Consider the following 55,741-nt stretch of genomic DNA (forward strand, 5'->3'; position numbering starts at 1 on the left):
TTCGCTTTGAGCCCGCTCAAAGCGAAGAAACTTAGGCCTCGAAGAGAAGCCGGACGTCAGTCGTCGGCCAGGGCGGCGACGACGCCGGCGCGGCTCTCGTCCTCGCTGGCCAGCACACCGCCGTTGGCGACGATGTCGGGGGTGATCTCGCTGAAGACCATGCGGACGTCCTGGCGCCGGGCGCCCAGGATCTCGACGGCGCTGTCGGCAACGGCCTTGGCGAAGTCGCGACGCTGCTCGACGGTGCGGCCGCGCAGCAGCTCGACGGTGATGTTGGGCATGTCTTCCCTCCGGAGATGGCCGCTCCGCACACAGATACTCGTTCACAGAGGCGACCTTGATTCAGTGACATGAACCAAGGTACGCGTACAGCAGGGTGGCGTCCATGATTTCAGCCGTTCAGTTCACACTCTTGACAGAGGTTCGGCCGGCTGATTTGGTGTGCGGGCCACCTCCAACGTCGGGGAGTCGTACATGAATCGCAGGACTGTCGTCCGTCGCGTCACCCTTTCCGGGTTCGCCGCCGTCGGCCTCGTGGCCCTCGGGGCGACGTCGGCGATGGCCCACGTGACCATCACGCCGTCCACCACCGCCGCGGGTGCTACCGCGGCCTTCCGCGTCGAGATCCCGCACGGGTGCGAGGAGTCGGCGACGACCGGGATCTCCATCCGGCTGCCCGAGGGGGTCGCGGACGTCACGGCCACCGGCACGGACCGCTGGTCGGTCGACGAGGCCGCGGACAGCCTGACCTGGACCACCGACGAACCGCTCCCCGACGGTGAGCACGCCGAGGTCGAGTTCTCCGTACGGCTGCCCGACGACGTCGGCGCGACGCTCGTCTTCCCGGTCATCCAGGAGTGCGAGGACGGCGAGGCGGCCTGGACCGAGGTCGCCGAGCACGGGGAGGGGCATGACGCGCTCGACCGGCCGGCACCGGTAGTCGTCGTGACCTCCGGTGGCGCTGAGGCGGAGGCGGAGCCTGAGACCGGCGAGACCGGCGAGACCCACGGGGAGACGGCGAACGCCGACCCCGGCGGGGAGGCGGCGAGCACCGGCCCCGAGGCGGCGAACGTGACCGCCGGCCCCGAGGCAGCGAGCGCGACCGGCGACCCCGAGGGGCCGGACCTCCTCATCGCCTACGGTGCGGCCGGCGTCCTGGTCGCGGGCGGCCTGGCGGGCGGGGCGGTCCTGCTCCGGCGCCGCCGACGCCAGTGACCCGCCGGGGCAAGGGGCGGCGCACCGGCAGCTGGCTCCTCCTGCTCGCCGTCGTCTGCGCGCTCCTGCTCGGGCCGGCGAACAGTGCCGCCGCCCACGCGACCCTGCTGAGCACCGACCCGGCGGAAGGTGCGGTGCTCGACGCCGCCCCCGAGCGGGTCACGTTCACCTTCAACGAGTCGGTGATCGGCGTCCCGGCAGGCATCAAGGTGTTCGACGCGACCGGGGACGAAGTCGATTCGTCGGCCTCGGTCCGCGAGTCGCAGCTCCTCGTCGACCTCGACGAGGAGGTCGCGGACGGCACGCTCGTGGTCCTGTGGCGCCTCGTGTCGGAGGACGGGCACCCGATCGGCGGCTCCCTGACCTTCGCCGTCGGCGCCCCCAGCGACGTGGTGGACGTGCAGACGACCGGCGCGGACGCCGGAACCGACGCGCCGGTCCTCCTCGGCCTGGTTCGCGGCCTTGGCTACGTGGGCCTCCTCCTGGCAGCCGGAGTCGCGGCCTTCTCGGTCCTGCTCCTCCCGCGGGACCGCGGCGCCGACCGCTCGCGCACCCGGCTCCGTCCGGTCGCCCGGGTGGCGGCCGGCGTCGCGGCGCTCGGCTGGTTGCTCGCCGTGCCGTTGGTCGCGCTCTACCAGCTCGGCCTGCCGGCCTCGGCGATCACCGACGGCTCGACCTGGTCGTCGCTCGCGCTCGCCGAGTACATCGTCCCCGCTGCCGTGGTCGCGGGGCTCGCCCTGGCCGTGGTGGCGCTGCCGTCGTCCGCTGCACCCAGCCGGACGAGATCCGTCCTGGTGCTGGCCGGCTGTGTCCTCGCGGTCGCCGCGCCGGCGCTCACCGGCCACACGAGGGCCACCACGCCCGAGGCGCTGGTGATCGGCGTGGACGTGCTGCACCTGGCCGCGGGAAGCCTGTGGCTCGGCGGCCTGGTGGCGATCGCCCTGGTGCTCGGAGACCTCGCGCGCGGCGACTCCGGCGCCGTCGTGCTCGGCCGCTTCTCGACCTGGGCCGCCGGGATGCTGGCGGTGCTCGTGGTCGCCGGATCGTTCCTGGCCTGGCGGATCGCCGGAAGCTGGGACGCGCTCCTCGACTCCGGCTACGGAGCGCTCCTCCTGGTCAAGGTCCTCGCCGCGCTGGTGGCGATCGCCCTCGCCGCGTGGAACCGGTTCTCGCTGCTGCCACGCCTGCGGGGGGCCACCCGCAGGCGAGACCGCGGGGCCCCGGCCACGCTGGTGGTCCGCACGGCGCTCGCGGAGGCGGGCGTGCTGGTCGTCGTCCTGTTCATCACCGGCTTCCTGGTGGACCGGAGTCCCGAGACCGACGTGGCGCTCGCTGCGGGTCAGAGCGCCGGCGAGAGCGCGGGGGAGAGCGCCTCGGAGCCGGTGCAGCTGGACGACATCTCGGCGCAGATCACCCTGGACCCGCTGGAGGTCGGTCCGGCCACCGTCACCATCGAGATGACCGACGCGGCCGGGGAGCCCGCGGAGGGCTACGAGGCCCCGCGGCTCAGCCTGACGAACGGCGACGTGGACCTGGGAGCGGTGCAGCTCGGCTCGCTCGGTCCGGGGGTCTACGCCGGCGACGTGCTGCTGCCTACCGGGGGCGAGTGGGAGGTGCAGGTCTCGCTGCGCACCACGGAGTTCGACAACCCGGTGCAGACGGTGACCTTCCGGGTCCCCTGACGGGCGCGCCCGGGCCTCGCCGGGACGTCAATCGTAGGGCAACAAATGGCAACTTATTGTCCCATGTCAGGACGGCCCGCATAGTGACGGGGCGTGCATGCACGCCGTCGGCGTCCATGCACGGCCCTGGCAGGCAAGGTCAGGCAAGGTACAGGCAAGGTCCCTCAATGGAGAGGCAGACTGATGGCGCACAGATCGACCGACCCCGTCACCGAAGGCGCCGCGTGGCACGGACGTGCCACGCGGCAAGCCGGCAGCCCACGCCGCAGGCGCCGGACGTTCGCCGCGATGCTCGGCGTCCTCGCGCTGCCGCTCACGGTGCTGCCGGTGCTCCCGGCGCAGGCCTCGGCACAGATCGCCGCGGTGGACCCCGACCGGCCGCAGGAACCAGGCATCACCATGCGGGTGTTCGACATCCAGGTCCCGCTCGACGAGTACTGCACGCTGAAGCCGGGCCAGACCCCGAACATCGACGAGCTGAAGCCGACCATCGACTGGACGACGGCGGAGGACTTCGGCCTCGCCGACCGGTTCGTCACCGAGGTCTCCGGCTATCTGAACGTGCCGGCCGGCGGCACGCACGACTTCCGCCTGACGAGCGACGACGGCGCGCGGCTCCTGCTCGACGACACGCTGGTGGTCGACCACCCTGGCAAGCACGGAGCCACCCCGAAGGACGGGTCGGCCGAGCTGGAGGCCGGGTACCACGCCCTGCGCATCGACCACTTCGACGCGGACTTCGACCAGCGGCTGAAGCTGGAGTGGCGCCCGCCGGGCGCCTCGGACTTCGCGCTGGTGCCGAACGCGGTCCTCAGTACCGACGCCGACGTCACGCGCGTCACCTCGCCCGGGCGCAAGTCCTGCGAGGGAGTCACCGAGGCACCGGGCGACGGGCTGCCGCTGACCGAGGTGCACCCCGACTACACGCTGACCGACCTGCGCCCGGACGGGTTCGAGCCGCAGGTCACCGGGATGGACTGGCTGCCGGACGGCCGGCTGGCCATCTCCACGTGGGGTGGTGACAGGGAGACGGTGCTCGGCGAGGTGTACCTGATCGACCACGCCACCGGCGACGGCGGCGCCGACGACGTCACGTACACGAAGATCGCCGAGGGGCTCCAGGAACCGATGGGCCTCAAGTACGTCGACGGCAGCATCTACGTGTCCGAGAAGCACGGCCTGACCGAGCTCGTCGACGACGACGGCGACGAGGTCACCGACGAGTACCGCTCGGTCGCGACCTGGCCGTTCGGCGGCAACTACCACGAGTTCGCCTTCGGCCTCCTCTACGAGAAGGGGCACTTCTACGTCACCACGGGGATCGCGATGGTCCCCGGCGGCGCGACGCGAGACCCGCAGCTCGTCGAGAACCGTGGCTCGGTGATGAAGATCGACAAGGACTCCGGCGAGGTGGAGTACATCGCCGGCGGCCTGCGCACCCCGAACGGCATCGGCTGGGGCGCCGACGGCGGCATGTACGTCACCGACAACCAGGGCATGCACGTCCCGACGTCGAAGCTCGTGCGCGTCGAGGAGGGCGCGTTCTACAACCACTACACGAACCCGGACGGCCCGTACGACGACCAGCCCGTGACCGAGCCCGTCCTGTGGATGCCGCACAGCGAGATCTCCAACTCGCCCAGCAACCCCGTCATGCTGACCGACGGCGTGTTCGCGGGGCAGATGGCGATCGGCGACGTGACGTACGGCGGCCTGCAGCGGGCGTACCTCGAGGAGGTGGCGGGCCAGGAGCAGGGTGCGGTGTTCCGCATGACGCAGGGGCTGGAGTCCGGCGTCAGCAGGACCAGCATCGGCCCGGACGGCTCGATCTACGTCGGCGGGATCGGCTGGTCGGGCAACTGGGGCCAGGCGGGCAAGCTCGGCTACGGCCTGCAGAAGCTCACCTTCGACGAGAGCCGGACGTTCGACATGCTCGAGATGCGCGCCGTCGACGGCGGGTTCGAGATCGAGTACACCCAGCCCCTGTCGGACGAGACCGCCCAGGACCTCGCGGCGAAGTACTCCGCCGCACAGTGGCGCTACGTGTCGACCCCGCAGTACGGCGGGCCGAAGATCGACGAGGAGGACCTCGAGGTCACCTCGGCGACACTGTCCGACGACGGCAGGACGGTGACGCTCATGATCGACGGGCTCAAGCCCGGCCGGGTCGTCAACGTGCAGTCCTCGCGTCCGTTCGCGTCGGCGAGCGGTAACGAGCTGTGGAGCACGGAGGCCTGGTACACGCTCAACCGTCTGCCGGACGGCTCGGAGCCTCCGCCCGTCTACGAGGCGGAGGCGGCCGACCTCTCCGGCGGTGCGGGCTGGAACACCAACCACGCCGGATACTCGGGCGCGGGCTTCGTCGACCGCAACTGGGAGCCGGGCGCACGCACGACGTTCGCCGTCGAGGCAAGCAAGACAGGCAAGCACGACCTCGCGCTGCGCTACGCGAACGGGCAGAACTCCGACCCGAGCCCGCAGGCCCGGTCGATGAGCCTGTACGTCAACGGCGAGAAGCAGAAGCAGGTCTGGCTCGACAGCACGGTGAGCTGGTCCAGCTGGGCGACGCAGGTCGAGACCGTGCGGCTCAAGAAGGGTGCCAACTCCATCGCGTACGTCTACGAGTCCGACGACGTGGGGCACGTGAACCTCGACAGCCTCACCGTCACGCCGACCGAACGCATCGCGCTGTTCGACGGCGGCGACCTGGACGCGTGGGAGAAGGTGAGCGGCGGACCCGCGACCTGGCCCGTCGAGAACGGGTCGATGGAATCCTTCGGCGGCGACATCCGCACGAAGGAGAAGTTCGGGGACTTCCGGATGCACGCCCAGTGGTACCAGCCGGAGCACGCGCCCGACGTCACGGGGCAGGCGCGCGGCAACAGCGGGTTCTACATCCAGGAGCGTTACGAGGTCCAGGTGCTCGAGTCCTTCGGCATCGACCCGCCCGCGACGAACGACGCCGGTGCGATCTACCTCAAGAAGGCGCCGGACGTGAACGCCGCCACCCCGATGGGCACGTGGCAGACCTACGACATCCGGTTCCGCGCCGCCCGGTTCGACAGCGACGGCACCAAGGTCGAGGACGCGCGCCTCACGCTCTGGTGGAACGGGCAGCTCGTGCACGACGACGTGGCGATCGACGGCAAGACGGGGAACGGCAGGGCCGAGGGGCCGACGCCGGGTCACATCCGCCTGCAGGACCACGGGGACCCCGGCCTGAACCCCCGGTTCCGCAACGTCTGGATCGAACGCCTCACCGAGCGGGAGACCGCGGAACAGGGGTCTGGCAGTGCGCTGACAGTGCGCTGACCGGGCGGCCCGCGAGGGGCGGCGCTCCGTCGGACGGCTCGGCCGAGCCGCCGACGAGGCGCCGCCCCTCCCGGGTGAGCCACCGGGCGCGCCGCCAGGAACGTCAGTCCTCCGGCCGGGGCTCTCGGGTGCGGCTTCCGCCACGTTGCGCCCCGGCACCGGCGAGGACGACGAGCACGATTCCCGCGAGCTGGAGCGGCGAGGGCCTCTGGTGGAGCACGAGCAGGCCGAGGAGCACGCCGAACGCGGGCTCGACCGCCATCAGGGTGCCGAACGCGGTGTGGGTCATGCGGCGCAGGGCGAGCATCTCGAGGCCGAAGGCGGCCACCGGGGCGAGGAGCGCGAGCCCGGCCGCGATCAGCAGCACGCGCCAGTCCAGCTGCCCGGACGCCTGTGGCACGCCGATCAGAGCGGCGACGACCGCCGCGACCGGGATGGTGATCGACAGACCGCTGATCCCCGAGAAGCGGTCACCGACCCGCTGCGTCAGCAGGATGTAGCTGCCCCAGCCGGTACCGGCCAGCGCGGCGAACCCGACGCCCGCGAGGTTGACCTCGCCGTGCCAGGGCTCCGTCATCAGTACCACCCCGCCCAGGGCGAGCAGGGGCCAGACCAGCATCCGCCGGTTGCGGCTGCGGAACGCCGCGACGGTCAACGGGCCAAGGAACTCGATCGCGACCGCAGTGCCGAGCGGGATGTGGTCGATCGCGGCGAGGAACGCGGTCGACATCAGCCCGGTCGCCACGCCCAGCGCGAGCAGGACGGGCACGTCACGGCGCCGGATCAGATGGAGCGGGGGACGGGCGATCAGCAGCAGGATGATCGCCCCCATGCTCAACCGCAGCCAGGCGGTGCCGGCCGGCCCGACCTGGTCGATGAGACCGACGGAGAGCGCCGAGCTCAGCTGCACCGCCAGCATCGCCGCCCCCGCCAACGCCCACGGCGGCAGCGGGACCCGAGCGGACCGGCTGGTCACGACGCGTCGGGGGGACGGGGCTGGTCACGCATGGCTGTTCTCCGATCGACGGGTCGAATCGCTACGATATACACTTACCGTCCTGTAAGTCTGGCGAGGCACGTGGGATCGATCCTGCACACCTCGCCGCGCAGGCTCCAGCAGACCAGCGGCTGACGGCTCGTGCTGCCCGCGGTGGTGCGATCTCACCGCGCCGGGGACGGCTCTGCCGGGGCGCCCAGGACGTGGCGGGTGACGGCGTCGAGCACGGTGAGGCCGTCGGCCGAGAGGACCGACTCCAGGTGGCCCTGGACCGACGCGACACCGGGGCCGCGCAGCGCCGTGAGCACGCCGTCCGAGTCGACCGACGGTTCCAGGGCGAGCCGGGCCACGGGGGTGTCGGCCGAGGCCGCGTCGACGGTGGTCAGCCGCGCGCCGAAGGTGTTGTAGTAGCCGACGGCGGCCGTGGTGCCGAACACGTCGGCGTCCAGCCGCACGCCCTGACGCGGCGCGGGCAGCGCGCGGACCTGGAAGCCGGCGAGGTCGGCGAGCACCTGGTGGCTGAGGCACACCGCGAGCAGCGGCAGGCCCGCGCTGACGCGCTCGTGGATCCGCCGGCCGATGGCGGCGATGCGTGGGTCGTCGCGATCGCGCGGGTCGCCCGGTCCCGGGCCGAGCACGACGAGATCGTCCGCGAGCACGTCGGTGACGGCGTCCCACCGGACCACCCGGGCGGACATGCCGAGGTGGTTCAGCTGATGGGCGAGCATCGTCGTGAACTGGTCCTCGTGGTCCACCACGAGGACGCTCCGGCCGGTCAGCGGCGAGGGCTCCGCGGTTCCCTCCGCAGATTCTGGCCGTGGCGCGGACAGGGCGGCCGGTCCGGCGTGCGCGGCGTCCTGCGGACGGACCCAGAACTCGGCGAGCTGGCTGTTGCGGGTAGTCAGCGCCTGGGCGACGCCGGGTTGCGCGTTCAGGTCGACGACGGCGTCGGGACCGGCTCCGCGCGGCACCAGCCCGAGCGAGGCGAGCACCCCCGCCGCCTTGGCCCGCGTCTCCGCGACCTCGTGCTCGGGGATCGAATGACGGACGAGGGTCGCCCCGGCCGGGACGGACACGCGGCCGTCGTCGTGCAGATAAGCCGTGCGGATGAGGATCGGGGCGTCGAGCGAGTAGCTCGCGGGTCCGGACGGGGCCTGCTCGGCAGTGCCGCGTGCGCCGTCGGGCTCGAACAAGGCGAGGACGCCCGAGTAGTAGCCGCGCGGGCGCGTCTCGTGGCGCGTGATGACCGTGCAGGCGTTCTCCATCGGGGACCCGGTCACGGTGGGCGCGAACATCGTCAGCCGCAGCGCCTCGCGGACGTCGACGGTGGTGCGGCCCTCCAGCAGGTACTCGGTGTGGCTGAGGCGCGCCATCTGCTTGAGGTACGGGCCGACGATCCGCCCGCCCTCGGGGCAGAGCGCGCTCATCATCTTCATCTCCTCGTCGACCACCATGAAGAGCTCCTCGTTCTCCTTGGTGTCGCGCAGGAACTCGAGGACGCCGTCGCGCGTGGGACCCGACGCCGGGTGACGGTAGGTGCCGCTGATCGGGTTCATCCGGGCCACGCCGTCGTGCAGGGTCAGGTGCCGCTCGGGCGTGGCGCCCGCCAGCGACAGCGGCTCGGCCGCGGGACCACCGGCGCTCGCCGCAGGCCCCGGTGCGTGCACCGCGAACGTCCAGTACGAGCCGACCTCGTGCGTGAGCAGGGCCCGGAACCACGACGTCAGCGTGGCGACAGGCGCGGCGGAGGTCCGAGCCTCGAAGCGGCGCATCACGACGAAGTTGGCGCCGGCGCCCTGCCCGATCTCGTCGTCGATCACGCGGCGCACGATGCCCGCGTACTCGTCGTCGGGGACGTCGAAGCCGAGCGGCTCTGCGGCGACGGGCTCGGGCGGGAGGGCGGCGACGGCGTCGGACAGGGGGACCCGTTCCGACTCCCGTACGACGAGGCAGCGCAGGGGCGCTCCGTCGTCGTGCACGGTGAACCCGCGCTCGCGCGCCTGGCGGAACGGGACGACGGCGAGCACCGGCGCTCCGTCGAGCGGGATGTCGCGCAGGAGGTCGGCGTCGACGACGTCGCCGGTCAGGACCTCGACCTCGGTGCCGCCGTGGCGGCGCAGGAGCGCGAAGGGGAGCGATCCGTCGGAGGCCAGGACCCGGTCGAGGAGGGGATGCTGGGCGGCGTTGGGTGCGGCGTTGGGTGCGGCGTTGGGTGCGGCGTTGGGTGCGGCGTTGGGTGCGGCGTTGGGTGCGGCGTTGTCGGGCGCGGAGTTGTCGGATGCGGCGGAGGGAGAGTTGTGGGGCATGCGAGACCTCTCGGTTCGGGTGCCCGCCCGGGACTGCTGCCTCGTGGGAAACACGAAACGACCGCCTCGGGCGAGGCGGTCGTGGACGTGTGAGTGAATGCGTCGCGGGCCCGCCTATTCGGCGGGCCACCAGTCCTGGCAGATCAGGTGCGACGTCATGGCCGGAACGTTAGTCGCGAGCGGGCGGGGTGTCCACAGGGGACGCCGGGGTACCGACCGGCGCGGGCGCTGCTGCCACAGTCCACTGGTCCTGGTCCTGGTCCTGGTCCTGGCCCTGGCTGCGGCCTCCCGCCAACCGTCCACCGCCAACCGTCCACCGCCAACCGTCCACCGTCCACCGTCCTCCGCCAACCGTCCACCGCCAACCGTCCACCGTCCACCGTCCTCCGCCAACCGTCCTCCGCCAACCGTCCTCCGCCAACCGTCCTCCGCCAACCGTCCTCCGCCAACCGTCCTCCGCCAACCGTCCTCCGCCAACCGTCCCCCGTCGAGTGCAGAGCTGGTCGCGCCGGCGGACGCCGACTGCAGAGTTGGTTGCGGGTACAGGGCTTGTGACCGCGTCCAAGTCTGCACTCGTCGAAGAGTGCCGCGACCAACTCTGCAGTCGGTGGTCGGCAGCCAGCGGTCGGCAGCCAGCAGCCAGCAGTCGGCAGTCGGCAGTCGGCGGTCGGCGCTGGCCGGGCTGGAGGGGCCTTCGCCGTGTTCACCGTTGAGCGGCCAGCACCGCAGCGAGGCCCTCTTGCAGGTCCTTGACGAAGAACTCGGGAACCTCGAGCGACGGGAAGTGGCCCCCGGCCTCTGGCGACCTCCATCGGACGATCTGCCGGTACCGTTCCTGCGCCCAGGCGCGCGGAGTGCGCGCCTCGATGTCGCGGGGATACATGGTGATCGCCGACGGGACGTCGACCCGAAGCTCGGGATCGAGCGAGTGGGGGCTCTCGTAGTAGATGCGGGCCGCCGATGCACCGGTCCGCGTCAGCCAGTACAGGGTGACGTCGTCGAGGATCCTGTCCCTGGAGATCGTCTCGAACGGGCTGTCCTCGGTGTCCGACCACTCGGCGAACTTGTCGAGGAGCCAGGCGAGCAGCCCGACCGGTGAGTCGACGAGCGAGTAGCCGATGGTCTGCGGCCGGGTCGCCTGCTGCTTCGCGTACGCCCGGTGGTGGAGCCAGAAGTCGCGGGTCGCCTCGGTCCACCGGCGCTCGACCGCCGTCAGCCCGTCCGTGGTCATCCCGGGCGGTTCCATCGCGAACGTCGTGTGGATGCCGAGAACGTGCGCCGGGAACCTGCCGCCGAGCACCGTGGTGACATTGCCTCCCCAGTCACCGCCGTGGGCTACGAACGTGCTGTAGCCGAGCCTTCCCATCAGCTCCACCCAGGCGGTCGCGATCTTCTCGACTCCCCACCCGGTGGTGGCCGGCTTGTCGCTGTACCCAAAACCCGGCAGCGACGGGACGACGACGTGGAACGCCGGCGCGTCCGCGTCCTGCGGATTTGCCAGCTCGTCGATGACGTGGGTGAACTCGACGATGCTGCCCGGCCAGCCGTGGGTCAGGATCAGCGGGGTGGCGTCCGCACGGGCGGACCGCCGGTGCAGGAAGTGGATCCCCAGGCCGTCAATGGTCGTGCGGAACTGGCCGATCTGGTTGAGGCGATCTTCGAACGACCGCCAGTCGTACCCGGTGCGCCAGTAGTTCACGACGTCGACGAGGTCGGCAAGCGGAACACCCTGTCCCCACCGGCGTGGGCCGGGTGCGGCGCCCTGGACCGTCTCGGCTTCCGGTAGCCGTGCGGCGGCCAGCCGCGCGCGCAGATCATCGAGCTCGGCGTCGGTCGCGTGTGCGTCGAATGCTTGCACGTCGCTGGTCGGACGGGGCATGAGACCTCCAGGTGATCGCGTGAACCGGCTCGGACATCAGAACCGGCTAAGACGGTTCTAGCAGAGCCGGGGGCTGGCGGGCAACCGGCTATGGTGGTTCCATGCGCGCTGAGTTCCCCGACTTCCGGCTGGGCAAGGTGCTGGCGACGAGCTTCACGGCGACGCTGACGGAGCGTCGTGGCAACGCGGTGGAACGCATCCCGACGCCGCAGCGGCTCGTCGACTGGCTGGCGGTGAGCGGCCTCGCCGTGGAGTCCTGCACCACCGCTCAGCTCGAACGCGCGCGGGAGCTGAGGGAGTCGATCCACGCCGCTGCGACAGCGGCCGCGATCCAGGACGCACTCCCTGCAGCCGCTGTCCGCGTGATCAACGACCGGAGCGCTCAGGGCCGGGCCGCGGCGGTGCTGACGCCCGAGGGCGAGCGGCGGTGGCAGCTCGGCGCGGCCTTCCCGGTCGAGGACGCCCTCGGCGTGATCGCCGCCGACGCGATCAGCGTCGTCGCTGGTGAACGAGACGGAAGACTGGCCCTGTGCGCATCGCCGACCTGCCGAGCCGCCTTCTTCGACACCAGCAGGAGCCGCACCCGGAGATGGTGCGACATGAACACGTGCGGGAACCGTGAGAAGAAGGCGCGATTTCACGCCAGCCAGCGCCCAGCCCGACCGGCCGGGTGATCGAGACGCCGGTACGTCCCGATGACCAGGTATCAAGGACCGGGGCAGTGCCGGAGCGCCCGCGCCCGTCAGCCCGCGGCGGCGCCGAGCACCTCGACGCGCAGGGCGCCCGCATGCCGTGACACGTCCGCCCGCACGCCGAAGACGGTGCGCAGCGTGTCGGCGGTGAGCACCTCGTGGGTCGGGCCCGCTGCGTGCGTGCGTCCCTCGTGCAGGACGACGAGCCGGTCGCAGTAGCGTGCCGCGAGCGCCAGGTCGTGCAGGACCACGACCACGGTCAGACCGGTGGCGGCGAGCAGGGACAGCAGCTCGTGCTGGTGCTGTACGTCCAGGTGGTTGGTCGGCTCGTCGAGGAGCAGCACTGCCGGTTCCTGGGCCAGCGCCCGGGCCGCCTGGACGCGCTGGCGTTCACCGCCGGACAAGGTGCGCCAGCGTCGGTGCTCGGTGCCCGTCATGCCGACGAGGTCCAGGGCGCGAGCGCACGCGGCCGCGTCCTGCGGGCGGGCGGGTGCCATCCGGCCGCGGTGGGGCAGCCGGCCGAGGGCGACGACGTCGGCGACGGCGAGGTCGGTGTCCGAGTCGCTGTTCTGCTCCATGACGGCGACGGTGCGGGCCCGCTCGCGCCGAGGCAGCTCGCCGAAGGGCCGGTCGCCGAGCCGCACCAGCCCGGCCTGCGGTGAGATCGACCCGGCGAGCGCGTGCAGCAGCGTCGACTTGCCGGAGCCGTTGGGGCCGATCAGCCCGGTGACACGCCCCGCGGGTGCGCTGAGCCCGACGTCGTCGAGGATCGGCGTCGGGCGACCGCGTACGCGCACGGTCAGGCCCTGCCCGCTGATCTCGACCGGTCGGACGCCGCGGGTACGGACAGCCGTGCCGCTCACCGGCGTTCCCTGCGGTGCAGGATCAGGAGGAACGCGGGGACTCCCAGTAGCGCGGTCACGACGCCGGCGGGCAGCTGTTTCGGGGCGAGCGCGGTCCGCGCGACGGTGTCCGCGAGCATGAGGAAGACGGCTCCGCCCACTGCGCTGGCCGGCAGCAGCCTGTGGTGCAGCGGTCCGACGAGCGCGCGGACGGCGTGCGGCACGATCAGGCCCACGAACCCGATCGCCCCGACGCTGGACACCACGACGGCGGTCACCCCCGCCGTCGTGACCAGGGCCACGGCGCGCACCGCCGCGACCGGAACCCCGAGCGAGGCCGCCGTCCGGGCGCCGAAGGCGAAGGCGTCGAGGTCGGACGCGATCAGCCGGAGGGCGAGCAGGGCGACGCCGACCACTGTCGCGCACAGCAGGACGGAGGGCCAGCGCGCCGCCGCGAGCGAGCCCGTGAGCCAGTAGGTCAGGCCCCGCGCCGCGTCTGCGTCGCCCCAGCCGAGCAGCACCAGCGACGTGAGAGCCGCGAACAGCTGGCCGACGACCACGCCGGTGAGGACGAGGCGGTCGGCGCCTGCCGCGCTGCGGCCGAGCAGGAGCAGCACGAGGCCGAATGCCGCAAGGCCTCCTGCGAGCGCGCCCCCCGCGAGCGACACGGCCCCCGAGCCCAGGCCCATGACCAGCACGAGCACGGCGCCGGTCGAGGCACCGGAGGAGATGCCCAGCAGGTACGGCTCGGCGAGGGCGTTGCGCGTCACCGCCTGGAGCACCACACCGCAGGTGGCCAGACCGGCGCCGGCAACGGCCGCGAGCAGCGCGCGTGGTGCGCGCAGCTCCCAGACCACGGAGTCGACGAGCGAGGGGAGAGGGGCGACGGGCAGACCGAGGTGCGCACCGAGCGAGCGAGCGGTCTCGCTCCACGTGATGTCTCCACCGCCCGTCCCGACGGCGGCGAACGCGACGGCCGTGAGCACGAGCGCGGTGCCGAGCGCCGTGCCGACCGTCCTGCCGACCGTCGCTGCCACCGGCCGCGCGAGCTCAGCGCTGCGCGAGGACGACATAGTCATCGAGGTGCTGCCAGATGGGTCCGGCCTCACGGAACTGCGCCGCCCGTAGCGCGGACACGTGGAAGGCGAGGCTGAGGTCCGGGTTGGGCGGGCGGTGCGCGAAGCGCCGTTCCCGCTCGGCGGCCAGCGGTGCGAAGTGGGGGTGGGCGACGAGCTCGGCGAACCAGCTGTCCCAACGCAGTGCGCCCGCTGCCTGGTCGCGTGCCTGGGTCGCGGCGTCGTCCTTCTGGCTCAGCTCCTCGAACAGCGGGCGGCCGTCCGGCTGGCGCAGGTGGTCGGCGTTCAGCAGCACGCCGCCCGGCTCCAGGATGTTCGCGGCGTCCCGGTAGACCCGTGCGAGCACGTCGGCGGGCAGCCAGTGCAGTGCGGTCGAGGACAGGACGGCGTGTGGCCTGCGGCCGTCCAGCACCTTCGTCCATGCCGGGTCCCACAGGTCGGCGTCCTCGAAGTGCAGCCGGTCGCCGTGGCCGGCCAGGGCCTGTCGCCCGAGCTCGATCAGCATCGGGTCGAAGTCGACGGCTACACAGGTCATCTCCGGGAACCGGTCCAGCACCCGGGCCGAGATCGAACCGGGACCGCAGGCCAGGTCGACCACGAGGGCGTCGGCGGGCACCGCCTCGGCCAGGACGTCCAGCAGCACGGCGAACCGGTCTTCGCGGCGGTTGATGTACGCCGCCTGCTGCTGGTCCCAGGCCATGAGGTGCGCGCGCGCCCAGCGCGTCAGGTCGTCGCTCACTTGTCCACCCCCGCGAACTCGACCAGTGCGCCGGACAGGGTCGCGAGCGCGTCGATGCTGCGGACGGACGGATCCATCTCGGTCGCCGGGATGGCGACGAGCTGGTCGCCGCGCACGGCCGCGAGCTGGGCGGTCACGGTGTCCGAGCGGAGCGCCGCGATCTTGTCCTCGGCGCTGTCACCGGTCAGGCCGCGGGAGAGGTCGGCGAGCACCAGGACGTCGGGGTCACGCTGGGCGATCTCGTCCCAGCTGGTCTCCGACCACTGGGCGTCGAGGTCCTCGAACGCGTTGCCCGCGCCGGCGAGCTCGGTGAGCGTCTGTGGCAGGCCGGCGTTTCCGGCCACGATCGGCGCGCCGTTGATCGTCGAGTAGATCCAGGCGACGTCCAGGCCCTCGGCCTCCGGGGCGGCCTCGGCCACCTCGGCCAGCACGGCCTGCTGCTCGCCGACCAGCTCGGTGCCGCGGCTCTCGACGCCGAACACGGCTGCCAGGTCCGTGATCTCGGCGAAGATCTGCTCGAACCCGACCTCGTCGGCGACCAGGTCCGGGTCCTCGCAGTCGTTCGCGGACAGGTAGGCCGGGACACCGAGGTCGACGAGCTCTGCGCGGTCGCCGACGGCGTCCGCCGCGAAGGCCGAGGCGCGCATCGAGTACACGAAGTCCGGGCCGGCCTCGCGCAGCTGCTCAGCGGTCGGGTACTGGTCGGCGAGCACCGGCACGGCGGCGTAGGCGTCGGCGTACTCGGGGGCGACGGCGTCCGTCAGGTAGCTCGTGCCGATCATCTTGGCGCCGAGGCCGAGCGCGAGAAGCAGCTCGGTGGCGCCCTGTTCGAGCGTCACCGCCTGTTCCGGAGGGCCGTCGATGGTGAGGTCGAGCCCGCAGCTCTCGAGCGTGACGGCGGCTCCGGTGGAGGTCTGGGCGGGCGACGCGGCGGTGGACGCCGCGCAGCCCGACAGTGCGACGACGAGCAGCGCACTGGGAATGAGAATCGTTCGCATGTGAGCATCGTAAGTGCTGGAGCCGGCCCCCGGTGACGGCACCTGTTGCGCAGGTCGTGTCAGGTGCCCAGGTCACTGCGGTGACCCGGGCGCCTGACAGCAACAGGCCGGATCAGCCGACGGCGTACGCCCGGACGACCGTCTTGGCCACCGATCCGCCCGCCTCGTCCCACGCCTCGACCTTGAGCGAGACGTGCTCGGTGCCGGCCGGCGCCCTGACCTTCGCGACGAAGGTGCCGTCACCGGTCCGGGTCACCCGGGCCCGGTGCCAGGTGGCGCCGTCGTCCGCCGACCACCACAGGCGGGCGCCCTCGACGTCCGACGTGTCGTAGGCGCCTTCCTGGTAGCCCACGCCGACGCGCACCCTGGTGGAGCGGGGGGCCGTGCCCGACGGTTCGAGCCCGCGCACGTCCCACGTGGTGTCGAGCAGCGGCGGAAGCGCACCGTCGGGTACGTCGGACCGCGCGTGGAACTCCCACTCGCCGGTCACGCCGGTGGCGAGCCGGTAGGCGGGGTCGTCAGGAGTGCTCTCCATCAGCATCCGGTAGTCCGCCCCGCCCTCCGGGACGACGGGGTAGGCGTCGCCGCCCTCGTCGTGGATCAGCTCGCCGTCCTGCCAGACGCGCAGGCGCTGGTTGACGTCGGCGCCCCACAGCACGCCGCCGTCGTCGTCGACCCGTGGCCAGGGGCCGAGCGAGAGCTCGCCGCGCCAGTGCTCGACCGGTACGCCGCTGTACGCGCCCGGGCTCAGTACGCCCGCGGCCAGTCCCTGCTGGGCGCGGCCCGGCGAGCTCCACGTGTGCGGAAGAGCCTCGACAAGGGTGACTCCCACGCCGTCCTCCTGGATCTCGGACCGCATGTGCCACAGGCCCGGCAACGCCGTCAGGTACTCGGTGCGGCGCGTACCCACGGGGACCGCCTCCACGGCGCCGCCGGCGATGATGGTGCCCGGCTCCCAGTACATGCGCTCGGCGAGGTGGGTGTCGCCGACCGACGCGCCGTAGGTCGTGGCGACGGCGACCGTCGTGCGGCGGTCGCCGCGTAGTGCGGGCACCTCGACACCCTCGCTGTGGTGGGCGAGGTCGTAGCGGTAGGCCGCTGCCTCGTCCCCAGCGGTCGGCGCGAGCAGCGTCGCCTGGAGGATGGTGTCGTAGTCGCCGTGGGCCGCTGCGGGCACCGGGGTCAGCGCGAGATCCGTCTCCGGCCCGTACTTCACGTTGACGCTCGCGTAGGTTGCCTCCGCCGAGTCCTCGGTCTCGACGGAGAGGCCAAGGCTCGCCAGCTCGGCCGGACGGTGCGTCGAGGTGGTGACCCCCTGCGCCGCCGTGCCGTCCAGGAGCACCTCGGCGTCGGCGGTGACGTCGACCTCGCCGCTCGACAGGAGCAGCGCGTCGGTCACCGCGCCCTCCGCGTCGAGCGTCTCGATGAACGCGATCGGGCTGTAGACGCCGGGGATCACGCGCGCCGTGGCGACGCCGTCCTCGAACCGGAGGTCCGTGCCGAAGACCCCGCCGTTCTCGGTGTCCAGCCTGATCGCGGCGCCCCAGGTGTCGGCCGTGACGGGCTCGCCCGCCCGGTCGACGGCGCGCACCGTGAGGTTCACGTACTCGCGCTCCTTGGCCCAGCCGACGGGCGTGCGCACGTCCGTGCCGTCGGTACCGGTCGCGACGAGCGTGCCGCCGACGGCGCCGATCGCGCCCGGGCCGTCGGCCGCGGTCACGTCGACAGAGGCGGTCCCGCCCGCAGGCACGACGACGGAGTCCGCCGACAGGGTGAGCGCGCCGGCCACGTCGGTGCCCTCCGCGTCGGTGACGTCGCTCGTGAGGGCGAGCGTGACGTCGTCGGACCCCGTGTTCGTGTACGTCACGGTGTCGGTGGCCGACTCGCCGTCGTGCGGCCAGGCGAAGGTGCCGAACGAGACCGACGGCGTGGCCGTGACCTGCTGTGCGATGGCGCCGGGAACGGTGATCCGCCCCGCGCCCTCTGCCCAGACGTCCGCGCCGGTCGGCTCGGCCGAACCCATCAGCGCGGACTTGAGCGCCGTCGCGCCGAGCTCCGGCCGGGCCTGCTTGAGCACCGCTGCCGCGCCCGCGACGTGCGGGGCGGCCATGGAGGTGCCGCTCAGTGCGACGTGCAGGTCGTCGACGACGTCGCCCGCGGTCGTGCCCGCTGCGCGCGCGGCGACGATCCCGTCACCCGGCGCGACGACGTCCGGCTTGAGCAGGCCGGCGTCGGAGCCGCCACGGCTGGAGTAGGGCGTGACGGCGTCGGCGTCGTCGACGGCGCCCACCGTGAGGGCCCTCGCCGCGATGCCGGGCGAGCCCACGGTGCCCTCGCCGAGGTCGCCGTCGTTGCCCGCGGCGACGACGAACAGCGTGCCGTACCGCTCGGTGAGCTCGTCCACCGCGACGGCGTCCGGGGACGGCACGTCGAAGTACAGGTCGCCCAGCGACAGGTTCACGACGTCGGCGCCCTCGGTGGCCGCCCACTCCATGCCCGCGATGACGCCCGACAGCTCGCCGTAGCCGTCGTCGTCCAGGACCTTGCCGATCAGCAGGTCGGCGTCCGGGGCCACACCCCGGTTGACGCCGTCGGAGGCGTCACCCGAACCGGCCAGGATGGAGGCGACGTGCGTGCCGTGGCCGGCACCGTCGGTCACGTCGCCCTTGCCGGTGAAGTCGCGTTCGCCGGCCACCGCCTCGTCGAGGTCCGGGTGCGTCGCGTCGATGCCGGAGTCGAGCACGGCGACCGTGACGCCCGCACCCGTGAACCCGGCCTCCCATGCCTCCGGCGCGCCGATCTGCGGCGACGAGTCGGCGTCGGAGGCGCGGACCGGCTGGTCCAGCCAGACGTGCCCGACGCTGCCGGGTGCGGTCCGCTTGGTCGAGGCACCGTCCGGGGTCTCGGGCGGTGCGAGGGCGTCGAGCAGCTTCGCTGCCCGGCCCTTCGGCAGGACGTCGGCCACCGCGCCCACCGACTCCAGGTCCCGGTCGGGCGTGATGCCCGACGCCGCCCAGTCCTGCCCGGCCGGTGGTGCTGACCTGGCCTCGCGGTCCAGGGAGCTGGCCGTGTCGGAGCCGTCGGCCGTCGCCGCGGCAGCTGCCGCGGTCTGGACGATCACCGGCAGCGAGTCGCGCGAGGCGTCGTCGTACCCGGCCTCGACCAGCCCGGCCACGTCGAACAACGCGCGGTCCAGGCGGCTGGGCACGAGCCGCGCGACGTCGCGCGGGATGACGTAGAGGTGCTCGCCCTCACGCTGCTGGAAGAAGGCCATGTGCTCGCGGCCCGCGCCGGACCGCACGGTCGCCGTGACCGAGCCGTCGGTCGCTGTCCGCACCGTGACGACGTCGCCGGTCAGCAGCGTGACGGTCGCTGGACGACCCTGCGCCGCGGCTGTCGAAGGCTCCTGCTCGTGCTGCAGTGCCGGTGTGTCCTGCGGGACGGCCGCGGTCGCCCACGTCCCCCCACCCAGTGCGATCGCCATCGCGACCGCTGCTGCACTTGCTCTCTTACGCATCGGGTTTCTCCCGTCCGGGTCGAGCGCGCCGCCTGTGCGGCGCCACGACAACCAGACGCGCGAGGCCCTCGGACGGGTTGCTTGACCTGCGGAATCAGTCCGGACCGGAGCTCCTGGACGGCGCCGAGCACCCGGACGGCGGTGAAAACGATGTCGCACGAGAGACGGTTGACGGCCGCCTGGCGGCCTGCCATGGTCTGAGAGCGCTCCCATGATTTGTTAGCGGGGTCGCGATGCAATTTCGCAAGTCCTTCATCACCCTCGACGACGCGGGTACGACGTGAACCGCACCCCGGGCAGGGGCGGTTCAGAAAGGACGACGACGATGTTCCATCCCTTTGCCAGTGCAGGTCCTCAGTATCCCGACGGAGCGGTGCGACCGCCCAGCGGCGATCGGCTCGGGCGACCACGTCGGATGCGGCGCGCGCGGATCGCGGTTCTCACAACAGTCGTGATCGTCGTCTCGACGATCGGCGCCATCCCCTCTGTGGCGGCCGACCCGACACCCGAGGGTGCGGGGAGCTACACCACCGATCAGGTCGGGCCAGCACCCGAGGGGTGCGCCCCGCTCGCCACCGATGCTCGCGCGTTCATCACCGACTCGGCGCCGGACGGGGCCGTGCCGACGAACGACTGGTGGTCCTCGCTCAGCTTCAAGAAGTTCGACTGCTCGATGAGCGAGCCGCTCCACGCGCACCCCGTGTCGTACAAGCCGTCGCCGGGCGGCCTCGGCCTGTCCTACACGCAGCAGCCCACCCTCTACGGGACGCCCGGCGGGATCGGGGAGTTCCACTACCCGTACAGCCAGGACCTCGTCGTCGGGGTCGCAGGACTGGACGCACCCGTCGTCGAGGTCGCGGACTGGAGCGACTGGACCGTCACCCCGTCGTGGAGCGACGGAGCACGCTCCATGACGGCGACGATCGGGCACGGTCTACCCGTCACGTGGTTCGAGATGGCGGGTGGCGACGCGCTGCTGACCGGTGGGTCGGACCTGCGCGTGTGGCTCGACGACGGCGCCCGCATCGGGTTCAGCACGGGCGGCGCCGACTACGTCGCGTTCGCGCCGACCGGATCGTCCTGGACGGCCTCGGGCAACGAGCTGCGCAGCGACCTCTCCGGCAAGGGCTACCTCTCGGTCGCCGCTCTTCCCACGACCCCGGCGGACGACGACGCGGCGCGTACCGCCCAGGCGGACTCGTTCACCCCGTATGCCTATGTCGAGGTGACCGGAAGCCGCGCCGACTACGTCTACGACGAGGCGACGAGCATCGTCCGTACGACGTACTCGCTCGAGACCGAGGCGCACGAGGGCAGCAACGCGGGCACGATCGTGGCGCTCTACCCGCACCAGGACGTGTACCTCGAGGGGTCCGCCGGTGACGGACCTGGCGACGGTGCGGAAGCCGACCGCCAGTACGAGTCGGCACGCGGCAAGATGACCACACTGATCGGAGCGACGTCGTTCACGACGGACACCCCGTTCACCGGTGTTCTGCCAGAGGTGCCTTCGGTCGCTACCGCGGACGGTGACGCGAACGCGCGGCTCGATGCCCTTCTCGACGCGGAGGCCGATGACCCGATGAGCATCGACGCCGCCGACACCTACTGGACCGGCAAGGCGCTCGGCCGCGCGGTGCGCATCGCGGAGATCGCCGATCAGCTCGACCGCACGGGCGTCCGCGACACGGCGCTCGGACAGATCGAGGCCACGCTCACGGACTGGTTCACAGCGAGCCCCGGCGAGACGGAGCAGGTGTTCGCGTACAACGAGAACTGGGGCACCCTGGTGGGATTCCCCGCCGCGTACGGGTCGGACAAAGAGCTGAACGACCATCACTTCCACTACGGGTACTTCATCGTCGCGGCCGCCACTCTGGCGCGATTCGACCCGGAATGGGCTACCGACCAGGAGTTCGGCGGCATGGTCGACCAGCTCATCGCGGACGCGAACAACTTCGACCGCACCGACCGGCGCTACCCGTACCTCCGGGACTTCGACATCTACGCCGGCCACGACTGGGCGGCAGGCCACGGCGCCTTCTTCAACGGCAACAACCAGGAGTCGAGCTCGGAGGGCCAGAACTTCGCCAACGGCCTCATCCAGTGGGGCGTGGCTACCGGCGACGACGCGACTCGCGATGCCGGCATCTACCTCTACGCCACACAGACAGCGGCGATCCAGCAGTACTGGTTCGACGGGTCGGGCGCGATGCCCGACTCGTTCGGCCATTCCACCGTGGGCATGATCTGGGGGAGCGGCGGGGCCTACGCGACCTGGTTCAGCGGCGAGGCGGAGATGATCCAGGGCATCAACACTCTGCCGGTCACGGGTGGACATCTGTACCTGGGCCTCCGTCCTGATGACGTCGTCGCCAACTTCGACGAGATGGTCGCCACCAACAACGGCAACCCGACGGTCTGGCAGGACATCCTGTGGTCCTATCTCGCGCTCGGGGACGGTGAGCGAGCGCTCGTCGCACTCGACGGCGACCGCGAGTACCCGGTCGAGGAGGGCGAGAGCCGCGCGCACACGTATCACTGGATCGCCAACCTCGCCGAGCTGGGTACGGTCGACCCGACGGTGACCGCCGACTCTCCCGTGGCTGCCGTCTTCACGAAGAACGGGGAGCGTACCTACGTGGCCTCGAACATCACGCAGTCGCCTCTCACGGTCGAGTTCTCGGACGGAACCTCGCTCGCGGTGCCGGTCGGGAAGACGGTCACCTCGGGTGCACACGAGTGGAGCGGGGGCGGCGCCCCGAGCGGCACCGAAGACCCGACCGACCCGACCGACCCGACCGACCCGCCCGTTCGTGCCGCGACGACGTTCTACCTGACCGCAGGCGGCGCCCTGGTCGCCGACCCGGGGTCTGCTGCCACGGCGGTGCTGGGCGCGCGTTCGGGACCTGACGCGGTCGGTGATCCGAGCACCGGGCTCACCGCCACCGTTGAGCACGTCACGGCCGAGTTCGGGGGCCTGCGCACGGCGTTCGACCTCGGCGTGGACGCTGAGACGGCCGTCGGCAACGGCACGCGACTGCGCGTCTCCTACGATCTCGAGGGCGACGGTTCCTTCGACCGGGTGGAGTCGTACCGCTACTTCGCCACCGATCCGGTGCCCGGCTTCGAGCGCTACACCTCCGAGAACCAGGCGATGGAGAGCTCCGAAGGCGCGCTCGGCGACCTCGTCGACGGCACGATCAAGGTCGAGGTCTGGAACGTGCTCGGCAACGCGCCCTCGCTCCTGAACCTCGCTGACTCAGTGCTGGAGGTGCCGTTCGGGCCGTTGACGGTGAGCTGACGACTCGGCCGGGTGCCGCACAGACGGCCTGTGGCGGCACCCTGCCCGGCGAGAGGGTCACCTCCAGGTTCCGACGGCGTTGACGGCGGCCTCGACAAGGCCGGCGTCGATCGCGCCGTGCTCGATGGTGCTGCGGTAGTGCAGGGGGCCGATGGCGAGCGCGGCGGCGGACCGGGGGTCGGTGCTCAACGCGACCTCGCCTCGCTTCTGGGCGTCGTCGAGGGCGGCTGTGAGCCGCTCGGCGAGGGCGGACGCGAACCGTTCCCGCCGGGCGTCCATGTTCGTGTCCCACAGTGCGGTGTTCGCGAGGGTGGTGGCCACGGCGCGCACGGCGTCGTGCTCGAGCTGGCGTGCCATCGTCGTGAGCTCGGTTCGCAGCCAGTCCCGGACGGGGGTGGTCGGCGTGCTGAAGAAGGACAGGGGGACGGTGGTCATGGCCTCGCTGAGGAGCTGGTCGCTCCGGGGCCAGTGTCGGTAGACGGTGGCGCGGCCGATTCCTGCTCGTTCGGCGACCTGTGCATGCGTGACCGCGGTGGGTCCGTTCTCCAGGAGCAGGTCGCGTGCGGCGTCGAGGATCGCCGCCCTGCTGCGTTGGTACCGGGGATCGGTCTGGGATGCCATGGCCCTATCTTATGAGACGCCTTGACTCACAGTCGGCGACAGTGCCAGCCTGTCCCTATGAGACAAGATGTATCGAAAGCTCTGCGGATCGCGGTCCTCGGAGCGACCGGCGGCACGGGCCGCCATGTCGTGACCACTGCCGTGGAACGCGGCCACGAGGTGATCGCCCTGACCCGCCGAGCGGGCTCGTTCGAGCTCGGCCCACGTCTGGTCGAGGAGATCTGGGTCGATCTTTCCGACGTCGCCACGCTGACCCGTGCCCTCACCGGAGCCGATGTCGTGATCAGTGCGCTCGGCGGTGCGAGCAAGGGCCCGACCACGGTGTGCACGGACGGCATCCGCACGACCGTGGCCGCCATGGACGCGGCCCACGTGTCGCGACTGATCGTGGTGAGCGCCCACGGCGTCCTCGAGACTCGTGACCGGTCGCTGTACTCCCTCGCGGCGTGGGCCGGCGTCGGTGAGAAGCTGAAGGACAAGGAGTCCATGGAGCCCCTGGTCACCGGCTCGGGGTTGGAGTGGACGATCGTGCGCCCGCCGAGCCTGACGGACGCCGCGGCCAAGGGTGCGTACCGGGTCGGGACCGCGTTGCCCGTCCGGCTGTGGAGCTCTGTCGGCAGGGCTGACCTCGCCGCATTCCTCGTCCGCGAGGCCGAGGCTCCCCGGTTCGTCCGCGCTCGCCCGAGGATCCACCGGTGACCGCGCAGCCCGCCCCCGGGCGACGGGTGGCCGTGGTCACGGGCGCGACCGGCGGGATGGGCCGGGTGATCGCGCTGGAGCTCGCCCGCTCGGGGATGCACGTGACCACTGTCGCCCGGGACCCGCGCCGGGCCGATTCGCTCCGCGAGCAGATCGGGCGGGAGGTCGGCACCGGCCGGCTCGACGTGGTGCCCGGCGACCTCTCGCGCCGGGACGGAGTGATCGACGCCGCCGCCGCGGTACGTGCCCGCCATCCAGCGATTCACGTCCTGGTGAACAATGCCGGGGCACACTTCAACGAGCACCGGCTCTCCCCGGACGGGGTGGAACGGCACATCGCCGTCGACTACCTCGCCGCCTACGGACTGACCCTGCACCTCCGGGAGGCGCTGGAGCGCGGCAGGGCACGCGTGGTGAACGTCGTCTCGGACGCGTTGCGCGACACCCGGCAGGTGAAGCTGCTCGGCCGCCCGCGCCCCGCCACGGTCAGCACGGACGACCTCGACGACCTCGGTCGGCTCAACCCCGCCGACGGCTTCGTGCCCTTCCAGGCCTACGCGCGCGCCAAGCTGCTGACCGTCATGGCGGGGTACGACCTTGCGCGCACGCTCCAGGACCACGGCGTCACCGTCAACTCGGTACACCCGGGAATCGCCGCGACCAACATCATCGACGACCTCGTACCGCCCGCCCTGCGACCGTTCCGCGGGTTGATCCGCCGGTACATGCTCACCCCCGAAGAGGGCGCCTCGGCTGCGCTCCGGCTGGCCACCGACCCGGCGCTCGCGGGCGTGACCAGCCGTTACTTCCTGCGCGACGTCGAGACCCGTACCCCGCCGGTCTCCTACGACGTCATCGCGCAGCGGCAGCTGCGCGCGACCAGCGACCGCTACTTCCTTCCCGGCGGTCCGAGGTGAAGCTGCCGCGGCTCAGTTCTGCCGCGTGGGCCGCACCACGATCTCGCCGATCTCGACGTCCCGCGGCTGCTCGATGGCGAACGCGATGGTCCGCGCCACGGCCTCCGGGGCGATGCCGAGGTCCGCCATGCTCCGCTGGACCTCCTCCCGCACCTCCGGGGGCATGTCCATCGAGTCGACGAGCTCGGTGCGCACGTAGCCGGGGGAGACCGAGGTGGTGCGCAGCGCCCCGTCCGTCGTCTCCTGGCGCAGGCCCTCCAGCAGGGTGCGCACCGCGTTCTTGGTCCCGGCGTAGAGCGCCTGGTTCGGGACGATCTTCAGCCCCGACGTCGAGACCGTGGTCACGAGGTGACCCTCGCCCTGCCGCCGGAAGACCGGCAGTGCGGCGGCGATCCCGTTCAGGACGCCGTTCAGGTTGACGTCGATCATGGCCTGCCAGCCGTCGACGTCGAGGTCCCCGACCGGGCTGAGCCTGCTGATCCCCGCGTTGCCGACCAGCACGTCGAGCCGGCCGAACTCGTCGACGGCCCGCTGGATGAGGGCGTCGAGGTCCGCACGCCGCGTCACGTCCACCGCCAGGGCGGTCGCGCGGCCGCCGTCCGCCCGGATCCGACGCACCAGCTCGTCCAGGCGGTCGGTCCGCCGGGCGCCCAGGACGACGCTCGCCCCCCGTTCCGCGAGCAGGACGGCGGTGGCCTCGCCGATGCCGCTGCTCGCACCCGTGACGGCGACGACCTTCCCCTGGATCCCCGTCGTGCTCGTCGCAGTGTTCCCCGTCATGTCGCTGCCTCTCTCTAACCCTCGGCGATATAGTGGACACGTGTCCGCTTCTTCGAACGTACCGGACACGTGTCCGTTTGTCGAGAAGTCAGGACGGGGAGCCGCGAACGATGGTCAAGACCGCCCGCAAGGATGCGCTGGAGAACCGCGCCCGGATCGTCGAGGTGGCTCGCCGGGAGATCGCCGCCTCGAGCACCGCGGAGCTCCGGCTGAACGCGGTAGCCAAGGAGGCCGGCGTCGGCCAGGGCACGCTCTACCGGCACTTCCCCACGCGGGAGGCGCTGCTGGTGGAGGTCTACCGGCAGGAGGTCGACGACCTGGTCGATCTTGCGCCGAGGCTCCTGGAGAGCGCCGAGCCGGTCGATGCGCTCGCCCGGTGGTTCGACCGCGTGGCGGAGTACGCCCGGGTGAAGCGCGGCGTGCTGGCCGCCGTCGAGGCGTCGGTCTGGCGGGACCTCACGATGCACAGCCTTGGGCCCATCGGTGACGCGATCACCCTGCTGCTCGACGCCGGCCGGGCCGCCGGCCAGATCCGCGAGGACGTGGACGCCGGCGACGTCATCGTCCTGATCGGCTACCTCGCACGGCTGGACGAGGACGAGTGGGACCGGCGTGCGCACCGCCCGCTGCACATCGTCCTCGACGGCCTGCGCCGACGGGGCGCTTGCTCAACCGCGCTGTGAAACGGCGTCGGTCACGAGCTGCCACATCTCATAGTTGCCGCACTCTGCCGTGATCTCGGCCGTCTCCTGAGCCGCGGTGAAGAAGGCGTCGGCCAGCGGCGAGGTGCGTGATGCCGCCATCGCGACGAATACCTGGTCGGGCGCCAGATCCGGGATGGGCACGTAGCTGATGTCCGGGCGTGAGTAGAACACGGTCTCCGAACGCCCGACGAACGAGATGCCACGGCCGGCGGCGACGTGCTCCAGCTTCTCCTCCACCCCGCGCGCCCGGAGCCCGGAGTCGGGGTGCGGGCGCCGGGTGGGCTGAGTGCTCGGGTCGGCATGCCAGACCACCGTCTCACCGGCCAGGTCCGCCTCGGTGACCTCCTCCTTGCCGGCCAGCCGGTGGTCGGTGGGCAGCACCACCATGAGCGGCTCGGTGTAGAGCGGAGTCAGGCGCAGGCCGGTCTCGTCGATGGGCAGGCGTACATAGGCGACGTCGACGCGGCCGTCGAGCAGCATCGGGGCCTGGTCGTCCCATTCCATGCGCTGCACGTCCACGACCACGTCCGGATGCTGGGCCTCGAACACCCGCGTCGCCGGGATGACGGGGATGCCGGCTCGAAAGCCGACCACCAGCCGCTGGGCGCCGCGTTCTGCCACGGACACCCGGCGGCGCACCGCGTGCGCGGAGGCGAGCAGCGGACCGGCGTCGTCCAGCAGCTGTCGGCCCGCGTCGGTCAGCGTGACGCCGTGGCTGTCCCTGGTGAACAGGGCGGCGCCGAGATCCTGTTCCAGCGCGCGGATCTGCCGGCTGAGCGCCGGCTGCGCGATGTGCAGCTCATCGGCGGCGCGGCCGAAGTGGAGCCTGTCGGCGACGGCGACGAAGTAGCGCAGCTTGCGCAGGTCCAGATCCATGGGGCCTCCCGGTCCGGCAATGCCTTGAGGTTATCACCACGGCTGAAACAGGTCTTGGACACCCGCTCAGGCCGATGGCATTGTTCATGAGGCCGGGAAAACTCGGTACAAGAATTCGGGATCGGCATTTGATGGCTGGGACCCAGACCAGCATGAACGCATCATGAATTGGGTCCTTCCATGCCTTTTTCGGAAAACCCATCAATTCAAAGGAGTGACCGTGGGAAAGCTCGATGGCAAGGTCGCGGTGATCACCGGTGGATCGACTGGCCTGGCGCTGGCCGGGGCCAAGCTGTTCGTCGAGGAAGGAGCGTATGTCTTTATCCAGGCTCGGCGGCAAGAAGCGCTGGATGAGGCCGTCAAGCTGATCGGCCGCAACGTGACCGGCGTCCAGGGTGACGCGGCCGACCTGGACGACCTGGAGCGCTTGTACGACACCGTCAAGCGGGAGAAGGGCTCGATCGACGTGCTGTGGGCCAGCGCCGGGTTCGGCGAACCCGCCGTCCTCGGCGAGATCACGGAGGAGCAGTTCGAACGCTCCTTCTCGCTCAACGCGCGCGGCACCCTGTTCACCGTGCAGAAGGCTCTGCCGCTGATCAACGACCACGGCTCGATCCTCATGACCGGCTCCAACGCCTCCCTCGGCGCCTTCCCCGGCTGGAGCCTCTACGCGGGAAGCAAAGCCGTCCAGCAGGCCTGGGCCCGTGTCTGGCTCAACGAGCTGCGCGACCGCAAGATCCGGGTCAACGTCCTGACCCCCGGCCAGGTCGGCACAGCCAAGCAGGAAGAGCTGTTCGACGAGGCGACGAGGGCCGCGTTCGAGTCCCTCATCCCGCGCGGAACGATGGGCCGCCCCGAAGAGATCGCCAGCATCGCCCTGTTCCTCGCCTCCGACGACTCCAGCTACGTCAACGGCCTGGAGCTGGTCGCCGACGGCGGCACGACCGCCATCTGAACCGCGCCATCTGATCCACACGCGAACGAGTCAGAGCGGCGCCTGGACCACAGGCGCCTCGAGAACAGAAAGAGGCACAGCTCATGAGCAGCATCACCTTCATCGGTGCTGGGAACATGGCTCGCACGATCGGCACGCTCGCGGTAGCGGGCGGCAACACCGTCGAGATCATGGCACGCGACCAGTCCAAGGCCGATGACCTGGCCAAGGCTCTGGGCGGCGGCACCACGGCAGGTCAGTGGGGCGCCGTCCCGGCCGGAGACATCGTCATCACGGCCATGTTGTACGCAGGTGTCCTCCCGGCCGTCGCCGAGTACGGAGACGTCCTCGCGGGCAAGACCATCGTCGACATCAGCAACCCGTTCAACGCCACGTTCGACGGACTGGCACACAGCGAGCCGACCTCGATCGCGCAGGAGGTCGCCAAGATCGCCCCGGCCAGCGCCAGCGTGTTCAAGGCCTTCAACACCATCTTCCGTGGCGTCCTGGAGCAGGGCCGTCCCGACGTCTTCTTCGCCGGCGACGACCCGCAGGCCAAGGCGGAGGTGGCGACATTCATCGAGAGCCTCGGACTGCGTCCGCTGGATGTCGGCGGCCTGAAGATGGCGCACTGGCTGGAAGGAATGGGTCTGGTCACGGTGGGCCTCGCCGGAAACGGGATCGGCCACGGGAGCTTCGCCATGGGCGTCAACGAATTCACGGACTGAACCCCGGCTGAGTGGTCGACGAACAGAGCGCCATGCGCTCTGCCGGGTCTGTGGCTCACCGACTCGGCGATGTCGGAAATCAATAGTGGCGAAAAACTTCGCCTGAGGAGGCTTGCCGCAATGCAGCTCGGTTTCATGATTCCCCTTGTCGGGCCCTCCGTCAGTGACGCCTCCGCCCTGGGCACATTCGTCCGTGGACTCGAGGACCTCGGCTACGACGCCCTGTGGGTCGGCGATCGCCTGGTCACGCCGGTTGATGTGGGCAGCAGCTATCTGGCCCTGGGCCCGCAGATGGCACGCTCCTTCGATCCGGCGCTGCTGTTGACCGTCGCCGCGGCGGCGACCAGCAGGGTGCGCCTGAACACCAGCACGCTCAGCACGTTCTACTACGAGCTGCCGCACCTGGCCCGGCAGCTGACCACGCTCGACGTGCTCAGCGACGGACGTCTCGGCGTCGGTGTGGGGCTGGGGTGGATGAAGCAGGAGTACGACGTGGCACGCAACGCGGACTGGCGGCGGCGCGGCAAGATGCTCGATGACACGCTGGCGTTCCTGCACGAGTGGTGGACGACCAGCCCCGTGTCCTGGGACAGCGAGTTCTTCAACATGCCACCGGTCCACGTCGGCCTCCGTCCGGTCCAGGCGGGCGGGCCACCCATCTGGATCGGCGGCGCCAGCGAGGCCGCCATGCGCCGGGTCGGCCGCAGCGGGGTCGGCTGGCTCGGGGTCGAAGGGCCGGCGCCCGCCGCGTCGGCCGGCAGTCAGGACGAGGGTGCGGGCCGCCTGTGGTCGATCGCGCGTCGAGCGGCGGAAGACGCCGGCCGCGATCCCGACGCACTCAAGACGGCCATGCGGATCAACCTCGAGCCGGGCACGTCCGTCGACTCGGTCGCGGATCAGCTGAAGCGCTACGCGGACTCCGGTGTTGACGAGGCGTACGTCGATGCTTTCGCGATGTTCACCAGCCTTGACCAGCTGCTGGACTTCGCCGGCCAGGTGATCGAGCGTACCGGCCGGTTGTGACCACCTAAGAAACGACCACTCAGAAACGACCACCCAGAAACGACCACCCAAGAAAGAGAGCACTCACCATGAGCAGCATCAGCTTCATCGGCCTCGGGGGTATGGCCCACGCCATCGCCTCCCGCGCGGTATCCGGCGGGCACTCCGTCGAACTGATCGGCCGTGACCCGGCCAAGGCCAAGGGCCTGGCCGCCGAGCTCGGCGCCGGGGCCACGGCGGGCACCTTCGGCGCGGTCCCTGTGGGCGACATCGTCGTCCTCGCCGTGCCGTACGCCAGCGCCGTGCCGGTGGTCGCCCAGTACGGGGACGCGCTGGCCGGCAAGGTCATCATCGACATCTCCAACACCTTCAACGCCGACGCCACCGGGCTGCTCACTCCTGAGGGCACGTCCGGTGCGCAGGAGATCGCCAAAGCGGCCCCGGCGAGCGCGTACGTCGTGAAGGCGTTCAACACCGTCTTCGGCCACGTCCTCGTGCAGGAGCGTCCGTTGGACGTGTTCTTCGCCGGAGACGACGCGGGCGCCAAGGCGAGCGTGTCGGTGTTCATCGAGAGCCTCGGACTGCGTCCCCTCGACGTCGGCGGCCTGGAGACGGCCCGCTGGCTGGAAGGTGTCGGGCCGCTGCTGATGGGCCTGGCACGCAACGGCGCGGGCACCTTCGACGTCGCCCTCAGCGTCGACTTCCCGGCCTGAGCACACCCCGCACACCACCAGTTCTTCCGCCGCATCACCCACAAGGAGCAGCAACGTGCGCGTCTTCGTCACTGGCGGGACCGGCCATTCCGGTTCGTACATCATTCCCGAACTCATCACCGCCGGGCACGAGGTCACCGGCCTGGCACGCTCGGACACGGCCGCCACGGCGCTCTCCGCGCTCGGCGCGAAGGTCCGCCGCGGCGACCTCCAGGACCTCGAGGGACTCAAGGAGGCGGCGGCGGACTCCGACGGCGTCATCCACGTCGCGCACCGGCAGGACCTGCTCCCGTCCGGCGGGGTGGCCGCCGTTGCCGCCGCGGAGCTCCCGATCATGGTCGCGTACGGCGAGGCGCTCGCGGCAACCGGAAAGCCCCTGGTGGCGGCGGGGAGCATCGGCTCGCCCGGGACCGGGAGGGACCTGGGCCGGCCGGCCACCGAGGAGGACCCGGCCCTTCCCGTCGGCGATGAGCACAAGGGCACCCTGCGGGCACGTAACGTCGTAGAGGCCGCCATCATCGGCCTCGCCGAGCAGAACGTGCGGTCCTCGGTCGTGCGGATCGCCAACATCGCGCACAGCACTACCGACCAGGCCGGCTTCCTCCCCACCCTGATCGCGCTCGCGAAGGAGAGGGGCTTCGCCGGCTACCCCGGAGACGGCGAGAACCGGTGGAACGCCGTGCACGCCCGTGACGCCGCCTCCTTGTTCCGCCTGGCGCTGGAGAAGGGCCCGGCCGGCAGCTACTGGCACGCGGTCGAGGACGGAGGCATCCCGTTCCGCGAGATCGCCGAGGCCATCGGCAGCCGCCTGGGTGTGCCCGCCGTGAGCGTCCCCCTGGACGAGCTGATGCTGCCGGGGTACTTCGGGTTCCTCACGAACGTCGCCACGCAGAGCTACCCGACGTCCAACCTCATCACCCGCCGGACTCTCGGCTGGGAGCCGGCTCAGCCCCGGCTCCTCGACGACCTGGACAACGGCCACTACTTCCCGGCCACCTGACAGCAGGAACCCCCACCGCAACGAGTACGGCATGACAAGGACCAGGCCCTACTGGAAGGACACCAAGAACATGACAACCATAGGTTTCATCGGAAGCGGAAACCTCGGCGGCAACATCGCGCGGCTCGCCGTCGCGGCCGGCCATCAGGTCGTGCTCAGCAACTCGCGTGGCCCCGAGACGCTCGCGGGCACGGTCGCGGAGCTGGGGCCGCTTGCCTCCGCAGGGACGCGCGAGGAAGCCGCGGCGGCCGGTGACATCGTCGTGGTCTCGATCCCGGTCACGGCGTTCGTCGACGTCCCCGTCGCGCCGCTGGCGGGGAAGGCGGTCATCGACACGTCCAACTACGGCCCCGAACGTGACGGGCAGATCCCCGAGCTCGACGACGCGTCGCTCACCTCGAGCGGTCTGCTGCTGCGGTACATCCCGGATGCCGGGGTCGTGAAGGCGTTCAACACCATCTATTTCAAGCACCTCCTCTCACTCGCCCGCCCGGCGAGTGCGGCCGACCGCTCGTACCTGCCGATCGCCGGGGACTCCGCACCCGCGAAGGCGGCGGTGACCGCATTCACCGACTCCATCGGGTACAGCGTGGTGGACGCGGGCACGCTGGCCGAAAGCTGGCGGCAGTCGACGGGCACGCCGGTGTGGGGAACCCCCTACGGGTCGGCCTCGAACGGGAAAGGCCAGCCGGCCGGCGCGGACGCCATCCGCGCGGCACTGGCCGCCGCAACGCGATAACCGCAAGTACCAGGAGCGGCACATGACCGACCGCCAGCCGCTGATCGCGGTGACCCAGACCGACCTCGAAGACCTGCGCGCGCGGTTACGCGCCACCCGGTGGCCCACCCATTGGCCCGTCGAGGGCTGGGAAGCGGGCGCCGACACCACCGAGGTGCGCCGCCTGGCGGAGTACTGGGCCACAGGCTATGACTGGCGCACCCACGAGGCGCGGATCAACGCCCTGCCGCACCACACGGCCGCCATCGGCGGCACGCCTGTCCATTACCTCCGGTTCGACGGCGAGCGACCCGACGCCCTGCCGATCGTGCTGACCCACGGCTGGCCCAGCACCTTCCTGGAGCTCACCGACGTCGCCCGGCGCCTCGCGGAACCGTCGAAGCACGGCGGCGACGCGTCCGACGCGTTCACGGTGATCGTCCCTTCGCTGCCCGGCTACGCGTTCTCGCCGCAGCGGCCGGCCCTCCCGCCGACGCTCCAGACGCACGAGATCTGGCACCGGCTCATGCGGGACGAGCTCGGCTTCGACAGGTATGCCGCCCACGGCGGCGACCTGGGCGCGGGGATCACCTCGCGTCTGGGTGAGGCCTATCCGGAGTCGCTGGCCGGTATCCACCTGCTCGCCGTCGCCGCACCCCAGGAGTACGACGCCGCGAGCCTCACCCCGGACGAACAAGCCTACCTCGACCAGGTCGCCACCTGGAGCGCGGAGGAGGGTGGTTACCAGCACCAGCAGAGCACCCGCCCGCTCACCCTGGCCCACGCTCTGTCCGACTCTCCGACCGGCCTGTTGGCCTGGCTCCTGGAGAAGTACCGCGCCTGGAGCGACTCGGGCGGCGACCTGTCGTCCCGGTTCACCGACGACTTCGTCCTCACCCAGGCGTCCCTGTACTGGTTCACGGGCACGATCTCGACGTCGTTCCGGCCCTACTACGAGTACGCCAGCGGCCTGACCCGGCGCGTCGAAAAGGTCGACGTGCCCACCGCCGTCGCCGTCTTCCCCGCTGACCTCACCCAGCCCCCGCGCTCCTGGGCCGAACGCATCTACAACATCACCCGGTACACGTCGATGCCACGCGGCGGACACTTCGCCGCCCACGAGGAGCCCGAGCTGCTCGCTGACGACATCACCGAGTTCTTCCGCCAGTTGCGCTGAGACCGACCGGTCAGGTCACCAGGCCGCTGCGGTACGCGTGGACCACCGCCTGCACGCGGTCGCGCAGGCCGAGCTTGGTCAGGATGCGCGAGACATAGGTCTTGACGGTCTCCTGGCTGATCACCAGCGTTGTGGCGATCTCGCTGTTCGACAGCCCGTTGGCGATCAGGCGCAGCACCTCGAGCTCGCGCGGCGTCAGTGCGGACTCGGGGTCTGCGCTCTCCGCGGGGCGGATCCGCGCCGCGTACCGGCCGACGAGCTGCCGGGTCACCTCGGGCGCCAGCAGGGCGGCGCCGGTCGCGACGGTGCGGATGCCGTGCAGGAGCTGCCCGGCGGGGGCGTCCTTGAGCAGGAACCCGCTGGCCCCGGCGCGCAGCGCCTCGTAGACGTACTCGTCGAGGTTGAACGTCGTCACGACGAGCACCTTGACGGGGCGCGCCACCCCGACGCCGGCGAGCCGACGGGTCGCCTCGATCCCGTCGAGCACCGGCATGCGGACGTCCATCACCACGACGTCCGGGTTCAGCTGCCCGGCGAGGTCGACGGCGGCCTGCCCGTCCCCGCACTCGCCGACCACCTTGAGGTCGGGCTGGGCGTCGATGATCGTCGCGAACCCGGTGCGGATCAGCGCCTGGTCGTCGCACACCAGGACCCGGATCGGCGGGTTCATGCCGGGCTCCCGGTAGGGATGCGCGCGTGGACGACGAACCCGCCGTCCGCTCGCCGGTCCGCGCTGAACTCGCCCCCGAGGGCGCCCACCCGCTCACGGAGCCCGACGAGCCCTCGGCCGCTCCCGGCGGCCGGGCGCTGTCGTACGTCGGCGGGTTGAGGGCTCGAGCCGGCGGTGCTGACCTCCACGGTGATCTCCCTGTCGTCGTAGCGCACGCCCACCGCCGTCGGGCTGCCGTGCGCGTGCTTGAGGGCGTTCGTCAGGGCCTCCTGGACCACCCGGTGGGCGACCAGCTCGGCGCTCCCGGCCGACTCCGACGGCGTGCCCTCCTCGGTGAGCTCGACGGGCTGCCCGGCCCGCCGGGTCTGCTCGACGAGCGTGTGCAGCTCCCGGAGCGACGGTGTCTGGACGGCGGCGTCGTGGCCCGGGTCGAGCAGGTCCAGGAGGTGGCGGAGGTCGCCGATGGCCCGGCGGCCGGTGTCGGTGACCGAGGTCAGCGTCTCGTCGAGCCGGTCAGGGGCGGCGGTCAGATACCGGGCGGCCTCTGTCTGCACGACCATCGCCGTCACGTGGTGCGTCACGACGTCGTGCAGCTCGCGGGCGATCCGCGTGCGCTCGGCGGTGCGGGTCTCGTCGGCGATCCGGAGCCGGCGCTCGGTCTCCGCGGCCCGGGTGGAGCGCAGCCAGGAGCCGACGGCCCACACGAGGATGAGCGCCAGGTAGAACGTCACGTACCCGTCCACCCGCTCCGTCCCGCCGGCCAGGTGGAGCGCGACCGCAAGCACCACGTACGCACCCGACAGGAGGACAGTGATCGTCCGGCGACGGCGTTCCAGGTAGGCCCCCGCGCTCAGCAGCGCGATAGCGAGCCCGGTACCCGCCAGCGTGTGGTAGCCCCGGAGCTGATCGAGGGCGAAGCCGAGGAACACCAGGGTGAGACAGACTGCCGGCCACCGCCGGCGAACGGCGAGCGGCAAGCACTGGAGGAGGATCGCCACGACGGCCAGTGCGTCAAAGGGACGGGTCGGCAGTGCGCCGATGTCCGTCCCCAGCCCGTGGAACGCCGGCACGAACGATGCGACCGCCGGCACCAACGCGAGCGGCAGGTCCCGGACCGTGACGTCGAGCTGGCGCCACCGGTCCAGGACCTGCCGGAGTTCGGTCACCGGGTGAGCCTAGCGGCTGCGTCTGCCCGGGCCGAGCGGCGGACGGGGACCACGTGCCCACGCCGGTAGGCCAGCCACATGAACAGGCCGGTGGCCAGCACGCCGAACACCACCGGGAAGATGCTCGCCTCCGGTCCGAAGTCGCCGCCCGTGACCAGCGCGGGACCCGACATCGTCGCGTCCAGCAGACCCTGCGCGGTGTTGCTGCCGGACACCTCGGTGCTGAAGATCGCACTCGCGGCGATGTTCCAGCCGAAGTGCAGACCGATCGGCACCCACAGCTTGCGGGTGGCGATGTACGCGGCGGTCAGCATCCCGCCTGCCTCGATGGCGATAGCGATGGCGCCCAACGGGGTCGCGTTCGGGTTGGCCAGGTGGATCAGGCCGAACAGCGAGCCGGTCAGCCCGAGAGCGATCCAGGTTCCGGTCCAGCGCTCGATGTTCCGGAACAGGACACCGCGGAAGACCAGCTCCTCGGCCACGGCGGCACCCGCCATGATCCCGAGCAGGGTGATGGCGCCAGCCGGGTCGCCCAGGCCGTTGATCGTGTAGTCACCGAAGAAGGCGATGTTCGCGATGACTGCCCCGAACATCGCGATGCCGAGCAGGGTGCCCCAGCTGATCCCGGAACCTGCTCCCTTCAGCGACACCTCGACAGGGGCCCGGTGCTCGGTTCGCCGCACCACCCAGCCGTAGACGATGACCGCGACGACGGCCGTCAGCAGGCCGGCGGCGAGCGCCAGCCAGGGGTTGTCCTTCACCGCAGCCGTGCCGAGGTTGCCGAGGATCCAGACCGCCGCAACCGCCAAGAGCTGCCATACGAAACGCACGATGACTCCTTGTGAGAAGCCGCGGCGGGAGCGCCGCGGGCTACCCCGAACGGTATGGACCCAACGGCTCGTTGTAGTCACCGCACGGTGGACACTCGCAGGTAGCTCGCACGGGGGACAGGCTGGGCAACGGCGGGCAGCCAGCGTCCGGTCATCAGGTCAGTGCGGCGGTTCCTCAGCACTGATGTCGGTGACAGCCGCGCCGTAGGCGGCGACCAGGGCGTCCGCGTCGACGAAGGCGATGCGCCCGGCCGCGCCCGCGCCCATGGCGATACGGCGGCCGACTATGCGCTCGTCGGCGACGACGGGCCAGGCCGTGGCCGACTCGATCGGCGTGACGCCGCGCTGGACGCGTGCACTCGTCGCGCTGACGTCCGCCGCACCCGACGTGCTGGCCGCGCGGTTCATCGCCGACCTCGCGCAGCGCGGCGTGCCGGTTCCGCGGGCAGTCGCGCCGGAGCCGTCGTCGGCCCAGTAGGCAGGGTATTTGCCGCGCCCGCCATGACCCGAGGGCCACGCCTCCAAAAGCGAACTCGAAAGCAGGAATCCCCACTGGAACGCGCAGTCAGGCGGCGCACTCCCAGCAGGTCATCTGGCCGGTCTCTTCGTGGGCGAGCTGGCTCCGGTGGTGCACGAGGAAGCAGCTGGAACAGGTGAACTCGTCCGCTTGGCGTGGCAGCACGCGAACCGCGAGTTCCTCGCCGGACAGATCGGCGCCGGGGAGCTCGAGGCTCTCGGCCGCTTCGGTCTCGTCCACGTCCACGACACCGGAGGACTTGTCGGATCGGCGGGCCTGCAGCTCCTGGATCGAATCCTGCTCGACGTCCTCATCGGTCGTACGTGGGGCGTCGTAGTCAGCGGCCATGTGGAGTCCTCCCGCGGTAGGCGCGACAGCGAACTGCTTCGCTGGCCTCCACACGATGCCGCGGTGGACCTTCACTCGCACGCCGTGCTGACATGCCACCATGCGGCAGTTCGCTCATTTCCTTGAGGTGGTGCGGGCGCGGATGTGTGCGCGCTCGCCCTGTCGTCCGATGAGGCAGAGGTACTCCACGGGCTGGTTGGTCGCGGCGCCGAACCAGTGTGGTGTGCGGGTGTCGAACTCGGCGGCCTCACCGGGCGAGAGGACCAGGTCGTGTTCACCGAGCACGAGCCGTAGCTGTCCGTTCAGGACATAGGCCCATTCGTACCCCTCGTGGGTCTTGGGGGCGGGCTGATCCGAGGGGCGGCCTCCGGGAATGATGAACTTGTAGGCCTGGATGCCGCCGGGGCGTCGGGTCAACGGCAGGACCGTCATGCCCCCTTTGCAGGTGATGGGGCGCATGTGAACACGCGGGTCACCGGTGGCGGGGGCGTCGACCAGCTCGTCGAGCGTGACGCCGTGGGCTCTGGCCAGTGGTAGCAGTTGTTCCAGGGTCGGCCGCCGGGAGCCGGACTCCAGCCGGGACAGCGTGCTGATGGAGATGCCGGTAGCGGCCGACAGCTCGGCCAGCGTCGTCTCACGTTCCTGGCGGAGGTTGCGCAGCCGGGGCCCGACGGCGTCCAGGCCCCCGCCTTTCTCGTCGTTCATGTCTCGGAGTTTGCCAGAACAGCAACAATGTTTGCAAGATCCTGTTGCGTCCTCACAAGGTGGCATCTGAAGGCGCTCGTTCCGGGCGTCAACAGGAACAGGAGGATCTATGTCTACTGAGGACTCTGGCCACCCGGGCGTGCCGGTGGAGTACGCGACCTGGCGGAAGAACCGTTGGGAGGAGGTCGCAGGCCCGGGCGGCAAGGCGGGCACCGTCCAGCTGGGCATGGTCTCGCATCCCGAACCGGGGGTGCCGGGCCTGCCTGGTCGATGGGAGGTGAGTGCATCGGGCGTCCTGACCCTCACCGTCACCGCTGCGGACGGCGTGTCGATCGGCGGGCAGCCGGTGACCGGTGCGGTGGACGTGGAGTCCGGCAGCCAGGTGGAGCTCGCCGACGGGCGCGTGTGTTTCGTCCAGGGGCGGGGCGGAACCTACGGCATGGTCGTCTGGGACCCTTCCGCACCGGTTCTCACGCGGCTGCGCGATATCGCGAGCTATCCCTACGATCCGAGCTGGGTCGTCGACGCCGAGTACCGGGCGGTGCCCGGCCGTACCGTCGAAGTAGGGCGACTGACCAGCCCGCGGAGCAAGGAGACGGTCTCCGCCCCGGGCGACCTGGTCGTCGAGATCGGCGGCCAGGAGCACACCCTGGTGGTACTGGAGTCCGTCCCCGGCCTGCGGCTGGCGGTCTTCACCGATCCCAGCAGCGGCACCGACACCCCCGAGATCGGTCGATGGCTGATCCTCCCCCCGGACGAAGGCAGCACCCTCCGGGTCGACTTCAACCAGGTGATCCTGCCCCACCACGTGTTCTCCACGGCGTTTCCCTGCCCGATCCCGCTTGAAGCGAACCATCTTCCGGTCGTCGTCGACGCCGGAGAACGAGCGCCCGTCCTCGACGAGAGGAACAGGAGCACGGTGACAGAGCCCGACAAGAAAGGACAGGACGGAACCATGGAACCCGAGCTGACGGAGAAGGCGGTCCAGTACCTGCGGCACCTGGAGAAGTTCGACTTCGCAAGCATGCGTGCGATGTGCGCGGACACAGCCACCGTCTGGCACAACGACGGCAAGGGCGAGCAGACGATCGAGGAGAACCTCGAGCAGCTCAAGCAGATGTCGAGCGGCGGGGGCGTCGTCGCGTTGCGGTACGACATCACCCGCCAGTTCCAGAAGCCCGACGAGGTGCTCCAGCAGCACGTGCTGCACATCAACATGCCCGACGGGTCCGGCACCGAGCTGCCCGTCGCGATGTACTTCGGTTTCAAGGACGGCCTCATCGACCGCATCGAGGAGTACGCGAACATGACGCCGCCCAACGAAGGCAACGTGGGGGACGACAGCTGATCCAACGCTGGGACGGACCTCCGGCACCTGGGCACGACCGGCGCCCAGGTGCCGGATTCTGTGAGCCGTGCGACCCAACCCACCTGATGACCCACAGGGGAACGAAGCACGGCTCCTCATGGGCCAGGTCCAGGGCCCTGATCCGGGACCCTCTTCCATCGCCGACATGATCGTTCGTGTTCGGTAGGGCCCTGATGAGTTGACATTGCCGTTGGCGGCGGACCAGCGTTTCGCCAACGGAAGTCCTTCAATGAGGAAGGGCTCCGGAGCTCAGAGAGGACTCCGAGATGTACCTCCTGAAGACCCTCGCCGCGGCGATGGCGGCGACCCTCGTCCTGCTGCCGGCCGCACCCGCCGTAGCGGCCGACCCGATCAGCCTGACCAATGGTTTCTACGTCAATCCCGATTCGCTGCCCGCGATCTGGGCCCGCCACAACTCCGGCGATGCCCGGGCGGCCCGGATCCAGACTTCGATCGGGTCCAAGCCGATCGCCCGCTGGTTCGGCACTGACGCCGCGATTGGCACCACCGTGGCCAACTACGCCGGAGCGGCGGACGGGCAGGACAAGCTGCCGGTCCTGGTCGCCTACAACATTCCTCACCGGGACATCTGCGCTGGCCACTCCGGTGGTGGTGCGGGCAGCGTCGGTGCGTACCGGACCTGGATCTCCAGCTTCGCTGCGGGGATCGGCAGCAAGCCGGCCGTGGTGATCATCGAGCCGGACGCACTGAACGGCATGGACTGCATGTCCCAGGCGCAGAAGGAGGAGCGGCTGGGCATGTTGCGCTACGCGACCGAGATGTTCCTGCAGAAGGCACCGAACACCTACGCCTACCTTGACGCCGGGAACGCGGGCTGGACCAACGCGTCCACGATCGCCTATCGGCTGGACCAGGCCGGGATCGGCAATATTCGCGGCTTCTCGGTGAACGTCTCGAACTTCTACACGACCAGCGAGTCGATCAGCTACGCGAACTCCGTGAACAGCTACCTCGGTACGACGAGTCCGTTCGTGATCGACACCAGCCGCAACGGCAACGGTCATGGCGACGGCTGGTGCAACCCAGCCGGCCGCAGGCTCGGCGTGACCGCACGGACTGGCGGCGGCGCGGAGATGCTCTTGTGGGTGAAGACCCCTGGCGTCTCCGACGGCCCGTGCGGAACCGCCCCGTCCGTCCCCGCCGGTACGTTCGATCCTGGTCTTGCTGTCCGGCTGATCGACGGCTCATGACCGACGGTGGGCTTCTTGGCAAGCGCGTGCCATGCGGTGTGAGGCCTCGTTCGCTCACGTGCGTCTCCCCTCACAGCGGCGTGCAGAACCGGCCAATCGTGGCAGCCGACCTGGTGTCGTGCCGGGTGGCTGGCACGTGAACCAAATGGACTCGCCGAAATCGTCTTGCGTGCCCGTGCCAGGATGCGACCGTGGAGATGACCGACGTCACGCGTGCCGTCACGGCTGCGACCTCGGTCGCCGCGTCGCTCGACCTGCTCGCCGACGACGCGGTCGTGCTGCACAACTCGAACAAGCTGGCCCTGCGGCTGACGCCGTGCGACGTCTTCGCCCGCGTCGCCCTGGTGGGACAAGAGGTCGCGCAGTTCGAGGTCGACCTCGCCCAGCGGCTCGTCGAGGTCGGAGCTCCGCTGGCTCACCTGGAGCCTCGGGTGGACCCGCGGGTGTACGAGCGCGACGGCTTCGCCGTGACTCTTTGGACCTACTACGAGCCCGTGACGCCGGGGGCTTCGCCGGTCGGCTTCGCCAAGGCCCTGAAGCGGCTGCACGACGGCATGCGCACGGTCGATCTGCCGAGCCCGCGATTCACGGACCGGATCACGGAGGCGGAGGAGATCGTCACCGACCTGGGCCGCTCGCCGGAGCTCGCCGACGCGGACCGCGCGCTCCTCGTCGGCGAGCTGGGCGGCCTGCGACGAGTGATCGACGACCGCAGTGCCCCGGAGCAGCTGCTCCATGGCGAGCCGCATCCGGGCAACGTGCTCAGCACGGAGTACGGCCCGTTGTTCATCGACCTCGAGACCTGTTGCCGTGGACCCGTCGAGTTCGATCTCGCCCATGTTCCGGAGGCGGTCAGCGAGCACTACCCGGGCGTTCGCCACGAGCTGCTGGAGGAGTGCCGGCACCTCGTCCTCGCGATGGTCGCCGCCTGGCGTTGGGACGTCGACGACCAGTTCCCGCGGGGGAGACTGTTCGGTGAGGAGCTCTTGCGCGTGCTGCGCGCCGGACCTCCGTGGCCGACGCTCGACACGGTGGTCGGTCGGGTAGACGATCTGTAGTGCGGGTCGAGAGGTTCACGAAGATCGTCTGGATTCTTCTCGGAGCGGTTCTGATCCTCGATGCCCTGATCGTGTCGATCACGTTCAGCATCAATTCGGGCGTCATCGCGACGTTCGGGATGGGCGTCCTCTACCTGTTCTACGGTCTCTGTCGAGACAGGATCCGGGCCGGCAGGCGAAAAGGGCTGCTCCAGTGGATGAGGATCCCCATTCTGATCGGTAGTGCCCTGATGCTTCTCCTCTTCGCGTTCATCGCAGTTCTCGGCAGGATGGATACCGTCTCGTACCAGGAGGATGCCGTCATCGTCCTCGGGACGGCGCTGAACGGCGAGGAGGTGACGCCGCCGCTCCGCTCTCGGCTGGACGTGGCTGTCGAGTACTCCACCGCGAACCCGCATGCCGTCATCGCTGTGGCCGGAGGCCAAGGGCCCGGTGAATCCATCACCGAGGCACTCGCGATGGAGCGGTACCTGGTCTCGCGCGGAGTCGCGGAGGACCGGATCATGCGGGAGGACCGGTCGACCAGCACCTACGAGAACTTCGTCTTCGCGAAGAGGCTCCTGCACGCGCACTTCGACGCGGACTACACGACGGCTTTCATCACGAACGACTACCACGTGTACAGGGCAGGCGAGATCGCCGAGGAAGCGGGAATCGCCAGCACCCACGCGCACGCGGACACGCCGTGGTACGAGATCCCCGTCGACTACGTGCGGGAGTCCCTGGCGATCACAAAGTTCGTCCTGACGGGGCGCTGAGCACCGCGGGAAATCCCGGCGAGGCATCGAAAAGGCACCCGGTCGCACACCGCAGCAGTATCGCGAGACGGGACTGGCCAGTCAGAACGGGCGACCTGTGGAATGAGGCGAGAAAACCTCATTTCTCGTCGATGATCCGTCCAGTTCCGCCGAGAACGTGACGAATCATCCGGGAAACGGTCGCGCCCGCACCTTTGAACCTCACCTGACCAGCAACGAAGCTGGCAGAGGTTAAAGACAAGCCAAGCGCCAAGCGCCAGGCGACCCGGTCACCCGGTTGCCCGGTTGCGGGTGGAACGGCGTCCTGATTATCTGATGACGTTCCGATTATCTGATGACGTTCTCGCCATCTGATAATGAAGCAGGTCTCTGACAAGTTGCCCGCACCCGGGCAGCGAATCCGACCGATGTCTTGGGGAATGGGGCATTCTTTTGTTTCAGACATCATCGGTGACCGCCGACATCGGATCGCTGCCGCTGTCCACAGGTACAGCTCAGATTCGTGCGAAACGGGTCGCGGAGCGGTTTCTTGGCGCAGTGCCGACTGTTCGGACTTTCACACCGGTCAAAGCCGACGCTGCGAGGGCCGGAATGCGACCGCAAGTCGAACAGGCCCGCGGTCGCCGCTCCATCTCCTGCGGCTGGACAGCAAGCAGGCAAGTCCTCAGCTGGGGTGGTCACGCGCAGCCCGGCGATCGCCAGCGCCCTCAGATACCGGGGGTCCAGTCGAAGCGCGGCCCGACCGAGGAACCCAGCGACAGTGACATCGACCGCAAGGGCACCAACCACTAGCTCCTGTGGATCGGGAGCAGAAGAAGGAGGAGGCAGCATGATCACCACCCAGCAAATTCAGGAACTGCTCGAGGCAGGTGGCACCGTCGTCGGCTCGGACGGGCACAAGATCGGCAAGATCGGCACGGTGTACCTGGACGACAAGAGCGGAAGGCCTGAGTGGGTCACCGCCAAGACCGGGTTGTTCGGTAGCTCCGAGACCTTCATCCCGCTGGCCCAGGGCAACGTCCAGGCTCAGGAGATCCAGGTGCCCTATGACCAGGAAACGGTCAAGGGCGCACCGCGCGTGGAGGACCCCGAGGGTCACCTCACCCAGGACCAGGAGTTGGGGCTGTACCGCTATTACGGCCTGGAGCCCTCCGCGCATGCCGGCACTGTCGGACATGACACCTCGGGACCGAACACCGACGAGGCGATGACCCGCTCGGAGGAGCAGCTCAGTGTCGGTACTCAACGGGTCGAGAGCGGCAAGGCCCGGCTGCGTAAGTACGTCGTCACCGAGGACGTCACCCGGACGGTCCCGGTCAGCCATGAAGAGGTCCGCGTCGAGCGCGAGCCCGTCACCGCCGCCAACCGGGACCAGGCCATGGCCGGCGGTGAGATCACCGAGGAAGAGCACGAGGTGACCTTGCACGCTGAGCGACCCACCGTGGCCAAGGAGACCGTCCCGGTCGAGCGGGTCCGGATGGACACCGACACCGTCACCGAAGAAGCCGAGATCAGCGACCGGCTCCGCAAGGAACAGATCGAGGCCGAAGGCGAGACCGGGCAATCGTCCGAGAGCCGTGGCAACTGGCCCGACCGGGGCACGCGGTGACCCAATCCCTGCAACGGCTCGGCGTCAAGTCCCAGGACCTGACCACCGGCGGCGTCGGCGTCTGGCCAGCTCCGTGTCCGTCCCCTTGGGACGGACACGGCCGCCCCAAGCCCGATCTTTCGTGGGTGAGGCGGGCCAAGGCAGGGGAAAGGTGCTCTGACCTGGCGCGATACGGCTTGTCGAAGGCTGCGTCGGGCTGAGGTTCGGAGCACCTTTCTGGTGCGCGAGACTAGTGCGTCTGACCTGCGCAGGTGCCCACCACCTCAGAAGTCACACGGAGCCGGCGACCGGATCGAGCAGCAGTTCCTCGATGCATGATCGGATCCCGTTCGGGTCGTGGGCTTCGGCGGGCGCTGTGAACGTGAATTCATCCGCAGGTAGGGCAGCCACCCGACGAGTATCACCAAGGGCGCTGCGGTGGCCGGCCGATGCGGCGATGCGGCCGACCATCGTGGAGCTCGTCGCGTACTCGGCGACGCGCGGTGGAGTTACCCCCTTGTGGCGGCTGTCTTCGCGGCCTCGATTGCTGACTCGAAGTTCGGGTTCGCGCCGAGTTGGGCAAGCCACACATTTGCCGCGTTGTAGCAGTTAAAGGTTTCGATCTTTCCCTCACGCAGATACCAGAGATCCGCCGTAGGCACGTCGATGCGGTGACCGGTCGGAGGGATCTCCCCGACCGGAGTCGGGAACCCGCCGAGGTGTGTTCCCTGAATTCGCAGCTCGACGGCGACAACATCACCGATCGCGTGCACGTCCAGCAGCTCACGGTGGATGTCGGGAAATGCACTGGCGAGGCCAGGCAGCGCCTGAGGAATCTGGTCCCCGCGGAAGGTCAGCGAGTTCGGCACGTCGTTGAACGTCCCGTCCTCGGTGAACAAGGCTCGGAAACCATGTCCGTCGAGGACGTTGCCTTCCGCCAGCCGGTATGCCTCGCGAACAACCTCTTCGTTACTTGTCACTTCGTCTCCTCCTTGATGCTTGGTGCCGCGCAGGGAAATGAGCTGCTGCCGCTCGGCAGCAGTCGCACGGGTCATCGAGGTCGACCCGCACGGGTCCTGTCACATCGCCAGCCAGCAACGACCTCCATTATGGACTGTGGCGTCCATAACCATAGTGAGTTATGGACCGGCCCGTCAATTACGGATATCCTGGGGGAGTGGCCAGGCCGAGGGAGTTCGACGAGGAAGCGGTGCTCGACGTCGCCAGCGAGCAGTTCTGGACCAAGGGCTACGCCGGGACGAGCATGGACGCCATCGCCGCGGCGACCGGCCTGGGCAAGGGCAGCCTGTACGGCGCCTTCGGCGGCAAGCACCAACTGTTCCTGCGGATCTTCGATACCTACTGCGTACGCATCGCTGACGCCGTGGCAGACGGGCTGATCGGACCGGACGACGGCGCGTACGCTCGACTGTGCGCCCACATCCGCGCGGCAGCGGCCGGGATCGCCGCCGACCAACTCCACCGCGGATGCCTCCTCGCGAAGGGCGCGGCCGAGCTCTCCGAGCACGACCCCGACGTCACCGTCCGATCCCGCCGGACCCTGGAGCGCATCGCCACGATCCTGGCCGAGGACATCCGCGCCGCGCAGCGTCACGGTGACCTCGACCAGGCGGCCGACGCCGACCAGCTCGCCACCCTCGTCCTGGCCGTCCTTCGAGGCATCGAGGCCCTCGGCAAAGCCGGGATGGAAGCCGACCGGCTGGAAAGTGTCGCCGAGACCGCGATCAGTCTCCTGCCTCGGGCCGGCAAGGCGAGTGGGACAGACTCCGGGGGCAGGTAGCGCTGAGCCGTCAGGATGGGTGGCCGATCCCGGCACCGACATCGACAGAGCCGACCACCACGGCGCTGGGGATGCTCACTCGCCGGGGCTGACGAGTCCGGCCCGGCCGGCCTCCATGACATCGATCATGACGACGTGCTGTCCCGCCCCTGGTTGGATGGAGACGTCAGGTGCTGCTGTGGTTCCCTACCGTGCGGGCCGCACGACGCGCCGTCTCGAGCCGAGCCTTGAACTCGCCGGGTGGGAGCAGCGGCTCGTGGGGGAGCCGGATCACGCGCCCCGTCCGGCCGTCGACGAAGGCGATCGCCATGGCTTCCTCCCAGTCTTCGTTCGTCGCGACGGTGAACACACGCGACCTGATGGACGCCAGCATGTCCAGGTGATCGGCGGCTGACAGGCTCGACTGCGCCGCCTGGATGTGTAACGTCGCGAGGAAGCTCTCCACCTCTTCCGATGTCGTGTATCCCGCCTCGAGCTCTGCGAGGGTCCGCTTGTGTTCGGGGAACTCGTGCACGAGCCAGCGAGGGACCTGGACCACGAACATGGCGGCGATGGGGCTGAGAAGAACGACGAGGCCCGCGAGAGACGGGGAACCGCTCGTCGCCGCAATGGTGATGAAGACCGCGCTGAAGACCACGAAGGTGCCGAAGAGGATCAGCTGGGTCGTGGTCAGCGCGCGGTGGATGCGCCCCCAGTGATGCGCAGTGCGCCCCGGCAGCAGGTCGCGGATGATGTTCGGGTGCCACTCGTCGGCCATTCACGCCCCCTTTGTCTGGCCTGCGCAACGGTAGCAATGCAGAGGCGGGGCGCCGACACCCATGTCGGCAGGCACGACCGTGCCACGTTTGTGCTCACATCGTGCAGTTCGGGGAGGGCGGCAGCGTTGCTGGTCCTTGCGTGGCCGCAGGGCTTGCGCGGAGAACCGACAAGAACCGGGTAAAGCCGACATCTCTCCGACAACCGGGCGACCGGCGGCAATCCAGACGGCAGCTGGCTGTCATTTGCGTTGGGTCGAAAGAGCAAGTCCTGCCTTGACTGCCTGGGGCGTCCCTCGCAGTCATGCGCTATCCCACCTGGATCACCTGCAGTGATGTCGACCTGGAGATCTTGACGGCGCCGAACGAGAACACCGCGCCGGGTGAAGTGACGGGATGACGGTTGGGGACGAGGTTCTGGTATCGCGACTCGCCATTAGAACGGAACTGGGCTCATGTCACGCGCGCTCTACCGCATGCTCAGTCGGATGGCCACATCCGCGAACAGTTCTTCACCCGAGGCAGTCCCGGATGTCCGCGAGCACGTGAGTACACGCGAACACGAACTGTTGCGAGCGGACGAAGCCGTCGCGAGCCTGGGGCAAGGCCCAGCCGCGGGCCCTAGCCGCAACTGGACGATGAGACGGAGAACGATATGGCGACCTGCGACAGGTGCGGTAACGACTACGCCCACACGTTTACGATCACGAAGGACGACGGCGCCGGCGGTGTCTACGACTCGTTCGAATGCGCGGCTCAGGACATGGCTCCGCGGTGCAAGCACTGCGGCTGCACCATTCTCGGACACGGCATCGAGGCGAACGACGAAACCTTTTGTTGCAGCCACTGCGCCAGAACTGAGACCGGCGTCCAGATTACCGACAGCGTCGACGCCTGACTCGGCTTAACGCCGGCGGACCGCGATCGCCTGAATTCGGCCGTCGGACTGGCTGCACCTCTGGGCCACCCGCTGCACTCGCTTCACGCATCCGGTGCCGCGCGGCTTCGTCACATAGCGGTGTCCACCAGACCCCATCCGGCCCACGCTCACGAGCTGCTGCCTGGGCGGGGGATCGACGGCAGCAACCAAACTCTCTGACGACCCGCCCGCCCGCGCCTACGCTCTGACCGACATCGACAATGGGGCTGAGGAGGCCGATCACCGGTGGCCCCGCAAGTGGTGAATGCAGTACGTGACCACGCCCCAGACCTGCAGGTCTGACAGCTCGGGCAGAGCGATGTCGGGGATGGCTCGCGCTCTCGGCCCGCAGCGCGACGCCGCGCAGGCTCAGTTTGAGACGCTTGACGGTAAGTTCGCCGCCCGGCACGGCGTCGACGACGTCGCCGTGCCGGGTTGTCGTGGACCGGTCGACCAGGAGCACGTCGCCGTCGCTAATGCCGGCGTCGGTCATCGAGTCGCCGGCGGCGCGCGTGATGAACGTGGCATCGTGAGGGTTCCGCCCGGCGGCCCGGTGCGTCCAGGTGGACGTACCGGGCCGCCGGGCATCAGGTGTTGCCGATCAAGACTCGATGGTCTGCCGGCTCTCGGCGGAGCCCTGCCCGATGGGGGTCGTGCCGGACGAGTGGGCGACTTCGATCTTGCGCGGCCTGGCCTCCTCGCTGACGGGGACAGTCAGCGACAGGACGCCGTCGGTGTACGAGGCGGAGATCTTGTCGAGAGCGAGCCCCCGGCCCACCGTGAGCTGGCGGGCGAACGTGCCCGTCGGACGCTCCCGGACCAGCCACTGCGCGTCGTCGCTCGAACGTTGCGTGCGCTCGGCGCGGACGGTGAGCGTGCGGTCCTCGACCGAGACGTCGATGGTGCCCGGATCCACACCGGGCAGATCCATGGAGAGTACGTAGTGGTCGCCGGAGCGGAACAGGTCCATCGGCAGGGTGCCCGACTGTCGTGCGTTGCTCGCGAACGAGCTGAACAGGCGGTCCATCTCCTGGAACGGATCCCAATAGGTAGCCATTGCGCATCACCTCCTGTGCTGATGCGGCCCTGGTCCCTCCAGGACCGCGCGCTCGACAACGGTGGGTGCCGTCGTCTGGCTACACTCCCATTTTTAGCACTCTGGGACTGAGAGTGCCAACGTGTTGGCCCGCAGGTCTGTGAACTCCTTACCTTCTTCCAGCGGGTCTCCGCTCGACGACAAGATCGGGGCAGCACTCGCGGGTGGCGCTAGGTCGTCCGGGGGACTGAGCGCTGCGAAAGAGACACACGCGAGTCGTGTCCCTGCGCTTGCGCATCCCTTGGCAGCGCTATGGCTATTCCTTGCGGAGTGCGTCCTTTGCGGCGCCCATGGCCTTCTCGACCGATCCGGGCTTCCCGGTGGTCCCGTGGAGGCGGACGTCGGGCTTGGTGGGCGGCGGAGCGGGCACCCCGGCCGGTGGCTCGGCCACGTACTCGAACTCTCCCTTGCCGTCCGGTGTCGGGCCGCTGGCCCAAGCGCCCTCGCTCGCGGCCTGACCGTCGGAGAAGTTGATGTACTGGTAGGACACGTCGCGGTCCTCCTTCTTGAGCGGGAACGTGCTCGGCACCGGCAGCTCCTCGACGCCTTCGGCGCGCAGCTCCGCCGCCGCGGCGATCCACTGGTTCTGGTGCATCGTGTCGCGCGCCAGGAGGAAGGCGAGCAGGTCGCGCACGCCCGGGTCGTCGGTCATGTGGTAGAGCCGGGCGACCTGGAGCCGGCCCTGCATCTCGGCGTTCGCGTTGGAGGTGAAGTCGGCCAGCAGGTTGCCGCTCGCGGTGACGTACCCGGCGGTCCACGGGTTGCCGTTGGAGTCGACGGGCCGGGCGCCGGCGCCCGCCACGATCGCGTGCTGCGGATCGGTCCCGCCGATGATCGCGGCGATCGTCGGGTCGTCCTGCATGGCGCCCTCGGTGACGCCGAGCGGCGCATCCTCGAGCAGCTGGGCGATCATGGTCGCGAGCATCTCGACGTGGCCCATCTCCTCGGCGCCGATGCCGTAGAGAAGGTCGCGGTACTTGCCTGGCATGTGCGCGTTCCAGGACTGGAAGCCGTACTGCATGGCGACGGTGATCTCGCCGTACTGGCCGCCGAGCACCTCCTGCAGCTTGCGGGCGTAGACGGCGTCGGGCTTCTCCGGCTTGGCCTTGTGCTGCAGCTCTTGGCGGTGGAAGAACATGACGGTACCCCTCACGATCGGCTCTCGGATGGCGTCGTCCAGTCACCACGGAGGCGAACCAGGCAAGGCGGCCCACCACCGTGGCGACTAGCGTCTCCACTCTCGCCACCGACCGCAGCCACTCGCACACGGGCACGCAGCCGAGCTGCCGGGTCGCGGGGTATCTCGGTTCCCCGCCATGGGTGCGCGACGCCGCCGTGCGGGTCTGGAACCAGGGACGGGTCTTCCACGTGGAGGCGTTCGTCCAGCCTTCGGCAGCCAGGTCACGGTGGAGCAGCTCGACGACGCGCCACGAGGCGCTGCACGTCTGGACCGGAGGTTCCTGACTTCGTGATCATGCGACGGCGCAAGCCGCCGGACTCGACAGACCCCAGCCGCTGACTGCTGACACCCAGGTGGAGTACCGATTTTCACCCTGGGGTTTCGGTAGAGCCGCTTCGCCGCTACGGTCGAAGTGAGTCAGGCCGCGGCTCATCGACGCACATGGCGACGAGGGAGGCTGCACACATGACCGCAGAACCGATGGCGATCGAGCGTGCTCTCACGCTCGGGTCCAATCATGTCGTAGGGCGTTACCGGTACGAGATTGCTACGCAGCGGTGGTGGTGGTCGGACGAGACGTTCCAGATCCACGGTTTCGAACCCGGCGAGGTGGTGCCGACCACGACGCTCGTCCTGGCGCACAAGCACCCGGAGGACCGCACTCGGGTGTCACAGGTGCTGGCGAATGCGGCGGTGACCGGGGAGCCGTTCAGCAGTGTGCACCGCATCATGGACGCCCGGGGCCGCGAGCGGACACTGACCGTGGTCGGGCAAGGCCGACGAGATCCGAACACCAAGCAGGTCTGCGAGCTCGTGGGCTACTTCATCGACGTGACCTCCGCCGTCAAGGCCCGGGCGGGCGAGGCGGCGAACGCGTCGATCCGCGCGGCGGCCGTCACGCGCGCCCCGATCGAACAGGCCAAGGGCATCATCGCCTTCGCGATGGGCATCGACGCCGAGTCGGCGTTCGAGCACCTGCGCACCACGTCCAACGTCACGAACGTCGCCGTGCGCGACGTCGCCCGACAAGTCGTCGAGATGGCAACGACCAACAGTTGCTCGGCGGCGAACGTGATCGCCGTCTTGGCTCCTCCGGCACCGAGCACAACCCGCTGATCTGGTCCCTGTCGGCCGGGTCGCCCTCCGCCGGGTGCGACCCGGCTGGGCGGCGGAGCGCTTGTTCAGCCTGCGACATAGCTGATGGTCTGCGCGGTGATCCTGCCGTCGGTGACTACGAAGGAGTCGACCCCGCGTAGTTGTTCACCACCAGGCGCGGTGCCGGACCAGCGCAGCAGACCGTAGGCGTCGGCGACGATCAGGTCGTCGTACCGGTAGTTGCCCTCAGGCAGGTACGTCTGCAGCACACCGGCCAGCGTGCGCACACCGTCGAACCCGCGGTGCACGCCTTCGCCCCAGGAGAGCACGACCACGTCGTCTGCGTAATTCTGCTGCAGATCGCTCTCCAGATCGAGCGCGCGACGGTATGCCAGATGCTTGCGCAGGACCTCGTCAGTGGAGCGCATACTTACTCTCGCCTTCTCGCTTGGCTGCCGTGCACCTCGTTGGCAGCATGCCGGGTGTCTTGCTCTTGGGGTCGGCTCGGCTATCCCTGCTACCCGCATTAGGGCACGTTCGCCCCGTCCCGGTGGTGCGGGTGGTGACGTGACACGTTCGCGTTGCCGCAGGTCGACGCTATGGCGGCTGTGCCCTGCTCGCATTCAGAAGGTATCTGCGCTGCTTGGCGCCTCCGGATCAGTGCACGGTTCGACTACACCGGCTGGCGATCTAGGAGAGACGGCCAGCCCTGGTGCCCGTGCTGTCCTTTGGTGCCGGTCTGGTCGAATGCGACCTGCGCGACAGCGACGAGAGTGTGCGGGTCGGCCTGCTGACCGCCGGTGCTGTCACCTTGGCGTACCTGTGGTCGGACTGGGTCGCGACATGACGTGCTGGCGGACGACATGCGGATTTGATGCGCTCCCAGGCGCGGTGAGGATGCTTCCGTTCTGCGAGTGCCGGCCTTCGGGCCAAAGATGGGGGCCTACCGGGGGAGGTGTTGTCGCGCGTACGTTCGGGGTGGAAGAAGAACTGCTGGTGGTCGACGCCGACACGTGGCGTCCCCCTGGCGTCCGGAGAAGGCATGGCGGCGCAGGCCGTGTCGACAGGGCCGCACCGGCTGATGGTGGAGATACAGCAGGAGCAGGTCGAGGTGGTCGGGCCGCCCTGCGCGACGCTCTCCGACCAGCTTGCCGCGATCCACCGGGGCCGATTTCCGGCTGAGGCGGCTCGTGCGGTCGGTGGTAGAGCGGTCGCGCTGGCCACCCCGGTGTGCCTGGTCTGCCCAACCTCGTGCCTGACGAGCGCTACCTTCGGATCCGCCAGCATGTGGGCCTGCTCGCCGACGAGCAGCTCACGTGCGGCTTCGGTCGCGCCGTTCACGGTGGGCGGTGGGATGGACTCTGGCGATGCTCTTCCTCGCTCTGGTCGGTGCCTGCTACTAGTGCTGGACCCACTCCGCACTTTGGGTCAGCCGGAACAGGTACACCAGAGGCGGGACCACGACGATCCCGGCGAGTGCGGCGACGAGCAGCAGGGCTCGGAGGGTCGCTGGTGCGCCTGCTGCGTCACTGATGGTGACCTCGTCGACGAGCAGCCACGGGTACTGAGCGGCGCCCCAGCCGATGATGACGGACGCGACGGCGATGACGGCGCTGATCCGAGCGGCGCTCGGCCGGTTCCGGGCGAGGAGGACAAGGGCCGCGATTCCGCCGAGGATCGAGGTCGCGATGAGAGGGGCCGCCCGGCCGGTCAGCCCTTGCGCCAGGGTAGGTGCGTCCTGCGTGATCGGGACGAGCGATCCGAGCACGAGGGCACCGGTGACCACTCCGACCAGCAGCGTGTGACGGCGTAGCCGGGCGGCCAGCTCGTCGTGGCCGGCACGCCTCGCGTCGGCGGTGAGGAACGTGCCGGCCAGGAACGCACAACAGGCGACGGTGATGACGCCGGCCAGCAGCGAGGTGGTGTTCAACCACGACGACCACAGGTCGCCTTGGCCGTCGGCCGGGACCCGCCCCGAGGCGATGGCACCAGCTACCGTCCCGAGGAAGAAGGGGGCGATGAGCGAGGAGCCGGCGAAGAGCGCGCCGTGCACGCGGGCTTGCGACAGAGTGGGGGAGTACTTGCGGAACGCGAAACCCGCGCCACGCAGCACGATGCCGAGGAGCGCGAACAGGAGCGGCAGGATCAGGGTGGACATCGCCGCGGCGAAGGCTGACGGGAAGCCAGTCCACCAGATCACGAGCACATAGATCAGCCAGACGTGGTTGGCCTCCCACACCGGGCCGATGCTGTGGTCGATCTGTGTGCGCAGTTGCGCACCGCGGGCGGCGCCTCCCGCGGTGATGTCGTAGAACCCGGAGCCGAAGTCGGCACCGCCGAAGACCGCGTACGCGACCAGGCCGACGAACATGGCCATGGCTACCGCGAGCTCGATGGTCATGCCGGTCGGTCCTTCCCGGGCGTCCTGTCGTGCAGTCCTGCCCCGGGCCCGTACGGGCTGGGAAGGTCGTGCTCTCCTTGCCGCCAACGCCGCGCCATCGATCGCAGCACCAGCACGGCGCCGACGGTCATGCAGGTGTAGACCACCGCTGTGACGGCCAGCAGCCACCACAGGCTCGGGTAGTCGCCAGCTGCCTCGGAGGTGCGCATGATTCCGTAGACGACCCACGGTTGCCGCCCCACCTCGGTGGCGATCCAGCCCGCCTCTACGGCCACGACTGCGAGGGGGCCGGCCGCCACGCAGAATCCCAGGAACCACGTGTGGTCAAGGAGCTCACGTTTGCGCCACCACCGGACGGCCCAGTAGACGACCACGGCAAGGGCGAGCAGAGTGCCGATCGCGATCATCGTTTGGAACGCCCAGTGCGTGATGTTCACTGGCGGCTGGTCCTCCAGAGGGATGGTGTCGAGCCCCGGGACGGGTGCGGTCAGGGAGTTCTGGGCGATGAGCGACCCGAGCACCGGGATATCGATGGCACCGTAGACCTCGCCGTCAACGAGTACACCGCCGAGGCGCAGCGGTGAGGGGCTCTCCGTGGTCGTGGCGAGCTCGAACGCGGCGAGCTTGGCCGGCTGCCGGTCACCCAGGCCGCCGCCGAGCAGGTGCCCGATGACCGGCTGTATGACCGCCGCCACGCTGGCGAAGGCGAACGGTATGAGGAAGCCGAGCCGGTGGTGGGCGTCGCGGCGTCCGCGCAGCATGCCGACGGCGTAGACGCCCGCGATCGTGAAGCCGACGAGCATGTATGCCGCGACCCACATGTGGGCGAACTGCAACCCGGCGATGGGGTTGAACATCGCGGCCCAGGGGTCGACGTCGGTGACCTCGCCGTCGACGATGCGGAACCCTGCCGGGGTGTTCATCCACGCGTTGACGGAGATGACGCAGAACGTACCCACTACTCCGGCGATCGCCATCGGCACCACCATGAGCATGTGGCGCCGCGGTGGCATGCGCCCCCACCCGTAGAGGTAGATGCCGAGGAAGATCGCCTCCACGAAGAACGACAGCCCTTCGAGGGCGAACGGCAGCCCGAGGACATCGCCGAAGGTGCCCATCAGACCGGGCCACAAAAGTCCCATCTCGAAGCTCAGCACCGTGCCCGAGACTGCTCCGATCGCGAACAGGACAGCCGAGACCTTGGCCCATCTCTGCGCCAGCACCAGCGCGATCGGATCCTTGCGCACAAGGCCCCGCCAGTGCGCCACGAAGATCATGGCAGGGAAGGCCACGCCGAACGACGCGAGGATGATGTGCCATCCCAGGGTGAGCGCCATTTGCTGGCGGGCCGGAAGTAGACCGGCCGGGTCCACAGCCGCCGCCAGGGACAGGGCGTCGTGCGCGATCACCTGATGAGCCTCTGGTCAAGCGCCGGCGGCATACCAGAGCCGACGCGCTTGTGACCGCAACTGCCCGTCATACGCACCTCTCGCCTGGTCTGATGCGGTGCGGCGGCGCCATCGACAGGAGGAACGCGCCAACGCTTCTCGACGCTAAGGTCGCTCCGCCACGCTCGCACTTCAAGCTGCGATGTCTGCTGGGCGATGCCCAAGCTCGCGCAGCGCCTGGCCGAATAGGGCCCAGGTAGAGCCGGAAGACCTGTGTCGACCATCAGCAGGTGTCCGCCGTCGTCGCGGAGGAGGTGGACGTCGACGCGGGGCATGCTCGACGCGGTGCATGCCACCGACGACCTTGGTCACTGCCACGAGGCCCCTCTTCCCTTGTGCGTCTCCTCCCGTCCGGCGCGCCGGGCGGGAGGAGACCCCTTCGCGGGCCTACGAGCTCATCTGCGCACGAGCTTGAAGAAGGTGCTACCGCCGCCGCCCGAGCGTTCTGCCTGGTAGAGGAACGCCAGCCCGGCATCCTCGAACTTCTCGAACCAGGTTTCCCAGCTGATCGGTTCGAGCTGGTCCTCGGCCGCGCCGCCGGGGAAGTCGATGCGCAGAACACCTGCCTCGCCACCGTCGTCCGTGCCGCGCACGCTCGCCGGGGTACCGCTGTTCTGCTCCACCCAGCCACGGATCTCGTCGTGGTCCGTCGTGGTCTTGCTCTTCGAGTCAGACATGTCGCCTCCCGTGCTAGTTAGCGGCCGCAAGTGCCGCGCTGACCGTGCCCGGCAGCTTCTGCTCGAGGAATCGCGCCATGGCTTCTTCCTCGCGCAAAATATCCGTCAGACGTACGGCCACGTCCTCGGCGCCGATCTGATCGCACGCCTCGATGAGCGCTCTGTAGCACGCCATCTCAAAATGCTCCGCCGCATAGTCGGCGAGGGCGTTCTTGACCATGGTGTCGGCCATCGGCCTGTTGGCCATTCCCTGCATCGTCCCGAACATCTTGCCGAACAATTCCTTGCCGCCAGAGACCTTTCCGCCGAGCGACTCGATACAGCCCTGAACGGTCTCGGCCTGACGTCGGGTCTCCTCAACGTGCTGATCGATGCGAGATTGCACCTCGGCGTCGCCCTCGGCGTCCTTCACGTGCCGCTCCAGGACCTCGACCAAGGCCAGCTCCATCGCATGGGCGTCGTTCAGCCAGTCGATGACCTTCTCGCGTGATGTCATATCGATCCTCCGTCGCGTAGTACCGGTCGGAGGCGGATACGTCTCTGGGCGGGTAAGGCGCGGTAGCGCGGCCAGTGCGACGTCGACGGCTCCGACCGAGCCAAGTCTCGAGCATCTTGCCGCGCTGGACTGAGGGGCCCTAAGAATTTCGGACAGTTGATTCCGATGATTCTTACGCCGCGATATTCGCTGCGTGCCAGGCTTCTTCGGCCTCGTTCGGTGTGC

Annotated in this window: 53 protein-coding genes and 1 pseudogene; 25 read left to right on the forward strand and 29 right to left on the reverse strand. The window is 69.8% G+C overall.

The annotated features are described in order from the left end of the window. Positions 1-56 precede the first annotated feature (56 nt). On the reverse strand, positions 57-281 hold the full coding sequence (locus AB0F40_RS16425; protein ID WP_108495568.1) for a tautomerase family protein: 225 nt from the start codon (positions 279-281) through the stop codon (positions 57-59). Positions 282-474: 193 nt separating this feature from the next. Between AB0F40_RS16425 and AB0F40_RS16430 the strand changes: the two genes are divergently transcribed. The 3 genes from AB0F40_RS16430 (at position 475) to AB0F40_RS16440 (ending at position 6,209) form a co-directional block, all read left to right on the forward strand. Continuing rightward, on the forward strand, positions 475-1,215 hold the full coding sequence (locus tag AB0F40_RS16430; RefSeq protein ID WP_357469503.1) for a YcnI family protein: 741 nt from the start codon (positions 475-477) through the stop codon (positions 1,213-1,215). Next, positions 1,212-2,897, forward strand: coding sequence for a copper resistance protein CopC (locus AB0F40_RS16435; protein WP_357469505.1), 1,686 nt, complete (start codon positions 1,212-1,214; stop codon positions 2,895-2,897). The genes AB0F40_RS16430 and AB0F40_RS16435 overlap by 4 nt, the downstream gene beginning before the upstream one ends. 183 nt (positions 2,898-3,080) lie before the next feature. Next, complete coding sequence (locus AB0F40_RS16440) at positions 3,081-6,209, forward strand: family 16 glycoside hydrolase (RefSeq protein WP_357469508.1); 3,129 nt, start codon at positions 3,081-3,083, stop codon at positions 6,207-6,209. 103 nt (positions 6,210-6,312) lie between these two features. Here the strand turns inward: AB0F40_RS16440 and AB0F40_RS16445 are convergent, their stop codons facing one another. The 3 genes from AB0F40_RS16445 to AB0F40_RS16455 form a co-directional block, all read right to left on the reverse strand. Further along, positions 6,313-7,128 carry an EamA family transporter gene (locus AB0F40_RS16445; RefSeq protein ID WP_357469647.1) on the reverse strand — a complete coding sequence of 272 codons (816 nt, stop codon included), beginning with the start codon at positions 7,126-7,128 and terminating at the stop codon, positions 6,313-6,315. A 242-nt stretch (positions 7,129-7,370) separates the two neighbouring features. Further along, on the reverse strand, positions 7,371-9,512 hold the full coding sequence (locus tag AB0F40_RS16450; RefSeq protein ID WP_357469510.1) for a chorismate-binding protein: 2,142 nt from the start codon (positions 9,510-9,512) through the stop codon (positions 7,371-7,373). Positions 9,513-10,215: 703 nt separating this feature from the next. Then, positions 10,216-11,391: an epoxide hydrolase family protein gene (locus AB0F40_RS16455; RefSeq protein ID WP_357469512.1), complete on the reverse strand. Its 1,176-nt coding sequence runs from the start codon at positions 11,389-11,391 to the stop codon at positions 10,216-10,218. A 101-nt stretch (positions 11,392-11,492) separates the two neighbouring features. Here AB0F40_RS16455 and AB0F40_RS16460 point away from each other — a divergent pair, with 101 nt between their 5' ends. Beyond that, positions 11,493-12,065, forward strand: coding sequence for a CGNR zinc finger domain-containing protein (locus tag AB0F40_RS16460; RefSeq protein ID WP_357469515.1), 573 nt, complete (start codon positions 11,493-11,495; stop codon positions 12,063-12,065). 68 nt (positions 12,066-12,133) lie between these two features. Here the strand turns inward: AB0F40_RS16460 and AB0F40_RS16465 are convergent, their stop codons facing one another. From AB0F40_RS16465 to AB0F40_RS16485, 5 genes are all read right to left on the reverse strand, one after another. Beyond that, the gene (locus tag AB0F40_RS16465) at positions 12,134-12,946 is read right to left on the reverse strand and encodes an ABC transporter ATP-binding protein (protein WP_357469517.1); all 813 of its coding nucleotides are present in this window, start codon (positions 12,944-12,946) and stop codon (positions 12,134-12,136) included. Further along, a complete protein-coding gene (locus AB0F40_RS16470) occupies positions 12,943-14,004 on the reverse strand; it encodes an iron ABC transporter permease (protein WP_357469520.1) in 1,062 nt (353 codons plus the stop codon). The genes AB0F40_RS16465 and AB0F40_RS16470 overlap by 4 nt, the downstream gene beginning before the upstream one ends. Beyond that, the gene (locus AB0F40_RS16475; RefSeq protein WP_357469523.1) at positions 13,976-14,740 is read right to left on the reverse strand and encodes a class I SAM-dependent methyltransferase; all 765 of its coding nucleotides are present in this window, start codon (positions 14,738-14,740) and stop codon (positions 13,976-13,978) included. The genes AB0F40_RS16470 and AB0F40_RS16475 overlap by 29 nt, the downstream gene beginning before the upstream one ends. After that, positions 14,737-15,738, reverse strand: coding sequence for an ABC transporter substrate-binding protein (locus AB0F40_RS16480; RefSeq protein ID WP_357469526.1), 1,002 nt, complete (start codon positions 15,736-15,738; stop codon positions 14,737-14,739). The genes AB0F40_RS16475 and AB0F40_RS16480 overlap by 4 nt, the downstream gene beginning before the upstream one ends. A gap of 112 nt (positions 15,739-15,850) precedes the next feature. Further along, complete coding sequence (locus AB0F40_RS16485; RefSeq protein WP_357469528.1) at positions 15,851-19,255, reverse strand: S8 family serine peptidase; 3,405 nt, start codon at positions 19,253-19,255, stop codon at positions 15,851-15,853. Positions 19,256-19,706: 451 nt separating this feature from the next. Between AB0F40_RS16485 and AB0F40_RS16490 the strand changes: the two genes are divergently transcribed. Further along, entirely contained in the window at positions 19,707-22,559 is a 2,853-nt protein-coding gene (locus AB0F40_RS16490) for a glycosyl hydrolase (RefSeq protein ID WP_357469531.1), read from the forward strand. 57 nt (positions 22,560-22,616) lie between these two features. Here the strand turns inward: AB0F40_RS16490 and AB0F40_RS16495 are convergent, their stop codons facing one another. Beyond that, positions 22,617-23,180 carry a TetR/AcrR family transcriptional regulator gene (locus AB0F40_RS16495; protein ID WP_357469533.1) on the reverse strand — a complete coding sequence of 188 codons (564 nt, stop codon included), beginning with the start codon at positions 23,178-23,180 and terminating at the stop codon, positions 22,617-22,619. Positions 23,181-23,237: 57 nt separating this feature from the next. Here AB0F40_RS16495 and AB0F40_RS16500 point away from each other — a divergent pair, with 57 nt between their 5' ends. Together AB0F40_RS16500 and AB0F40_RS16505 are read left to right on the forward strand one after the other, a co-directional pair. Further along, entirely contained in the window at positions 23,238-23,879 is a 642-nt protein-coding gene (locus AB0F40_RS16500; protein ID WP_357469536.1) for an NAD(P)H-binding protein, read from the forward strand. Then, complete coding sequence (locus AB0F40_RS16505; RefSeq protein ID WP_357469539.1) at positions 23,876-24,796, forward strand: SDR family NAD(P)-dependent oxidoreductase; 921 nt, start codon at positions 23,876-23,878, stop codon at positions 24,794-24,796. Before AB0F40_RS16500 ends, AB0F40_RS16505 begins: the two co-directional genes overlap by 4 nt. A 12-nt stretch (positions 24,797-24,808) precedes the next feature. On the opposite strand, the gene AB0F40_RS16510 is transcribed toward AB0F40_RS16505, so the two are convergent. Continuing rightward, entirely contained in the window at positions 24,809-25,576 is a 768-nt protein-coding gene (locus AB0F40_RS16510; protein WP_357469542.1) for an SDR family oxidoreductase, read from the reverse strand. A 110-nt stretch (positions 25,577-25,686) separates the two neighbouring features. On the opposite strand from AB0F40_RS16510, the gene AB0F40_RS16515 reads away from it, so the two are divergent. Next, positions 25,687-26,259 carry a TetR/AcrR family transcriptional regulator gene (locus tag AB0F40_RS16515; protein ID WP_357469545.1) on the forward strand — a complete coding sequence of 191 codons (573 nt, stop codon included), beginning with the start codon at positions 25,687-25,689 and terminating at the stop codon, positions 26,257-26,259. Here the strand turns inward: AB0F40_RS16515 and AB0F40_RS16520 are convergent. Then, complete coding sequence (locus tag AB0F40_RS16520; RefSeq protein WP_357469547.1) at positions 26,245-27,156, reverse strand: LysR substrate-binding domain-containing protein; 912 nt, start codon at positions 27,154-27,156, stop codon at positions 26,245-26,247. The two genes, AB0F40_RS16515 and AB0F40_RS16520, sit on opposite strands and share 15 nt — an antisense overlap. A gap of 220 nt (positions 27,157-27,376) precedes the next feature. Between AB0F40_RS16520 and AB0F40_RS16525 the strand changes: the two genes are divergently transcribed. The 7 genes from AB0F40_RS16525 to AB0F40_RS16555 all read left to right on the forward strand — a co-directional run bounded on the left by AB0F40_RS16525 (position 27,377) and on the right by AB0F40_RS16555 (position 33,428). Further along, the gene (locus tag AB0F40_RS16525) at positions 27,377-28,111 is read left to right on the forward strand and encodes an SDR family oxidoreductase (protein WP_357469550.1); all 735 of its coding nucleotides are present in this window, start codon (positions 27,377-27,379) and stop codon (positions 28,109-28,111) included. 83 nt (positions 28,112-28,194) lie between these two features. Beyond that, positions 28,195-28,818, forward strand: a complete 624-nt coding sequence (locus tag AB0F40_RS16530) for an NAD(P)-binding domain-containing protein (protein WP_357469553.1) — start codon at positions 28,195-28,197, stop codon at positions 28,816-28,818. 135 nt (positions 28,819-28,953) lie between these two features. Continuing rightward, positions 28,954-29,841, forward strand: a complete 888-nt coding sequence (locus AB0F40_RS16535; protein WP_357469556.1) for a TIGR03619 family F420-dependent LLM class oxidoreductase — start codon at positions 28,954-28,956, stop codon at positions 29,839-29,841. 68 nt (positions 29,842-29,909) lie between these two features. Beyond that, a complete protein-coding gene (locus AB0F40_RS16540) occupies positions 29,910-30,533 on the forward strand; it encodes an NAD(P)-binding domain-containing protein (RefSeq protein WP_357469558.1) in 624 nt (207 codons plus the stop codon). 55 nt (positions 30,534-30,588) lie between these two features. Beyond that, the gene (locus tag AB0F40_RS16545) at positions 30,589-31,533 is read left to right on the forward strand and encodes an SDR family oxidoreductase (protein WP_357469561.1); all 945 of its coding nucleotides are present in this window, start codon (positions 30,589-30,591) and stop codon (positions 31,531-31,533) included. A 70-nt stretch (positions 31,534-31,603) separates the two neighbouring features. Beyond that, positions 31,604-32,272, forward strand: a complete 669-nt coding sequence (locus AB0F40_RS16550; protein ID WP_357469564.1) for an NAD(P)-binding domain-containing protein — start codon at positions 31,604-31,606, stop codon at positions 32,270-32,272. Between the two features lie 22 nt (positions 32,273-32,294). Then, positions 32,295-33,428 carry an epoxide hydrolase family protein gene (locus AB0F40_RS16555; protein ID WP_357469567.1) on the forward strand — a complete coding sequence of 378 codons (1,134 nt, stop codon included), beginning with the start codon at positions 32,295-32,297 and terminating at the stop codon, positions 33,426-33,428. Positions 33,429-33,438: 10 nt separating this feature from the next. On the opposite strand, the gene AB0F40_RS16560 is transcribed toward AB0F40_RS16555, so the two are convergent. The 6 genes and pseudogenes from AB0F40_RS16560 to AB0F40_RS16585 form a co-directional block, all read right to left on the reverse strand. Then, positions 33,439-34,098 carry a response regulator transcription factor gene (locus tag AB0F40_RS16560; RefSeq protein ID WP_357469570.1) on the reverse strand — a complete coding sequence of 220 codons (660 nt, stop codon included), beginning with the start codon at positions 34,096-34,098 and terminating at the stop codon, positions 33,439-33,441. Then, complete coding sequence (locus AB0F40_RS16565) at positions 34,095-35,264, reverse strand: histidine kinase (protein WP_357469572.1); 1,170 nt, start codon at positions 35,262-35,264, stop codon at positions 34,095-34,097. Before AB0F40_RS16565 ends, AB0F40_RS16560 begins: the two co-directional genes overlap by 4 nt. Continuing rightward, positions 35,261-36,094 carry a CPBP family intramembrane glutamic endopeptidase gene (locus AB0F40_RS16570; protein WP_357469575.1) on the reverse strand — a complete coding sequence of 278 codons (834 nt, stop codon included), beginning with the start codon at positions 36,092-36,094 and terminating at the stop codon, positions 35,261-35,263. The genes AB0F40_RS16565 and AB0F40_RS16570 overlap by 4 nt, the downstream gene beginning before the upstream one ends. A gap of 159 nt (positions 36,095-36,253) precedes the next feature. After that, a pseudogene (locus AB0F40_RS16575) lies at positions 36,254-36,466 on the reverse strand (hypothetical protein); the annotation flags it as partial. A gap of 193 nt (positions 36,467-36,659) precedes the next feature. Continuing rightward, positions 36,660-36,959 (reverse strand): DUF4193 domain-containing protein, encoded by a 300-nt coding sequence (locus tag AB0F40_RS16580; RefSeq protein ID WP_357469578.1) that lies wholly within the window; start codon positions 36,957-36,959, stop codon positions 36,660-36,662. 114 nt (positions 36,960-37,073) lie between these two features. Beyond that, positions 37,074-37,664, reverse strand: a complete 591-nt coding sequence (locus tag AB0F40_RS16585) for an XRE family transcriptional regulator (RefSeq protein WP_357469581.1) — start codon at positions 37,662-37,664, stop codon at positions 37,074-37,076. A 109-nt stretch (positions 37,665-37,773) separates the two neighbouring features. Between AB0F40_RS16585 and AB0F40_RS16590 the strand changes: the two genes are divergently transcribed. The 5 genes from AB0F40_RS16590 (at position 37,774) to AB0F40_RS16610 (ending at position 43,669) form a co-directional block, all read left to right on the forward strand. After that, a complete protein-coding gene (locus tag AB0F40_RS16590; RefSeq protein WP_357469584.1) occupies positions 37,774-39,012 on the forward strand; it encodes a DUF1684 domain-containing protein in 1,239 nt (412 codons plus the stop codon). Positions 39,013-39,299: 287 nt separating this feature from the next. Next, positions 39,300-40,244: a glycoside hydrolase family 6 protein gene (locus tag AB0F40_RS16595; RefSeq protein ID WP_357469587.1), complete on the forward strand. Its 945-nt coding sequence runs from the start codon at positions 39,300-39,302 to the stop codon at positions 40,242-40,244. A gap of 197 nt (positions 40,245-40,441) precedes the next feature. Continuing rightward, positions 40,442-41,302 carry a phosphotransferase gene (locus AB0F40_RS16600; RefSeq protein ID WP_357469649.1) on the forward strand — a complete coding sequence of 287 codons (861 nt, stop codon included), beginning with the start codon at positions 40,442-40,444 and terminating at the stop codon, positions 41,300-41,302. Next, the gene (locus AB0F40_RS16605) at positions 41,302-42,060 is read left to right on the forward strand and encodes a YdcF family protein (RefSeq protein WP_357469590.1); all 759 of its coding nucleotides are present in this window, start codon (positions 41,302-41,304) and stop codon (positions 42,058-42,060) included. The genes AB0F40_RS16600 and AB0F40_RS16605 overlap by 1 nt, the downstream gene beginning before the upstream one ends. Before the next feature lie 829 nt (positions 42,061-42,889). Further along, positions 42,890-43,669, forward strand: a complete 780-nt coding sequence (locus AB0F40_RS16610) for a PRC and DUF2382 domain-containing protein (protein ID WP_357469593.1) — start codon at positions 42,890-42,892, stop codon at positions 43,667-43,669. 270 nt (positions 43,670-43,939) lie between these two features. Here AB0F40_RS16610 and AB0F40_RS16615 read toward each other — a convergent pair whose 3' ends face one another. Together AB0F40_RS16615 and AB0F40_RS16620 are read right to left on the reverse strand one after the other, a co-directional pair. After that, entirely contained in the window at positions 43,940-44,119 is a 180-nt protein-coding gene (locus AB0F40_RS16615) for a hypothetical protein (RefSeq protein ID WP_357469596.1), read from the reverse strand. Positions 44,120-44,157: 38 nt separating this feature from the next. Then, positions 44,158-44,703: a nuclear transport factor 2 family protein gene (locus AB0F40_RS16620; RefSeq protein WP_357469601.1), complete on the reverse strand. Its 546-nt coding sequence runs from the start codon at positions 44,701-44,703 to the stop codon at positions 44,158-44,160. Between the two features lie 122 nt (positions 44,704-44,825). Between AB0F40_RS16620 and AB0F40_RS16625 the strand changes: the two genes are divergently transcribed. Then, positions 44,826-45,449 carry a TetR/AcrR family transcriptional regulator gene (locus AB0F40_RS16625; protein WP_357469604.1) on the forward strand — a complete coding sequence of 208 codons (624 nt, stop codon included), beginning with the start codon at positions 44,826-44,828 and terminating at the stop codon, positions 45,447-45,449. Between the two features lie 166 nt (positions 45,450-45,615). Here AB0F40_RS16625 and AB0F40_RS16630 read toward each other — a convergent pair whose 3' ends face one another. After that, positions 45,616-46,206 carry a hypothetical protein gene (locus tag AB0F40_RS16630; protein ID WP_357469607.1) on the reverse strand — a complete coding sequence of 197 codons (591 nt, stop codon included), beginning with the start codon at positions 46,204-46,206 and terminating at the stop codon, positions 45,616-45,618. 653 nt (positions 46,207-46,859) lie between these two features. Here AB0F40_RS16630 and AB0F40_RS16635 point away from each other — a divergent pair. Beyond that, entirely contained in the window at positions 46,860-47,102 is a 243-nt protein-coding gene (locus AB0F40_RS16635; RefSeq protein ID WP_357469611.1) for a hypothetical protein, read from the forward strand. Here the strand turns inward: AB0F40_RS16635 and AB0F40_RS16640 are convergent. The 3 genes from AB0F40_RS16640 to AB0F40_RS16650 all read right to left on the reverse strand — a co-directional run bounded on the left by AB0F40_RS16640 (position 47,080) and on the right by AB0F40_RS16650 (position 49,357). Then, on the reverse strand, positions 47,080-47,616 hold the full coding sequence (locus AB0F40_RS16640) for a S24 family peptidase (protein WP_357469614.1): 537 nt from the start codon (positions 47,614-47,616) through the stop codon (positions 47,080-47,082). The genes AB0F40_RS16635 and AB0F40_RS16640 overlap by 23 nt on opposite strands. Before the next feature lie 108 nt (positions 47,617-47,724). Next, complete coding sequence (locus AB0F40_RS16645; protein ID WP_357469617.1) at positions 47,725-48,180, reverse strand: Hsp20/alpha crystallin family protein; 456 nt, start codon at positions 48,178-48,180, stop codon at positions 47,725-47,727. Positions 48,181-48,475: 295 nt separating this feature from the next. Further along, positions 48,476-49,357, reverse strand: coding sequence for a manganese catalase family protein (locus tag AB0F40_RS16650; RefSeq protein WP_357469652.1), 882 nt, complete (start codon positions 49,355-49,357; stop codon positions 48,476-48,478). An 80-nt stretch (positions 49,358-49,437) separates the two neighbouring features. Between AB0F40_RS16650 and AB0F40_RS16655 the strand changes: the two genes are divergently transcribed. Both AB0F40_RS16655 and AB0F40_RS16660 read left to right on the forward strand, forming a co-directional pair. Beyond that, positions 49,438-49,683 carry a hypothetical protein gene (locus AB0F40_RS16655; protein WP_357469621.1) on the forward strand — a complete coding sequence of 82 codons (246 nt, stop codon included), beginning with the start codon at positions 49,438-49,440 and terminating at the stop codon, positions 49,681-49,683. A 181-nt stretch (positions 49,684-49,864) separates the two neighbouring features. Beyond that, positions 49,865-50,515, forward strand: a complete 651-nt coding sequence (locus AB0F40_RS16660; RefSeq protein WP_357469624.1) for a PAS and ANTAR domain-containing protein — start codon at positions 49,865-49,867, stop codon at positions 50,513-50,515. A 65-nt stretch (positions 50,516-50,580) separates the two neighbouring features. On the opposite strand, the gene AB0F40_RS16665 is transcribed toward AB0F40_RS16660, so the two are convergent. Beyond that, positions 50,581-50,922 carry a nuclear transport factor 2 family protein gene (locus tag AB0F40_RS16665; protein WP_357469627.1) on the reverse strand — a complete coding sequence of 114 codons (342 nt, stop codon included), beginning with the start codon at positions 50,920-50,922 and terminating at the stop codon, positions 50,581-50,583. 284 nt (positions 50,923-51,206) lie between these two features. Between AB0F40_RS16665 and AB0F40_RS16670 the strand changes: the two genes are divergently transcribed. After that, positions 51,207-51,341 carry a hypothetical protein gene (locus AB0F40_RS16670; RefSeq protein WP_357469631.1) on the forward strand — a complete coding sequence of 45 codons (135 nt, stop codon included), beginning with the start codon at positions 51,207-51,209 and terminating at the stop codon, positions 51,339-51,341. Between the two features lie 552 nt (positions 51,342-51,893). On the opposite strand, the gene AB0F40_RS16675 is transcribed toward AB0F40_RS16670, so the two are convergent. The 4 genes from AB0F40_RS16675 to AB0F40_RS16690 form a co-directional block, all read right to left on the reverse strand. Continuing rightward, positions 51,894-52,895: a cytochrome d ubiquinol oxidase subunit II gene (locus AB0F40_RS16675; protein WP_357469634.1), complete on the reverse strand. Its 1,002-nt coding sequence runs from the start codon at positions 52,893-52,895 to the stop codon at positions 51,894-51,896. Further along, a complete protein-coding gene (locus tag AB0F40_RS16680) occupies positions 52,892-54,304 on the reverse strand; it encodes a cytochrome ubiquinol oxidase subunit I (RefSeq protein WP_357469638.1) in 1,413 nt (470 codons plus the stop codon). The genes AB0F40_RS16675 and AB0F40_RS16680 overlap by 4 nt, the downstream gene beginning before the upstream one ends. A gap of 434 nt (positions 54,305-54,738) precedes the next feature. After that, on the reverse strand, positions 54,739-55,020 hold the full coding sequence (locus AB0F40_RS16685) for a hypothetical protein (RefSeq protein WP_357469641.1): 282 nt from the start codon (positions 55,018-55,020) through the stop codon (positions 54,739-54,741). 13 nt (positions 55,021-55,033) lie between these two features. Next, a complete protein-coding gene (locus AB0F40_RS16690; protein ID WP_357469644.1) occupies positions 55,034-55,516 on the reverse strand; it encodes a ferritin-like domain-containing protein in 483 nt (160 codons plus the stop codon). Positions 55,517-55,741 lie beyond the last annotated feature (225 nt).

This window comes from Promicromonospora sp. NPDC023987, assembly GCF_040639055.1.
Taxonomy (GTDB): Bacteria; Actinomycetota; Actinomycetes; order Actinomycetales; family Cellulomonadaceae; genus Promicromonospora.

Bases quoted from the DNA above. Each gene is read 5' to 3' on its own strand.
- AB0F40_RS16580 (WP_357469578.1), bottom strand. From the start codon at position 36,959: ATGGCCGCTGACTACGACGCCCCACGTACGACCGATGAGGACGTCGAG.
- AB0F40_RS16600 (WP_357469649.1), top strand. From the start codon at position 40,442: ATGACCGACGTCACGCGTGCCGTCACGGCTGCGACCTCGGTCGCCGCG.
- AB0F40_RS16560 (WP_357469570.1), bottom strand. From the start codon at position 34,098: ATGAACCCGCCGATCCGGGTCCTGGTGTGCGACGACCAGGCGCTGATC.
- AB0F40_RS16675 (WP_357469634.1), bottom strand. From the start codon at position 52,895: ATGACCATCGAGCTCGCGGTAGCCATGGCCATGTTCGTCGGCCTGGTC.
- AB0F40_RS16690 (WP_357469644.1), bottom strand. From the start codon at position 55,516: ATGACATCACGCGAGAAGGTCATCGACTGGCTGAACGACGCCCATGCG.
- AB0F40_RS16635 (WP_357469611.1), top strand. From the start codon at position 46,860: ATGGCGACCTGCGACAGGTGCGGTAACGACTACGCCCACACGTTTACG.
- AB0F40_RS16650 (WP_357469652.1), bottom strand. From the start codon at position 49,357: ATGTTCTTCCACCGCCAAGAGCTGCAGCACAAGGCCAAGCCGGAGAAG.
- AB0F40_RS16470 (WP_357469520.1), bottom strand. From the start codon at position 14,004: ATGACTATGTCGTCCTCGCGCAGCGCTGAGCTCGCGCGGCCGGTGGCA.
- AB0F40_RS16520 (WP_357469547.1), bottom strand. From the start codon at position 27,156: ATGGATCTGGACCTGCGCAAGCTGCGCTACTTCGTCGCCGTCGCCGAC.
- AB0F40_RS16480 (WP_357469526.1), bottom strand. From the start codon at position 15,738: ATGCGAACGATTCTCATTCCCAGTGCGCTGCTCGTCGTCGCACTGTCG.
- AB0F40_RS16640 (WP_357469614.1), bottom strand. From the start codon at position 47,616: ATGACCGACGCCGGCATTAGCGACGGCGACGTGCTCCTGGTCGACCGG.
- AB0F40_RS16645 (WP_357469617.1), bottom strand. From the start codon at position 48,180: ATGGCTACCTATTGGGATCCGTTCCAGGAGATGGACCGCCTGTTCAGC.
- AB0F40_RS16660 (WP_357469624.1), top strand. From the start codon at position 49,865: ATGACCGCAGAACCGATGGCGATCGAGCGTGCTCTCACGCTCGGGTCC.
- AB0F40_RS16515 (WP_357469545.1), top strand. From the start codon at position 25,687: ATGGTCAAGACCGCCCGCAAGGATGCGCTGGAGAACCGCGCCCGGATC.
- AB0F40_RS16595 (WP_357469587.1), top strand. From the start codon at position 39,300: ATGTACCTCCTGAAGACCCTCGCCGCGGCGATGGCGGCGACCCTCGTC.
- AB0F40_RS16445 (WP_357469647.1), bottom strand. From the start codon at position 7,128: ATGCTGGCGGTGCAGCTGAGCTCGGCGCTCTCCGTCGGTCTCATCGAC.
- AB0F40_RS16455 (WP_357469512.1), bottom strand. From the start codon at position 11,391: ATGCCCCGTCCGACCAGCGACGTGCAAGCATTCGACGCACACGCGACC.
- AB0F40_RS16530 (WP_357469553.1), top strand. From the start codon at position 28,195: ATGAGCAGCATCACCTTCATCGGTGCTGGGAACATGGCTCGCACGATC.
- AB0F40_RS16555 (WP_357469567.1), top strand. From the start codon at position 32,295: ATGACCGACCGCCAGCCGCTGATCGCGGTGACCCAGACCGACCTCGAA.
- AB0F40_RS16615 (WP_357469596.1), bottom strand. From the start codon at position 44,119: ATGGTCGGCCGCATCGCCGCATCGGCCGGCCACCGCAGCGCCCTTGGT.
- AB0F40_RS16620 (WP_357469601.1), bottom strand. From the start codon at position 44,703: ATGACCCGTGCGACTGCTGCCGAGCGGCAGCAGCTCATTTCCCTGCGC.
- AB0F40_RS16685 (WP_357469641.1), bottom strand. From the start codon at position 55,020: ATGTCTGACTCGAAGAGCAAGACCACGACGGACCACGACGAGATCCGT.
- AB0F40_RS16485 (WP_357469528.1), bottom strand. From the start codon at position 19,255: ATGCGTAAGAGAGCAAGTGCAGCAGCGGTCGCGATGGCGATCGCACTG.
- AB0F40_RS16590 (WP_357469584.1), top strand. From the start codon at position 37,774: ATGTCTACTGAGGACTCTGGCCACCCGGGCGTGCCGGTGGAGTACGCG.
- AB0F40_RS16585 (WP_357469581.1), bottom strand. From the start codon at position 37,664: ATGAACGACGAGAAAGGCGGGGGCCTGGACGCCGTCGGGCCCCGGCTG.
- AB0F40_RS16550 (WP_357469564.1), top strand. From the start codon at position 31,604: ATGACAACCATAGGTTTCATCGGAAGCGGAAACCTCGGCGGCAACATC.
- AB0F40_RS16450 (WP_357469510.1), bottom strand. From the start codon at position 9,512: ATGCCCCACAACTCTCCCTCCGCCGCATCCGACAACTCCGCGCCCGAC.
- AB0F40_RS16495 (WP_357469533.1), bottom strand. From the start codon at position 23,180: ATGGCATCCCAGACCGATCCCCGGTACCAACGCAGCAGGGCGGCGATC.
- AB0F40_RS16665 (WP_357469627.1), bottom strand. From the start codon at position 50,922: ATGCGCTCCACTGACGAGGTCCTGCGCAAGCATCTGGCATACCGTCGC.
- AB0F40_RS16425 (WP_108495568.1), bottom strand. From the start codon at position 281: ATGCCCAACATCACCGTCGAGCTGCTGCGCGGCCGCACCGTCGAGCAG.
- AB0F40_RS16540 (WP_357469558.1), top strand. From the start codon at position 29,910: ATGAGCAGCATCAGCTTCATCGGCCTCGGGGGTATGGCCCACGCCATC.
- AB0F40_RS16430 (WP_357469503.1), top strand. From the start codon at position 475: ATGAATCGCAGGACTGTCGTCCGTCGCGTCACCCTTTCCGGGTTCGCC.
- AB0F40_RS16500 (WP_357469536.1), top strand. From the start codon at position 23,238: ATGAGACAAGATGTATCGAAAGCTCTGCGGATCGCGGTCCTCGGAGCG.
- AB0F40_RS16535 (WP_357469556.1), top strand. From the start codon at position 28,954: ATGATTCCCCTTGTCGGGCCCTCCGTCAGTGACGCCTCCGCCCTGGGC.
- AB0F40_RS16610 (WP_357469593.1), top strand. From the start codon at position 42,890: ATGATCACCACCCAGCAAATTCAGGAACTGCTCGAGGCAGGTGGCACC.
- AB0F40_RS16440 (WP_357469508.1), top strand. From the start codon at position 3,081: ATGGCGCACAGATCGACCGACCCCGTCACCGAAGGCGCCGCGTGGCAC.
- AB0F40_RS16630 (WP_357469607.1), bottom strand. From the start codon at position 46,206: ATGGCCGACGAGTGGCACCCGAACATCATCCGCGACCTGCTGCCGGGG.
- AB0F40_RS16510 (WP_357469542.1), bottom strand. From the start codon at position 25,576: ATGACGGGGAACACTGCGACGAGCACGACGGGGATCCAGGGGAAGGTC.
- AB0F40_RS16460 (WP_357469515.1), top strand. From the start codon at position 11,493: ATGCGCGCTGAGTTCCCCGACTTCCGGCTGGGCAAGGTGCTGGCGACG.